Here is a 46,444-nt window from a genome sequence, read left to right on the forward strand (position 1 = left end):
CCGCCCATGCCTGCGCCGCCGCGCGTTCGTGCGGCGGCCAGCGGCGCGCATCGGCGCCGTAGGCTTCGACGATCTGATGAAATCTTTCGGGTGTCATGACTTGTCCTTGCCAAGGCCACTGCCGCCGGCCAGTTGAGTGCGCAGATTGCGGCGCGCGCGGGCCAGCAGACTTTCCAGCGCATCGACGCTGACGCCCATCAGGGCGGCCGCGTCGAGGTTCGACATTTCCTGGTAGTAGGTCAGCACGAGTGCCTCGCGCTGGCGTGCCGGCAACGCGGCAAGCGCCGCGCGAACCCGCTCGCTCTCGGCTCGCGCCTCGAGCCGAGCCTCGGGCGGCGCGGCGGGATCGGCCATGTCGGGCAGTTCGTCGTTCGGGTCTTCGCGCCGGCCGCGCAGACGGTCGTAGCAGAGATTGAGCGCGACGCGATGCATCCATGTGTCGAATTTCGCTTCGCCCTCGCGCCAGCGCGCCGCCTGCTTCCAGATTCGCACGAACACCTCCTGCGCGACATCCTCCGCTTCCATGCGATCGCCGAGCATGCGCGTGGCGAGCGCAAGCAGCCGCGGCAGCTTGCGCGCGACGAGCGAGCGAACCGCGCCGGGCTCCTCGCGGCCGATCTGGGCGATCAGCTCGGCGTCGGGATCGGGTGGGGCTTCGCTCAAGGCGCGGCGCTCCAGCGCGACATGACGCGGGTTGGCACGGACCGTCTCACTGCATGAAGATCGTTCACTCGCCGCCGCTCCTTCGCTCGTTGCGCCGCGCCTTGTACTGCGCCTGGTACCACGCCTTGTACCGCTTCATGCGCCGCGTGCTGTTCCGTCAACCCGGTCAATATACGACGATCCCCGGCCGGTAATAAGCCGGCCGCGCCGGGTACACCACACAGCCGGCGAGCGAGACCGCCAGCACAATCATCACGAGTATTTTCATGGCAAACCTGCCTCAGTGACTGAATAAGGCTTCGCGTCGACAAACGCGCAGCACGTTATGGGAAGCGGTGACACAGCCGCAAGACTCAAGTCCAATGCTCAGGCCCAATGCCCCTCGACCCAGCGCCAGTTCGGACCACGCTGCACCCAATGCCCGGGCACCCAGTGATAGCCGACGCGAACCGGCCGCCAGTACCCCGGCGCCCACACGTAACGGCCGTACCGCCAGTGCCAGTGGCCCTGATCCCATACATAGCCCGCCCGCGGCGCGGGAACGACTTCGACGCGCGGTGGCGGCGGCGCCATCGGCGCGATGATGATTTCGGCGCTGGCGGGCGCGGCCGTCAGCGTGGCGGCACAGCACAACGCGGCGGCGAGCGTGGAGCCCAGTAGGCGGGCGATGCGATTCGAGGTCATGTCGGTTTCTCCCCAAAGGACCAGAAAGAGCCGGAGCCTGAAAACGGCGCCGTTTCTGCTTGAACGCGGTGGCGGGAGAAATCCGTCGCCCGATTCGCGGGAAATGGCCGGTACGGTATCCTTGCCGCTTCAGCGACTCTTTCCCTACACTGCCCGATGGCCGATTTCCCCTTCGATGCCGTGCTCTTCGATTGCGACGGCGTGCTCGTCGACTCCGAACCCATCACGAACCGCGTGCTCACCGAGATGCTCGGCGAGCTTGGCTGGCACCTGAGCGTCGAAGAGACGATGCGCATTTTCGTCGGCAAGGCCGTCAAGGACGAAGCCCCGCTGATCGAGGCACGCACCGGCTTCGCGATCACCACCGACTGGCTCATGCAGTTCCGCGCGCGGCGCAACGCGGCACTCGACGACGAATTACAGGCGATCGCCGGCGCGGGCGCGGTGGTGCGTTCGCTACACGAAACGCTCGATGGACGCATTGCGGTCGCCTCGGGTGCGGACCGCGTCAAGGTCGAGTTGCAGCTCGCAAAGGCCGGCATGCTCGACTGCTTCGAAGGGCGCATCTTCAGCGGTCACGAGATGCCGCGCAGCAAGCCGTTTCCCGACGTGTATCTCGCGGCGGCCGCGGCGCTCGGCGTGGACCCGCAACGCTGCGCGGTGATCGAGGATACGGTGACGGGTGCGACTGCCGGAGTCGCGGCGGGTGCGACGGTGTTTGGTTACTGCCCGTCGCACCTGGCGCATAGCAGCGCAACCGCGTTGCATGGCGCGGGGGTCGTGCGGGTGTTCACGGATATGGCCGAGTTGCTCGGATTGCTGGCGGAGTGGGTCCGCGGGTGATCGGCTGGTTTGGTGGTTTGCTGATATGTCGAGGTGTTGGCGGTTCGACTCATGACGAGTCTCATCCCTGACGACCTATCGCGCTACGACGAACCCGACCGCGCCGACGCGCAAACCGTACGCGGCGGCAACGCATGCTTCAAACGCGCAGAGCCCAACTGGTGTCACAACGAGCCGCCGCCGATGCGCGTCCCGCCGCACGGGAACCCCTGCCCGCCAGGACATCCCGGCTGCGGGCCGGTCCGTACGCCGATTTGCTACCCACAGCCGGGGCACACCGTGCCATTGTGAGCGCCACTGCGAACACCGCGCGTAGTACTGGCGCGCGCAGCAACGCAATCGCTGCGGCCCGTCTCGCGTGAACCGGCCGCCGCGTGCGCTTCACACGCTTATTCGAAGGCCGGATCGATCGGCACACGATAGCCGACCGCGAGCCGATTGGTTTCGTTGGCCATGCCGACGATCGCGAGCAGTTCGCCGAACATCTCGTCGGTCATGCCTGCGCGACGCGCTGCCGCCGTGTGACTCGCGACGCAGTAGCCACAGTTATTGGTCACACTGACCGCGACGTACAACAGCTCCTTGACGAGCGGATCAAGCGTGCCGGGCGCCATGACCTCCTTCAGACTGTCCCACGTGCGCGCGAGCGTCGGCGGATGTTGAGCGATGTACTTCCAGAAGTTGTTCACGTCGTCGACCTGGCGCATCTGCTTGATGTCGTCGTAGACGGCTTTGACTTCAGGCGATGCGTCGGTGTAGTCGACCGGGTTGGACTGGGACATGCATTCTCCGGGAGATAGAGCGGGGGGCTGAGTAATGGATAAGCGTGCAGATTTTCTTTATCAGTATATCCATAACCCTGCCCTTCCTGATATGCCACGCTCACTTCATGAAGAAAGCATCAACGGCGTTTGCCTGCCGTGAAACTTCAGGCACGTCTACTGCCCGAAATCATTCACGCGTTTCGAAGCGCATGCGCACCGATTCCAATGGCACTGGCAGACGCGGCGAGCGTGGCTTGCGCCTCGGCAGTTCGACAAAGTTGGTTGGGCCGGCATCAAGCCTTTGCCACACGCCCGTAAGTATCTTCAAACCGTACGATATCGTCCTCGCCAAGATAAGCGCCCGACTGCACCTCGATCAGTTCGAGCGGAATCTTGCCGGGGTTCATCAGCCGGTGCGTGACGCCGAGCGGGATGTAGGTCGACTGGTTCTCGGTCAGGATGATTTCCTTGTCGCCATTCGTGACGAGCGCAGTACCCTTGACGACGATCCAATGTTCCGCGCGATGATGATGCATCTGCAGACTCAGTTGCGCCCCCGGGCTGACAATAATGCGCTTGACCTGGAAACGATCGCCGTTGTCGATGCCCTCATAGGAACCCCATGGCCGCACCACCCGGCGATGCGTGACCGACTCGTGGCGCCCCATCTCGTTCAGTTGCGCGACGATCTTCTTCACCTCCTGCGCCTTGTCGCGATGCGCCACCAGCACGGCATCCGCGGTCTCGACGATGACGATGTTCTCCAGACCGATCGCGGCCACCAGCCGATGCTCGGCGCGAATATACGAATTGCTCACTGAATCTGTCAGCACGTCGCCGATCAGTGCGTTGTTCTGCGCGTCAAGCGCGGCGATATCGGCCAGCGCGGTCCACGAACCGATATCGTTCCAGCCGAGGTCGGCAACCGCGACCACGGCCGCGCGGTCGGTCTTCTCCATCACGGCGTGGTCGACGGAAATATTCGGGCATGCCGCAAACGCGCCGGCATCCAGCCGCACGAAATCGCTATCCTGCTGCGCGGCCTGCAGCGAAAGCTCAGCCTGCCGCGCGATGTCGGGTTCATAGCGCCGCAGTTCTTCCAGATACGTGGACGCCTTCAGCATGAACATGCCGCTGTTCCAGTAATAGCGGCCATCGTCGATAAAACGCTGCGCGGTGGCAGCGTCGGGCTTTTCGACGAACGAGTCGACCGCGAACACCGCTGCGTCGTCGATCAGCGGCGCGCCGGCGCGAATGTAGCCATAGCCGGTATGCGGCTCGGTTGGCGTAATACCGAACGTAACGAGACGTCCGTCTTTCGCGATATGCGCCGCGGCTTCCGCCGCCTTGACGAAGGCCGCCTCACCGGCGATCACATGATCGGACGGTAGCACGAGCAGCAACGCGTCCGGCCCGTCACGCAGCGCGAGCAGCGCCGCGGCGGCAATCGCCGGCGCGGTATTGCGGCTCACGGGTTCGAGCACGATTGCCGACGAGGTCACGTCGACCTGACGCAATTGTTCGGCCACGAGAAAGCGTTGCTCGTTGTTCGTGACGACGATAGGCGTGACGATATCGGCAATGCCGCCCAATCGCAGTGCGGTTTGCTGAACCAGCGTATGCTCCCCGGTCAGCTTCAGATACTGCTTCGGATATCCCCCACGCGACATCGGCCACAGCCGCGTGCCGCTGCCGCCGCAAAGAATCACTGGATGGATATGCATGATTTCATTCCTTGTATGTTTTCGTGAATCGACTGCATCGTAACGTCCGTGTCTGCCTCGCACGGGACCCTCATCAATCCTTGCCGGCCCACTCCAGCCGAACCGATTCCAGCTCACGTGGCAGGCGCTGCGAAACCGGAGCACGGCGCGGCAACTCGACAAAGCCGAGGCGCCGGTATAAATCGTAGGCGCGCGTATTGCTGACCAGCACGTCGAGCACGATCTGCCGCCGGCTTTCGCTGCTCGCGGCGCCACGTCCTTGCGCGGCCGTCGCCTCCGTGCGCATGGCATCGGCAAATAGCGCGCTGAACACCCCCGTACCACGCATCGGCTCGAACGTCGCGCAATGCGCGATCAGCGTTTGCGACGACTTCGGCGCCGGCAACTCGCTTTCCAGAACGAGCCCGCGCAACAGCATCCGGAGCGTGCGGCGCACGCCGAAAAACCGCAGCAGCATCAGTGCGGCATGCGGATCGTCGAGCCACGTGCCACGCCCATCATGCAGCGCCAGCACCGCGAGCGGCCGATCGTCCGAATGTACGGCCACACGATGACGCCGATGCGAAAAGCGTCCGGATTTCGACGCGAACGCAAAGGCCAGAAATGCGACGCACGTATCGGCCGGTTCGCCGAGAAAGAAGCTGAATTCGCGCACACCCGACGCGAAAATCAACGGCGCGCACGCTTTCGCGTCTTCCGCGCGCGCGGAGCGAAAGCGCAGCGAGACCGGTTCGTTGTCGCAAGGAAATGCACTCGCGCTTGCGGGTTCTACGGCGTACATGGTGAGATAAGTGTTGTTGTGGTGGCGTCAGCGAGGCAGACGTTTAAGTGCCGCAATGGTCCGGCTGATCTGCTCCGGCTCGTGCGTCGAGCAGATGAAAAATCGCAGACGCGCAGCTTTTTCCTCGACCGCCGGATAGAAAATCGGCTGCACGTTGATGCCGTCCGCGAACATCGCGTTGGCCCATTGCGCGGCTTTCAGCGTGCTGCCGGTAATGATCGGAATAACCGCATATCCCGCGCTCTTGCCGGTATCGAATCCCGCAGCGCGCGCTTCGTCGAGAAACTGCTGCCCGCGTGCGCGCAGTCGCGTCACCCGCTCGGGTTCCGCGGCCATGTATTCGAGTGCCGCGAGTGCCGCCGCCGCCAACGCGGGAGCGAGACCCACGCTGTACAGAAAGCCCGGCGCGAGATGCCGCAGGATGTCGATCAATGCCTGCGAACCGGCGATGAACCCGCCGCAGCCGGCCAGCGTCTTGCTCAGCGTGCCCATCCAGATGTCGACGTCGCCGCTTGCGACATCGCAATGCTCGCGCACGCCTTTGCCCCGCTCGCCCAGCACGCCGAGCGAATGCGCTTCATCGACCATCAGAAACGCCGCATGCCGGCGCTTGATATCGACGAACTGCGCGAGCTCGGGGATATCGCCATCCATGCTGTAGAGGCCCTCGATCGCGATCAGGACGCGCCTGTAATCGTGCCGCACGCGCGCGAGCAGCGCATCGAGCGCTTGCCAGTCGTTGTGCGGAAAGCTCAGTCGTTTCGCGCCGCTCAACTGCGCGCCCTGCACGATGCTGTTGTGCGCGAGAGAATCGTGCACGATCAGATCGCCCGGGCCGAACAGCGAGCCGATCACCGTCACGTTGGTTGCATGACCGCTGACGAACACGACACAGTCGTCGACCTCGTAAAACGTCGCGAGCGCGGCTTCCAGCTCGCGCTGCACCGGGCGCTCTCCCGCCACCATGCGACTTGCCGATGCCGACGTGCCATAGCGGTCGATCGCCTCTTTCGCGCGCTCGCAGACGCGCGGATCGCCGGCCATTCCGAGGTAGTTATAGTTCGCGTAGTTCAGATACTCGACCCCGCCGATCCGCGTCGTCGCCCCCGCCACGCCTTCGTGCACGCGGAAGAAAGGCGACTGCACCCGCAGCGTGTCGCCCATCTGGCGCAATATTTCGACCTGCTGATAACCAGGCATGCTTTCGAAGCGGCACAGTTCGGCGCGCGCGGCATCCCGCGCTGCGCCGGCACCTGCGGCCGGGAGCGGCACGCCCGGCGTATCCGCTTCTTTGGACACGCGTTCCAGTTGCCGCTTCAATGCCTTCGCGGCGAGTTGCTGACGAAGGTGATCGCCCAGTCCCATAGTGTTTCGCTCATCCCGTGTGCGAGCCCGTTCAGCTCGCGAATTCGGCCCATTCCCACGCATCGCAATCGGCGAGCAGCGCGGCAACGAGCCGGTAGTTCATTTCATGGCTTGGCCGCAGCGCGCGTACGCGGCCGAGCAACGGCGCACCGGCCATTGCCATGTCACCGACCAGATCGAGTACCCGGTGCCGGACGAATTCGTCGGGTACGCGCATGCCGCCCAGCACGCGATTGCCAACGATCGCCGCGGTACAGGACAACCGCGCGCCGCGCAGAATCGGCATGCCGCGCACGTAACCGGCGAGAATCGCGGGAATCGCCCATTTGACGCGCCCATACGAACGCGACGGCGCAATCTCGCCGGCAAAACTCGCCGGCGTTAGCGCGCCATCCCAGCGCAATTCGCCAAAGCCTTTCAGGTCATTGCGCACGGTCATTTCATAGGCGGACGCGGGTTCGACCGACAGGCTGCGTTCGTCGCGCGTGCCCGCGTCGTCCACGATTTCGACGGGACGCAGTACGCGAATGAAACGCTTCGCCTCAGGCAACTCGACGCGTCCGCACGCGCGAATGGCGTCGAGCCAGGGTTGCGCGCTGCCGTCGAGAATCGGCACTTCCTCGGCGTCCAGCTCGACCGTCGCGCGATCGATTTCACACGCCAGCAACGACGCGAGCAGGTGCTCGACCGTGCGCACGCGCACGCCCCCGGCCGACTCCAGCATCGTGCACAGCGGCTGAGCGCGCCGCCATGCCGGGCTCACTGCGAATTCGGCGAGCACCTTGCCCTGCTGCACGCGTCGAAACACGATGCTTCGTGGACTGTTCGACGTGCCAGGCAAAACGCGCACGTTCACGCGGCGGCCGGTGTGCAGCCCATGACCACTCAGCACGAGCTCGCGCGCGAGCGTTCCCTCCCGGTGGCTCCAGCCTGCGGGCGCGTGCATCAGAGCAGCTCCGGCACGGCGCTCTGCGCCGATAACGCATCGGCAACGTCGGCCAGCGCATGCGTGCCAACGTCGAGCGCATGCTGCGCGGCAACCGCCGCAACTTGCCCGGCCATCTGCGCCGCGCCGCTTCCCGGCTCGGCGGTCTCGCCGTGCGTCTGGATCGATTCGACGATCCGTTGCGCGAGCGAATGCACGGTCGCGCCTTCGGCCATCGTCATGATCGACAGCTTGACCTCGAAGCGCTCCTCGACCGCCATCCCGAGCTCCATGCCCATCAACGAATCCATGCCCATGTCGAGAATCGAGCGACCGGTTTCGATTTTTTCCGGCGACATGTGCAGGATTCGCGCAATCTGCGCCTGCAGCGTTTCCTCGACCAGACGCAACGCATCGGCGAGCGGCATACCCGCGATCTGTTCACGCATCTGCACGCTGCCCTGACGCGCCGGTTCATGGCTGCCGCGCGCGTGCAGTTCGGCATAGCGATGCGCACGCGCCGCCGGCATGCCCAGCGCGAGCGCCTGCCAGTCGAGCCGCACCACGGCCTCGCCCGCGGTCATGCCGACCAGCGCGCGTTCGAGTGCCGCGAGCGCTTCAGCCGACGTGATCGACACGCCGCCAATACGCGCCTGCAATGCTTCACGCGTCCCCGCATTGCGCGCGAGGAAACCGACGTCGTCGAGCGGCCCCCACGCCATGCAGGTCCCCGGCAAACCGGCTGCGCGACGCTGCGCGACCAGCGCTTCGAGGAAGCTGTTCGCCGCCACGTAACTCGATTGTCCCGGATTGCCGAGGAAGGTCGTCGCCGACGAATAGAGCACGAAGCAATCGAGTTTCATGCCGAGCGTCGCGCGATGCAGATTCCACGCGCCGGCAACCTTCGGCGCGAGCACCGCGGTAAAACGCTCATCGTCGAGATTGCGCACGAGACCATCGTCGATGACCATCGCCGAGTGCAGCACGCCTTTGAGCGGCGTGCCGCGTTGCGCGATATCCGCGAGCAACGCGTCGAGCGCGCCCGCGTCGGTGACATCGCACGCCACCGTGCTCACTTCTGCGCCGGTCTGCGCCTGCCAGCTCGCGACTTCGCCGGCGAGTTCCGGCGCAAGGACGCCGGAGCGGCTTGCCAGCGTGAGATGACGCGCACCGCGCGACAGCATCCAGCGCGCCGTGGCGAAACCGAGCCCGCCCGTGCCGCCGACGATCAGATACGCGGCGGCCGGATCGAGTTGCAACGCGAGCGCCTCTTCGATGGGCCGCGCGGGGCTCGGCGTACCAGCCGGATACGTGACGAGAATCTTGCCGATCTGCCGCGCCTGCTGCATGTGGCGGAAGGCCTCTTCAACGCGCTCGGCCGCAAATGCGCGATAGGGCAGCGGATGCAGCGTGCCGTCCGCGAACAGCCGCATCACGTCGTCGAACAGACGCGCGGTGAGTTCCGGCAGCGCACTCATCAACTGGTCGGCATCGATGCCGAAATAGCTGATGTTGTTGCGGAACGGCCTGAGCCCGATGCGGCTGTTTTCATAGAAATCACGCTTGCCGAGTTCAAGGAAACGGCCAAACGGACGCAGCGTGTCGATACTGCGCACCATCGCTTCCCCGGCCAGCGAATTGAGCACGATGTCGACGCCCGCGCCTTGCGTGCGCTCGTGGATTTCGTCGGCAAACGCGAGGCTGCGCGAGTCGAGCACGTGGTCCGCGCCGAGCAGACGCACGAACTCACGCTTCTCGCGGCTGCCCGCCGTGGCAAACACCTCCGCGCCCAGATGCTTCGCGAGCTGTATCGCCGCGATCCCCACGCCGCCCGCGGCCCCATGCACGAGCACCCGCTCGCCACGCCGCAAACGCGCCAGCTCGCACAAGGCGTAGTACGCGGTGAAGAATGTGGTCGGCACCGTCGCCGCCTCTTCGAACGTGAGACGCACAGGCTTGTGCGCGATCGCCTCCGCTTTCGTGTACACACGGCTCGCGAACGACGCGGGTGCAAAGCCGAGCACGGCATCGCCCGCCGCGAAGTTCTGCACGCGAGCGCCAACCCGCGTGACACGCCCGGACAGTTCCATGCCGATCGTCGCGCCCGCGAAGCCGTTTTCGACCGCTTCGTCCGAGAGCAGACCCATCGCGTACATCACGTCGCGGAAATTCAGACCCGTTGCGACCGGCTCGATTTCCACTTCATCCGCCGCGAGTTCGCGAGGCGGCAGCGCGAACCATTCGAGATTGCGCAACGAACCCGGCGACGCGAAACCCAGCACCGCCGCTTCGTTGCGCGCGCGCAGCGGTTCGGCTGCCGTGCCGCGCAACGCCGCGTTCGCCGCCGGCAACATCCGCGTCACGTAACGGCCATGCGCCGTCAGCAGCACTTCTTCCTCGCCGTCGGACATCAGCAATTCGCGCGCAAGCAGAGCGGCTGCGTCGCCCTTCGCCGGGGATACGTCGATCAGGCGGCACGCCAGTTCGGGATGTTCGTTGGCCAGCACGCGGCCGAGCCCCCACAGCGCGGCCTGCTCGGGACGCAACGCTGCGGCATCGGTGAATGGCGCCGCGACGGGCGCACCGCCGCGCGTGATGATCCAGAGTTGCGGCCGGATCACGTCCGACACCGCGGCCAGATCGCGCACGAGCCGAGCGAGCGCAAGCGTGGTCTGCTGCTGCGCGCGCATGACTTCGGCGCCGTCGGCCGCGGCGGACAACGGCTCGTCCGGCGCGATGAACACGACGTGACACGCGGCACCCATCGGCGTCGCCAGTTTGCTGATATCGTGATGCACCGCTTGCAGCGTGGCGCTCGACGCGGTGTGACCGGCCGCTTGCAGCGCCGCGGCCAAGGTATCGGCGACGGCGTTCGGCGTTGCGCACAGCAGCGACCAATGCGTGGGCAATGGGCGGACCTGGCTCGCCTCGACCGCATCCGCAACCGCCAGCGGCGCGCGCGCGACCAGCAGTGTGGGCGCGCCCTCGAGATCGAGCCCGAGCTCCGCATATCGCGCGACCTGTTCGAAGCCCGCGTCCTTGAATAGCTGCGTCAGCGCCTGCGGCGACAGCCATGCCGCGCGCCGCGCGTGAGCGAGCGCGGCGTGCGCGTCGAGGTCGAAGACGATATCGGCGAAACGGCTGTTGCGCGGCTCCGCGACGATGACCAGGGCGCCCGGAGCCAGCCAGCCGCGCAACGCGGCCAGCAACACACGCGGCTCGCTCTGCTCGGCCAGCACATGGCTTGCCACGACGACGTCGTAGCGTTCGCTTGCGTCCACGCCCGAAAGCTGCGGTATCGCGCCGAACTCGACGGTTGCGATACGCAGCGACGGATGCTCGCCGGCATCGAAGCCGCTCAACTGCTCACGCGTACCCGCGATCGTATAGTCGCAACGCGAAGCGGGCATGTGCACCGCAAGCGGTTGCAACACGTCGCTCAGCGGCGAATCGAGTTCGAGCACACGCAGGCGGCGCGGCTCGCTCCAGCCTTCGATCAGCCGATGCAGGCATGCGCCGGTCAGCGCGTTTACATGCGCCCATGTCGGCGACGCCTCGAAGAAATGCTCGACGAGGCTGCTGCGCGCGGACGGCAGAATCTGCGCCCCGCTCACCTCGCCGCGTAACACCGCGGACAACGCCGCACCGCAGTGTGCGAGCAGCGTCAGCTCCGCGACGTGCGTGGGCGACTGCGCCAGCATGTCCCGCCACAACTCGTCGATGCCGGGCAGGTTCGCGCAGGCCTCGTCGTCGCGTACGAGACGCGTGCCGTCGTATCGCGCGAGCCCGTCTTCGACGGCGATCTGCGCGAGTCGGGCCAGCAATACGGGGTTCGCGCAGTCGGGCAGCGCCGGCTGTTCGAACACGTTCAACGCATCGAGTGCGCGCAATGCGTACGCGCCCGCGAGCACGTCGAGCAACGGCAGCATCTCCGTCAAATGCAGGTGTCGGCGCGCTTCGTCCTCTCGCTCGGCGAGAGCCGTGGTCGCGTCCGCGAGCAATGCGGCCGGCCTGGGCAAGGTGTGCGCGTCGACATCGCCGGCGAGCGGTTTGGCTTCGACGATATACGTGTAGTGTCCGGGCGCCTGCTGACGCCGGCCCATCAAATCGACGCGGCGGAACCGGCACGCACTCAGACGCGCGACGATCACGCCTTGCGCATCGGCCAATTCGAACGACGCGACGACCGAATGCGGACTGCGCCGCTCGATGCGCGCAAGCACGTAGTGGACAGCATCGCCGCGCAGATAGTCGATGCGGCCCATTTGCACCGGAACATAGGCCGCCTGCCCGGCCTCGCCCTGCTCCGAGGCGAGCAGTGCGAATAGTGGATGAAACCCGCTGTCCATCAGCGCCGGATGCAGCGCATACGCATTGGCGGCCTCGGCAGATTGTGCGAGCACGGCCGGCATTTCCACTTCGGCGAGTGCGATAGCGGCGTTCGCATCGACATGCACCGCGCGCACCCAGCGGAACGCGGGTCCATAGCTCAGGCCGATCGCGGCGGTGTTCGCATACAACGCGTCACCGGACATTGCCGGCCGCGCCAGCAGATCGATCATCGCGGTGCAAGGCAAAGTGTGCGCCGTGCCATTTCCATCACGCCCGCTACCCGCGCCCAGCGCGCAACCGCTGGCGAGCAGACGCCCCGTGACGTTCAGTGACCACGCCTCGTCGGACATGCGATCGCGCGTTTCGATCGTGAAGCCCGCAGTGCGCACGTCGACGGTGAAGCGAAACAGCTTCGCATGCTGCGGCTGAAATACGACCGGCAGACGGATTTCAATATTTTCGACCGCACAGCTCGTCGTGCCGAAATGCACGCGCGCGGCAGCCAGCGCCATCTCCACGTAGCCCGCGCCGGGAAACGCCGCGCCGCCGTCGACCACGTGATCGGCAAGCATCGGCAGGCTCGCGGGATCGAGCTGGTTTTCCCATGCGAGCGCATGTTCACGCAGACGATAACCGAGCAGCGGATGTTCGCGGCGCCGGTTGACGAGGTTATAAGCCTCGGCGGTCGGGCCAAGCCAATGGCGCTCGTGCTGCCAGGGATAGGACGGCAGACGCACACGTTTGCCTGATGGAGCGAAACAGTCGACGCTTACGTGTACGCCGTTTGCGACCATGGCGTAGATCGCGTTATGCAGCATCTTTGCGTCGTCGTGCTGGCGCTTGAGCGTCGGCAGCGAGCGACCGGCGATGCGCGCCTCGTCGAGCGTTTGCGTCACGTAAGTGCGCAGAATCGAATGCGGGCCGATTTCGAGGAACAGGCGCACACCCTTTTCGGCAATTCGCGCGATAGCCTCGCCGAAACGCACCGGCTCGCGGATATTGCGCCACCAGTAACGCGCGTCCAGCTCGCTACCCGCGAGCTCGCCCCCCGTCACCGTCGAGACGAAGCTGCGCGTGGCGGCATTCGGCGCGAGGTCCGCAAGGCCCGTGAGCACGTCCGATTCGATCGGGTCCATCTGTCGGCTGTGGAACGCGTAGTCGAGATCGAGCATCTGGAAGAAACGGCCGCCCGCTTTCACCGCGGCGTCGAGCGTTTGCAGCGCATCGAGCGGGCCGGCAAGCGTCACCGCCTGCGGGCTATTGACGCCGGCGATTTCCACCGTCGTGTCCAGCCCCGCCTGCTCGATCAGCGTACGCATCGCCGCTTCGCCGAGACCCGCGGCCGCCATTCTGCCGGCGCCACGCGTGCTCGCCTGCGCGCGACTGCGAATCCGGATCACGTGCACGGCCTGCTCCAGCGTTAACGCCCCCGCCGCCCACGCCGCCGCGACTTCGCCGACGCTATGGCCGACGCACACGTCATACACCACACCGCGCGCGTCGAGCACGCGCACCACGCCGACCTGAATCGCGAACAGCAGCGGCTGCGCATGCTCGGTGGCGGCAAGACATTCGACGCCCACACCTTCGCGCAACACGTCGAGCAACGAAGGGCTGCCGTCAGCGCGCCAGAGTGCGTCGAGTTCCTTGAGCGCGGCGGCGAATACGGGCTCCTGGTCGAGCAACTGCTTGCCCATGCCGGCCCACTGCGAACCGTTGCCGGAAAACACGAGCGCGAGGCGGCCGTCGTCGCCAGGTGCTTCACCGCGCACGAGCACCGCTTCCGTGTGCTCCGATGCCGCCTCGGTCAGCGCGGCGAGCGCCGCCCGAGCTTCAGCGTCTGTCGACGGCGCGACGATCGCGCGGTGCTTGAGCCATTGACGCCGGTGCGCGGCGTTGGCTGCCAGCAGATTCCACGGCGTGCCGTTATCGAGCGCGCTCAGATAGCGAGCTGCGAGTTGCGGCAACGCGGCCGCGGCGCGCGTCGACAGAATGAGCGGCAGCGGCGTTCCGCCGGCTTCGTCGGCTTCCGCTTTGATTGCAGCCGCGGGGGGCGCGGCAGGCGCTTCGCGCAGCACGACATGCGCGTTCGTGCCGCCGAAACCGAACGAGTTGACGCCGACCACGAGCGGCTCGGCGGCCCCATCGGGCGATTCGAGCGACGTCAAACGATCGACCACGCGCAACCGGCCGCCGACGAAATCGATCGCCGGATTGGGGGTTTCGAAATGCAGCGTTTTCGGCACCGCGCGATGTTTCAGGCACAGGATCGCCTTGATCAAACCCGCCATGCCCGAAGCGGTTTCAAGGTGCCCGACATTGGTTTTCACGGAACCGATCAGCAGCGGCCGATCGGCCGGCCGCCCCGCCGACGCGACCTCCATCAACGCACGCGCCTCGATCGGATCGCCGACCGCGGTGCCGGTGCCGTGCGCCTCGACATAAGCGAGCGAACGCGGATCGACGCCGGCGCGCTGGTAGACCATGCGCAGCAGCGCCGCCTGGGTCGCCGCGCCCGGCACGCTGATGCCGCCCTGCGAATAGCCATCCGAGTTCACGCCCGTACCGGCAATCACCGCGTGGATCGTATCGCCGTCGGCCAGGGCGCGCTCCAGCGTCTTCAGCATGACGAGCGCGCCGCCTTCCGAGCGGACATAACCGTCGCCCGTGGCGTCGAACGCGCGGCAGCGGCCACGCGGCGACAGCATCGAGGCCTTCGAGAACGTCACGAAACCGAACGGATGCAGCAGCAGATTGACACCGCCCGCGAGCGCCACGTCGGCGTCGCCCGCCTGCAGCGCCTGACACGCCTGGTGCAGCGCGACCAGCGACGACGAGCAGGCGGTGTCGACCGACACGCTCGGCCCGCGCAGATCGAACAGATACGACAGACGGTTCGACGCGATGCTGAGCGTGTTGCCCGTTGCCGAATAAGGATCAATTGCGTTCAGATCGTCGACGAAACGGTTGCCGTAGTCCGGACTCGCGACGCCGACATACACCGCGCAGTTGCTGCCTTCCATCTCGCGCGGACGCACGCCCGCATCCTCGAAGGTTTCCCAGGCGAGTTCGAGCAGCAGACGTTGCTGCGGGTCCATCTGCTGCGCTTCACGCGGTGAAATACCGAAGAACGACGCATCGAAACCGGCGACGTCGTCGAGTACGCCGGCGGAAAACGTATAGCTCTTGCCCGCCTCGCGCTTCGACGGATGCCGGTAAAACTCCGTGCCGAAACGGTCGGCCGGCACTTGCGTGACCGCGTCTTTTTCATCGCGCAGCAATGCCCAGAAATCTTCCGGACTTTGTACATGGCCTGGGAAGCGGCAGGCCATCCCCACAATCGCAATCTGTTTCTTCATCGTTCTTCTGTCGTGTGCAGGCTACGCGCTGGTGTCTCGCCCGGTATCGCCGGCGCAAGCGCCTTGACGAGCGCGACACCGAGTTGCCCCGCGCTCAGATCTTCCCGGGTCGCCGACGCATCGCCGTAGTTGCGCCAGATAAAGTAGTCGCTGCAAGCCGGCTCCTTGCCGAGCGCCGCATAGACATGCGAAAGCGCCGGCACGTGATCGCCGTAAAAACACAGCACCGTCTCGCGGCGCCGCGCGCGCAGCGCGGCGAGCAGGCGGCCCAGCATCGCGTCGGCGTTGGCGAGGTGGCGCAGATAAGCGGTCAGATCGCGCCACTGCGCAGCGTCGCCAAGCGAGTGAAAGGCCGTGCTTTCGCCCGCCTGCACTGTTTCCAGATGCAGCGGGCCGTGGTTTTCCATCGTCATCGAAAAGATGAACGCGGGGTCGGCACGTGTTTCGTCGAGTGCGTCGATGATCGCGCCGGCAACCGCCATGTCGGCAACATAAGGGCCCGCGCGCGGCGCGTCGGCGAATGCCTCGATGTCGACGAACCGGTCGATCTGAAGATGCCTGAACGCCCGCGCGCGGCCGAAGAAATCCGCGTAATACGGGTGAATCGCCAGGGTTTGGTAGCCGCCACGCTTGAACCATGACGCAAGCGACATGCTCGCGCGCCGCACGAACGCATACGGATAGAAGCGCGCGTAGCCGAGCCGGTCCTGATCGGCGCCCGTCAGCACCGCGAATTCCGTGCGCATCGTATTCGCGCCCCACGCGGGCACCGTGAGTTCACCGTGCTGCACCGACTCGCGACGCGCCGTATCGAAGTTGCGCAGGATCGATGGATCGATGGCCAGGGACAGACGCCGCGCGTCGAAAAAGGACTCGCTCTGGATCAGGATGACGTCGGGCGCCGTCATCGGCATGCCCTTGGCGAACGGGCCTGCGGCGAGCGCGGCGCGCAATTGTCGTGCGGTGGCCGGCCTCATGCCGTTCAGCAGATACGCGATTAAAACCGCGAAAAATCCGTGGCGTCGCTGATCGTCGGCGGCATGCAGCGTAAGCGGCAAACGCGCGGCGCACGCGTAAGCGGCGGACAGACACGCGCCGGCGGCAAGCAGCAGCGCGCCCGTGGGCCGATGCGGCAGTGGTGCGTCCGCCAGAAACGCCGCGACCACCACGACGGCGCCGAGCACGATTGCCGCAACGGTACCGGCGCTCAGAAACGGCAGATAAAGACGCGGATGAGCGAAAAGCTGGCTGAAAAGGCTCAGATCGGTAAACACGAAAGGTTCGCGCAGCGACGTGTATTTCGCGTTGCTGACGCCCGCCAGCAGCGCCACCAAGGCGATCGCAACGAAGGCTGCAAAGCGCACGCGCCCGGTAAGCAGCACGAGACATGTACAGATGAATCCGATCGCCGCGACGTGCAGCGCGAACGCGAGCGGCAAGCGGCGCAACGACGCGCGCGGCTTCGCAAGCGCTTCAGGCAGAAGCGCGACGCCGGCCGCGGCAGCGAAGTCGAGCGCGAGCATCGCGTTCACTCAATGCTCCTCGCGCGGCAGATACGACAGGCCACCGAGAATCGCGTCGGCGAGCGCTGCGGGCAGCAACGGCAAGAGCCGCATGCCGAATGCGAGCAGGCCCGGAAACGCGATTTCCGTGCGACCTGCCGCCAGTTTGTGCTGGATGTGCCGGGCTGCTTTGTCGGCGGACCAGAGGAACGGCTTGTCGCCGGGGAACACGTCGCTCATTGCGGTCTTCACGAAGCCTGGCAGAACGATCGACATGCGAATGCCGTCTCGCGACAGCAGCGGACGGACCGAATCGCCGTAGGCCTTGAGCGCCGCTTTGCTCGCGCAATAGGCCGGAGAAATCGCCATGCCGCGCAACGCGGCGAGCGAGCTGATCAACGCGATCTGGCCGTGTTTGCGCGCACGCATGCGGGCGATGACCGGCAGTGCTGCGTGCATCGTGCCGTAGAAGTTGGTGTCGACGATCGCCGCCGTGCGCTCCAGATCTTCCCAGTCGGCCGGCGATGCAAGCGTGCTGGCAGCGCCGGCGTTGGCGATGAGCAGGTCGATCGGGTGTGCGTCGTCGAATCGATGCAGCCAGCTTTGCATGGCGTGGGCATCGCGCACGTCTATCAGGCCGGTCTGCACTTGCGCGCCTTTTGCGCGGCAGGCTTGCGCCGACGCTTCGAGGCGCTCGGCGTCGCGCCCGACGAGGCCCAGCACGACGCCCGGCGCGGCATAAGCCAACGCGAGCGCGCAGCCGAGACCGGCACTCGCGCCGGTGATCACGATCTGGCGCGGCGCGGCTTTATGCATGCTCGGTGGCCTCCAGGCGTTGCACCGCGCCGGCTACGGCCATCGCGATGCCGGTCTTCGTATAGAAGTCGCCGTTGATCTGCGTGTGATGCACGACGTAGTCGAGAAAGGCCTGGTACAAGTTCATGTCCGGTTGCTCGGCGTCGCGCCAGAAATCGTCGAGCGAACCTTGCCAGGTCAGGCCGGGCATGTTGTAGATGGCCGTGCCCAGCGCCATCAACGGACGGCGGTGATGCAGCGCCGACAGACCCACCGTGCTGTTCACCACGACCACGCCGCGCGCATTGTCGAGCAGCGTCGGCAGATGGCCGGCGTCGATGAAACGCAGGCGCTCGGCAATGCCGAGGTCGCGTGCGAGTTTCAGCGCGTGACTGCGGTGATCGATCAGGCCGGTATCGAGCGGATGATTCTTGATGACAAGGCAGGTGTCCGCCGGCGCGTACGTCGCGAACGACGTCAGGACTTTGCTGATAGCTTGGCGCACGCCCTCGAATGGCGAGTGCACGACGATCTGCGCATCCGAATTCAGTTGCAGCGGAAAGATGTAGTACCGCTGCTTCGCGTCGAGCAGTTCCCGGGTAACCTGATCGGAGACTTTGTGATGCTGACGCTGACGCAATGCGCGCGCCGCGAGGCCCGCGTATTCGAAGAAGCCGTTTCTCGGACGATGGCTGCGGTAGTGCGGAAAGCGCGGCGCGAACAGCGCGTTGGCCGCCCGGTAGCGGATGTCGTGGAATGCGCGTTCGAAGAGGTTGTAGCCAGTATGTCGTCCCGCTGGGCTAGGCGGCGTGAAACGGCGTTGCGCCAGGTACCAGGCGGGATCGCGCGGTAATTGCGAGCGGCCGTTGACGCCGTACTGTTCCAATGTCAGCCAGTGCGGGCGGACGTAGCCTTCTTCGAATACGTGGACACGCAGGCCGTGAGTTTCGGCGATCGGGTGGATCGGGCGATGAATCTCGCGGCAGTCACCAAACATTATTACGTCGGTGAAATTTGCAGTTTTTAATCTTTTTGCATACCAGTCATTTAATTCCGCCGAGGTGCGATCGAAATTCCACGCCTCGCCATTACCGGCATACGCCAAATCACCGCCGCAGAAATTAACCCGACCGAGAGTATGACCACGTTCGCGCAATGCAACGGCGAGCCGGCTAAAAAAAGGAGAAGCCGTGCCTTGCAAGGCAAGAAAGGAACGGTGCATATCAAGTGCGTCGAAAGCGGTCCGGGTTTTGTTGAAAGACCGCGTTGGCGGCGCGGACTTCTCCCGGGACCTTGGTATCGTTTGAATAGTGGGTTGCTGGTCTAGGCAAGAACGGAGAATACAGCAATACGGGATAAAAAATAAGGGATAGTTGTTGGAAGCATACGCACATGGATGACGCACGCTCTATCCGATAGCGATAACCCGCCGCTGCCTGCTTTGCCACATCAGCAGACGGGAGACATCTGAACGTAGGACAGGTCGGTTGCGGTATAACTTCTGCAACGTGAAACCAGGTTCACGGGGACTCCAGGAACACCGTTTCTGTAGGCACTCTCTTCCGACAGAGCCGGCGAGTCCCGATAGTTCCCCAACCCTACGAGTCCGTTACGCAATCGCGAAGTTTTTTAGAAACTCCCGCAAGATCATTTCGTCAACGCCATGCTCCAGACGATTCGGCCCCATGCGCCCCAGCGACTGGAAGTCGAAGAGCTGGTCCCGCTTACGCCAATGCCTTGGCTGGATCGAAGGCGATAGACCGCCCCGCGGGGAAACGCTCAATACCGCCAGATCAATATGTTCATAACGGTCGAGCACAGATGACAGATGATCAAAATGCTCCGCCGGGAAGGACTCTCCAACCAGCCCCAAAAAAAGCGTTGGCTCGTTCCCGTTCAGGACGGCGCGAAACCGCTCGACACAACGGCTGTAATAGGCAAAGTCCTCGTCCGAGGTTATGTCCCTGTGGTTGAAGACAAAATTTATTCCGAACCTCTCCAGATAATAGGTGTGCTGGCAATAGTTCGCGTTCCTGAAACGCCGCTCCTCGACCGGAACAGCCTTGTGATAGCGGCGATCCAGAAATTTTTCAAAATCGTCCTTAATGCAATCGGCCACCATTGCGACGTTCGAGAATATCCAATCGAACGGATACGATGATTTTTTCAGCCCAAAGCGCTTTATTTCGCCCGCCGTGACGCAATGCGAGCCGATCGAGATGACGCTGGAATAACCCGGAACATTGTCCAGAGCGAGATCGAGAGACGATCTCAGAGCAATTTTTCTCTCGAGCTCCTGCCGCTCATTCGATTCGAGAAACAGATCGAGAAGCTCTGAGGCGAACTCGAATGACGGGTACTCTTCACCGTGTCGAAGATGCGCTGCCAACCCGTCGGCATCAGCCTCTCTCATGAGAACGCCGCGATATAGGCGTTTGATGTACTGCTCTTTCATATATAACTCGTTTTAGCAAGCTTAACCCAAGGGGTCACGGAACCTCCCCGACGGATTAGCCGGAAGATCGATTTCAATGTTCCCAGAGAATACGATCACTCTTGCCTTGGCCCAAGGCTGAAATCCATCCGGCTAAAGTATCACAGATCACTTCGCCAGATCATTCAACTCACCGACCCAATTCCTACAAACCCATAACGACACGCCGATGCGCTCAGACAAAGCCTTCACGCATCGGCAAGACGAATACTGCGGGCCGCCTCCAGAACTTCCGACGCTCAGACAGACTCGCCTTCCGGGAGCGGGTCCATCACGGGTTGCAGAGATCTTCGCACCGCATCTCCTGCTTTCGATCCGCCCCGCTGCTCGGCCACCACACGATCCAGAAAACTGGCCCATTGCGGCTGAATGTTTTCGTTGAGATAACGCATGCTCTGCTCTCTTCCCACCGCTCGCAAATGTTCGCGACGCTCTTCAGCGCCTTCATCGCAGATCAGATAGCCAAGCTTATTTTTCAGCGCCTCGGAATCGTATGGATCGAAATATTCGGACGCGTCGCCATAGATCTCCCGATGTACCGGGATATCCGACGCGACGATCACGCCACCACAGCGCATGGCCTCCACGCCGGAAAAATCAAAACCCTCTCCAACACTCGGACATACCGTCAGCAATGCCTCGCGGTACAGCGCTCTCAGATACGGCGCCGGCACACCCTGCAACATGACAAGACCACCTTGCTCCACGGCTGGAACGCACGCGTCCAGCGTCGCGCTATAGTCCCAACCGACATGGCCAACGAAAACAAGCCCGAGATCGGGAGCGAGTGTTTCACGAAGTGACTGCCAGGCCTCCAGCAATCGCATGTGATTCTTGCGCGGCTCCAGAGTCGATACCATTAACAGGAATCGCGCTCCCTGCCCGAATCTCTTCGAGTAGAACTCTGATTTTTCGGGCTCCGAGTTGAACCGCTTTGCCAGATTCCACTTATTCTTGCCATCTTTCGTTTCGAAGTTCCCATGCAGGTAGCGGCGAACTATTCCACCAACGCCATCCTTCTCCAGACTGCTGGGGAAATAGTGAGAGGGCAGGATATTATGGATCGTGACCGATCGAGCCTCAGCCTCCGGAAAAAGCGTGATCAAATCCTGCCGCGTCGCTTCCGAAACACAGACGAACCAGGCACCGTCACGTACGTTTGCCGCCAACGCGTGAAAATGACTGGCCTCGTGGAACGCGCGATCCGAGATGGTGTGCGGCATCAGAAGCGGCAACGCATCGTGATAGTGAACGACGAGCGCCGTACCCTTTCTGACACGCCCCGGGTAAGGCGTTTGCACGATCAGGACGTCGATACCCGAGGTATCGATAACGGGGTAGCGTGATTTCTTCAAAAACAATGCCCGGCTGATACCGGATTCGTGCATCCACCGCCAGGGCACCGGGCAAATGAAATGGTCCGCACCCAGTACTTTCTCGCGCTCGCTGGCAGGCACGCTCCTCGAAAAAATATGCTGCCATACGAAATCGCGAAAATGACTGGTTTCAAAGGACTTCAGTTTTATTGGCTTACCGAAGAAAAATGCGCCAACATGCAATCGGAACTTGATGCGCAAAGCTGTCGCGGCGTCGATAACGGCAGTCTTCCAGTCAAAATAGGTTTTGCCGCACACCGACACGACCACCTGCGAAAACCGGTGCAGCCGATCTCCGTCAGCAATCGCTTTTCCCGCGACCACGCCGCCTTTCGTGATGCGCCTGGACATTTGAATCAATCCACGCAGACGCATATTGCAGCCGAGCAGCGCGCTAAACAGCAGCCGGTTCTCCTGCGGAATGCCATAGAACCCGTCCAGCGCTGCCCGCAAATCGACCACGACTAATGGATCGCTCGTATCGTTCTTCTGTGAAAGCGGCATCTAAAATCCACGAATTTAATATTGCGGCTCAATCCAGTACGCCCACCGGTTGGCCTGAAGCCCGCTCGATGCTCAATTCTCCGATCACCTCGACCTCGATATCCTGACAGATGAAACCTCGTTCATCGAACCAGCAAATCATCTCTTGCACTGGGACTATCTGCAAAATGTAGGTCCCGGGTTTCTCGGGAGCGCGTACCTTGAGATTCGTTTGAACGGAAGATCCCCGGTTCAGGTGAGATGCAGGGAACGGCGTCCTGAGGCCATCGCGCACAACCACTGACTTGTCGCTAGACAGCCATCTATAGGATATGCTGATCGGATACCGTTCAAATCCGGTCCAATCTTGCGCGCTGTCGTTGGCCAACTCGATCGCCACGTCGAACGGCTGCCTCGCACTGACTTTGGCTGGAGCATTGTGCGTAGCGATTCGCCCGCTTCCGTCATTCACAAACAAAAAGGGCTGACTCCGGCTCTTCGAAAACCTGGCGGTCCGGGTAACAGGAAGGTATCCGGCTTGCTCACGTTCCCTGGAAATGCCCACTCTAAAGCCACGGATACGATTCAGCTTGGCGATGCAGACATTCCGGTCGAAAATCTCGGCGTTAACGTAATACCGCCCCTCGGGGAAATTCGCACAGAACGTGAAATGCATTTCGCAAACACCTCCGCCGGAAAGATCGCCTTCATCGAACTCAATGGCATTGAATTCTGAAAAGGCTTCTCCATCGCTCTCGTCATAGATGGAGAACTTGAATCTGGGTACGCTCAATCCACTGGCGACCGAGAACGTCAAATCGAAAGTCAGCAACTCACCCCAAACCTGCTTTCCACGCAAGCCGCTGCTCACAAGAATAAAATCTTCCCGCCAGCGATCATCGAATGATTTCAGGCCACCCCAGCTATCCCACCTGCGCAGCGAGCTCTCCGTAGCAACAACGCTGCGCTCGGCGTATTTCTTCTTCAGGATGTTATAAAAAATAATATCTTCGGAAAAAGCCGATTCCAGCTTCCGCCTCAGCGCGGGAGAGATATTTTCGACATCTGGCCGGCTCTTCGTGATGTTCACCTTGGACAACGCTGCCGGCGGCTCCAGGCCGATCAGGCGTGCGATATCACTCACCAGTGCGCCCATTTCCTCCTGGAAGCCCCAAACGGCGTATTTCAAAAAATTTCCGATCGCGACATCTACTCGCGAACCTTGCCCCGGGCAAATTTCATAAAAGTGATCGACATAATGCTGTACATGTTGTCTCAGCAGATAGAGATCGCCCTCGTTGATCTCCGATTGCTCCTCCGAGACATTCAAGATCCGTTGCGCGGCCGCGAATATCTCCGGTGCCTCGTCAGGAACATGATTCTGCACAATGAAAAATAGCCAACTCACCGCTCGGTCGACCGGTTCCCGCAAGCAGGTTATATATTCATATCGCGGGTCCAGATCTTCGCCGGAAAAATGCGTGTGCGAAAGGATGACGGAATATCGCCCCCCGAAACGTCGAATGACTTCCTGGTGGTTTCCCAGTGCGGTATCGGAAACACAGCCTTTTCCTAGCGCGGACTGCAACCATGCACCGAGCGCCGTACCAGCGGTCTTCGGCAAATGGTCGACAAATATACGCCCCGGATAAACACCACCGTTAGTTTTCATAAATCGATCTTCAATTTGGCTACAGGTTGGCCCTGCTGGTTCGCCACGTCGTCATGACGAGGGACAGCGATTTTCCAGGAGCCGTCCCTTATTAGCAATAGTCCGCTGCGTTTCCGTTCAGTTCGCCTGCAACTCGCGCACCGATGAGAACCTCGCTTTTCGCTCCATCGCCATACGCACTAGCGGTGCAAATATCGAGTCAATTCTTGCATTGTGTTGCTGCACGTCGAATCGAATCCCTTGCTCTGCGGCAATTGCGGACAGATCAAAAAATTCCTCGCTCGAGCACTCGAAGAGATCCATCAGTTTTTCCGTGTTAGCAACCAATCCGTCTTCATCTGCAAACAACAGAGAGGAAAGTTCCGCGCCAAGAACCTCCGGTATCCCACCACCGGAGAATGCAACCGGGACACAGCCCGCCGAGATGGCTTCCGCGATCGCCATTCCGAAATGCTCCATCGATTCCGGATCGAGCGAAGCTACGCCAAGCCCCGACGCATGCCAGTAAATAGGCGTCACGGAAAGCAATTGCAGCAGTCTGTTGCGCGAGCAATTTGTCAGAATTTCGATATTCTCGCCTTCCGCTGCGGCATAAAGCTCGGCCAGATAGCCTACGGAATCCGGATCCTTAAGGTTCACCGAGCCGACGAGCGTCAGCTTCCAGTCGAAATCCCGCCGCTTACGGCCGATTTTTTTGAAAACCTCGATCATTTCAAGCTGGCGCTTGTTATGCCCATTCTTGAAGAAGCGCCCGACGCTCAGGATATTTTTCACTCGTGCATTGCTGTCTCGCTGCTCCGTGCTGAATGCGTGGATACCTCTGGCGTCGATAGGGGGATACAACACTTCGACCGGAGCCCAGTTCCCCCAATACGTCTTCGTCCATTCGGCCGTAAAGTCGGAATTAGCCAGAATGAGGTTGTAACTCGCAAGGCATTCAGGTGTCACGTGCCGATGCGGGAAACTCAACAGATAGACCGAATAGTGCGCGCGAGAAATCAGATTGCTATGATGGGTCGTGTTAACGAACACATCATAATGCTTGGTATCCTGAGACGAGAACCCGCCTACAATAATTTTTCTGACGCCTTCCAGTTTCAGGTTGAAGTACGCGCGCAAACCGTCCAGATCGAAATCATGTGTTGAAATCAGGTCAACCCGGGCGTATTTCGAGAGGGCTTCGGCCAGATAGAGTGCTCGAAGTTCGCCACCGCCTTTGGTATTCCAATACAGGTTATATATCCCGATGGACGGCAATCTGGTTCCTCGGGAAAAAATCAGCCCCGATTTGACCCTGCCGATAAATCCTAGCGTATCGACTCTGAGATCCGGGATACCGCGAATGAATTCGAGATCCACATCTTCGAACTTCACGCCATTTGCGGCGGAATGTTCCAGGTGCTTCCAGTTCGACTGTGCGGCGGCAAGTTGTGCTTCCAGAAGATGCGGAAAATGAATCGCCATGAAACCCAGCCGATTTTTTGCGACCAGCCGTTTGAAAAGCAGCGATTTATCGCTGCTAGTCGACGCATGCTTGTGTCGCACGACGGCAGTCGGATGATAGTAGATCAACCAGCCACCCGAGCGAAGACGAATCGACAGCTCCGAATCTTCGTAGTATGCAAAGAAATCCGGTGCAAATAGCGGATAATTACCCAAAGCGGAACGCCGGATCAGCGCAACGCAACCGCATAGCGCATCGCGTGTATTCGGGGTGTCGTATTGGCCTTCGTCCACCTCATAGATGCCAATATCGCCGCACTCGCCCTCATGCGTAACGTACGATCCGGCATTATTAATTATCGGCTGCGCTTTGCCAGCCTTGCAGTCGAAGGTGACAATTTTCTTATTTTCTGGCTTGAGTTCGATGCGGACCTTCGATTGCTCAGAATCAGAGATCGTTACACTAATGTTAGCATCCGAAGCCTGTTCGTAAGCCAACGTCATCTTCAGCTTGCCAGTTCCAACGGGCACCATGAAGCGGTGTTCTTTATGAGTGTCTTGCAGCTTCGTCAGGGGAATGAGTTTTTTGTAATCGCTCAATTGCCCGAATAACTCCTTCTCGTTCAAGCGGAACGAATCATCGGAAGTTACCTTAACAGTCACAAAATCCTTATAGAACAGGATTTTTGGAATGATGGCCGCTACATTTTTCTTGCTGCTCTCTCCGAAACCCTGCAAAAGGTCTTCGATCAAACTGGGGCCGAAGCTGATGTCATTGTTCATGAGAAGCAGCAATTCACCCGCCGCCGCTTCCTGACCAATATTGTTCGCTTCGGCAAATCCAAAATTCTTCTCACTGGCGATGATCTTGATCTTGGATATCGCTTTTTTCGCTACCGATATGGATTCATCCGACGAATTATTGTCGACGAAAATGACTTCGAAATTCTTATAGGTCTGCTTTGCCAGACACTCGCCCAGCTCACGCAGATGCCTTTCGCCGTTGTAGTTCACAACGATGATGGAAATCAGCGGTGCCGCGCCGAGATCAACCGGAGTCGGATATTTGATAGACGGTGAAACCGGCGTGCTCGCCGGTGCTTTAGGCGGCGGTTCTTTCGCGCGCACCACGACCGGAGCCTTGTGCTCCTGCGTGGAATGATTGAGATCAGCGCCAGCTTTGGGTGTCGCTATCGGGTCGCTTTTCACTGGCAAAGCAGTAGCGCCAGGCGCACGTATGGCCGACAAGATGCCAATCAGATTTTCTTTAGCTCGGCTATTAGCAAGCCGGCGACGTCGGAATGGCCGCAGCATCGGCATTCCGATATTACCGTTTGCCTTGAATATCCTGGCGAGCCTCGAGCGAGTATCGTGATCGAGATTATTTTCGGACGAACGGGAAAGATCGTAAAGAACGTCGACACGATTCGCGCCTGAAACTAGCTGTGCGAGATAATGCTCCCGTCCCTCGCGATCAATCTCGCGGCCGAACATATACTTGTACGCCCCGTTTAGAAATTCTTCCGACGTGCACTCGAGAAGTTCGTAGATATTTTTAGCCATGATTTTACAATTCTTTATATGCTGTTATCGCGTCACTTACATTTTCAAACATCTTGAGCCGCCCTTTTTCCAATAGCGCGGCATGGTCGCAATGCTGCTCGATCAATTCTGTCTGGTGCGTGACAATCACCATGGCCCTATCGCCGCGCTTCTGGAAAAGCTCGACGTCACATTTTTTTGCGAATCGGTGATCCCCAACCGCCATCGCCTCATCGATCAGGAAGCAGTCGAATTCGATTGACATCGAAATGGCGAATGCCAACCGCGACCGCATACCCGCGGAATATGTTTTTACTGGTTCATTGAGGTAGTCGCCGAGTTCCGCGAACTGCTTCACGTATTCGATGGTTCTCAAAGGATCGATCCCGTACACCCGGGAAATAAGCCGGGCGTTATCCCTGCCCGTCAAGCTCCCTTGAAACGCGTCTCCGAAAGCCAACGGCCATGAAACTGTCATCGACTTTCTCAGTACCCCGGAATTGGGCAGATCGGAGCCGCTCATAATACGGATCAACGTCGATTTACCCGCACCATTTCGCCCCAGTATTCCCCATTTCTGCCCGGGCCGAACCGTCAGATTGATTTTATCGAGAACCAATCGACGATCACGCCCGTGGTGTACCGGATAGTGCTTACTTATATCAATTAGTTCTAGCATCGCTCTTGTTAATGCAAGCTGATTTTTCTGATAGAAAGACGGGTTAATCCGTACGCAAACAACATTAAGCCAAGAATTGCAAATATCGTGTACGGGATGTTGTAATACGTTGCCATCCTCATGCCATAATAGCCGTGCCGAAAATACTCGACCGCATCTATCAACGGAAACCAGAGAAGCATTTCCCGGTACTCTGACGGCAGCGTGGCCAGTGGAATGAATACACCTGAAAATGGAAGCATGAGGTACAGAATGATATGGGAAACCCTCTCGATCGACTCACTCAGCTCGGAAAGTGCCGCCATAATCAATACGAAACAGAACGAAAACCAGATGATCAGCATATAGCCACCGACCATTGCAAAAATATCATCTGGCCATTGACATATATTCAACTGGATCAGGATCATATACAGGATAAAAAAAGCGCCTGCCGATCCTGAGAATTCCAGCAAAATTCTGGAATAAATGATATCAATTGGCCGGATAGGCTGGTGATGCAAGAGTGCCCGATTCACTTCCAGCGCCTTGATTACGCGTCCGGTTCCATTCCGCCAGAACAGTAAAGTGGGATAACTGATAGATAAATATTCGGCAATCGGAAAGGCTGTTTTTTTCTCGATGTGACTAAAAATAATCATCACGCCGACAATAAACATTGCCGGCTCGGCGAGCAGCCAGAATACTCCCAGCCCCTCTCGTCCAAAGCGGGTAATCACCTCGCGCATCGTAAGGGCCCATATAACCCGCCCTTGAATGCGTGCCTTTCTCAGGAAATCGAATTCGCGCTCACCTATCATTATGCTCTCGAATTCCCGCGAAAATCACACTAAACACACCCCAGAGCAAAAGCCCAACCATCAAGGTCGACAGAACTCCTCGAATTCGTCTTGGCTCCAATGCTTCATCCGGCAGACTTGGCGTTGAGATAGACTCAAGAAACATCTGCTGCTTCTGTGCTTGAATCCGCGCCTGCTCCAAAGAACTGAGAGAGACCGCTAATTCTTTTTCGGCGAAGTCCTTGTCAAGCGAGAGCTTCTCGTATTCGACCGCATTGCTTGCCAGTGACGAATTACCCCCGGTAATTTCGCCCATTTGCTTCTGAATCTGGCTTTGAAGAGTTGCATTCTCGATTTTCAATGCCGCAATTTGAGGATTTTGCGGTGAAATCGACTCCAGCTGATGCAGCTTCGTCTCGTTGACGATTAAATCGTCCTGCAATTTACTGATCAGCTGCGCCTTGAGAGTGACCTGCGGCTCCGGACTAAACACGCCTCTCTTATTCCGGAATTCGGCTAGATTCACCGATGCCTGCTGGGCCTTTGACTTCGCATCGGTCACGCTTTGCTCAAAGAACCGGACGGCGTCCTTGTTCGCTCTTTCATTCAGCCGGTTGACCAACTCCTGGCTTTGAGCCAGCAATTCGCTGTTTATCCGCTGTGCGTCTTCCGCTGTATAGGCTTTGGTTCTGAGTGTAGTAATGTTGGACGTCGAATCGATGTCCTCGCCAATCATATGACGATAATAGTCCAGCAACTTTTCGTTGCTCCGGTCCGGCCAGAACATCCCCCCGAACCTGTTGAACAGATCGGCATCGTGATTGGTGTAAATTTTTCTGACGTCAATATCCTTTTCCAGGGTAGCCAATGCATCACGCGAGAGAATGTAGTCCCTTACCGCGTATACCCCTGAAGAAGAATTGCTCAGCCCCGCGGTCTGCAAGAACGAACTCAATCCCGTGGACTGTTGAGTCTGCTGACTATAAATAACAAAGCTGGATTCCGATATGTACACATCACTTGCCAACAGCCCGAAATACAGAATTGAAATTGCGACAGGTACGACAACAACCCCCAGAAACAACCTGTCCGCCTTCGCAAGGCGTTTTATGATATTAAAGCTCAATTCACGTCACCAATTAATTTTTAGTTGCTAAATTCCGGCCCTACGCAACTTTGTTTTTTCAGCACAAAAGGCGATTACTCTTATCTAAACGTCTGAACGCCGTAAACGATTGGATAGGCGACAGAAAAGACCACGTTCAGAAATTTTTGCAGCTCCGCGACCGGCGCATTGGACACATACAGTATGTCCTTGTTATCCATCATGAAGCTCTGGGCGACAAAGAACGAATTCGGGTCTTTCAGATTGACTCGATAGATAACAGGCACCTTGCCGTCTGCCGTAGTGCGAACAGGCTGGTTCGGCCAGTTAAGCGCGTTTGCATTTTCCATACGGAAAACGAACACACCCATGGCATCCGAACGCGAATCTTCCAGACCACCCGATCGAGCCATGGCCTGCGCGAGCGTAATGCCTTGCGCTTCGAAATTGACTTCCTGATTTTTCCCCGTGGCACCGAGAGACATGAAACTGAGCGGCTGAAAGAGCGCCGTGACAACGTCGCCCGCATGCAGCGGCACATTCTGCCGAGGATCGCGAATGACCGTTTCCAGCGGCAGCGATGCAACCGTTTCGCCTCGCGTAATTTGCAGGGTGATCTTATCGACAGGCTGCTTCACACCCCCAGCAGCCGCCAGCGCATCGAGCACGCGCTCACCGCGAGCACTCAATGCCATCCTGTTGCTGCTTGCCACATCGCCCACGACGGTCACGTAAGAAGTCGCATTGTGCGAGAGCTTCACCAACACCTGCGGGTCGTGTGCAATATTCTTGAGTTTTGCAGCGATGTCGCGTTGCAATTCGAACGGCGTCCGGCCTGCAGCCTTCACTTCGCCCGCGAAGGGCACACTGATTTTGCCGCTTCCGTCGATGGTTTGATCCGGCAGAACCGTTACGCGAGCATTACTCGCACCGCCTTTTGATTCGAGTTGCTCCGCACCAAACAAGGTGGCCGGCGGAGCTTCCCAGATCGACACCTCGATCGTATCGCCCACACCGAGTTGCTGCTGGAAAGATGTGCTATTACCGAGCGAACGGGCAAAATCACCGACGCTACGCTCGGCAAATAGCTTTCGCGCGACGTCATCCGTTACGTCAACGATCTGAATTCCGCTGGTAACAGCGGAGTCAGCCTCGCGAGTAATCTGCGCCCGGCTAGGACCGGAACTTGGGAGAGTGGAACACCCCGACAGCAGAACTACGCCCCCGATAAATGCAACCCCGAAAGTACTGCGCAGCAAACGATACATTTAGGATGTGTCTGAATAATATTATGGAATATGGCCGGCGCGAATTGTCTCATGCAACAACTTGAAATAGCGTACGTTACGAGAAAAATACAACGCAATTCGGCACACGCGATGACACGGTCACGTCACGGATAGACGATACCGTCACACTACGCTAGTGCAGTTGTGTCCAGGATGGCTTGACCTCTAGCGACACTGTCGTCTCGCTGTCGTCTTCTTACGCGCAATAGCCGACCATAGGCGAAAACGCCGCCTGAGCGCTCATGAGGCAGGCGCAGCACACAGCATAACCAATCGATACCATCCCACAGAGATTCTGCCAGACTTTCGGAAGGCTATCGAGCGTCGAGTACCATCAAAAGCTGCTGTAAAGCTTCGCTCGGCCCTAATTCCGCAGTATTCAACCGCAACTCCGGATTGAGTGGAGACTCGTAAGGCGAACCAATCCCGGTAAATAGAGGCAGGGAGCCTTCTCTAGCTTTCTTGTAAAGTCCCTTTACGTCCCTGCTTTCCACGACTGCGAGCGGCGCATCCACGTGTACTTCAAAAAACTGGCCGTCATCAAACAATTCCCGCGCGGCATCCCTGTCCGCCCGAAAAGGAGAGATAAGCGAAGCGATGACGGTGACGCCCGCATCGACCATCAATCGAGCGACCGCTGAAGCTCTCCTGATGCTTTCGTGACGACTGGCATCGGAAAAATCCAGATCGCTGTTGAGGCCCAACCGAAGGCGATCGCCGTCGAGAATAAAGGTGTGAAATGCGCGAGCACGCAACTCTGTATCGAGCAGATTGGCTAATGTCGACTTGCCTGCACCAGACAAACCGGTCAACCAGATGACCTGTGGACGCGGCTGCCTCATTAAAACCCGGTGTCCTCTGGCACTCACGGGCGGCGTCGAAGCCTGGAGACCTTTATGAGTTGCTTCCATCATTTCTTGTTTGTTATGGGTCAAGATCCACAGTCGTATGCCTGTTCGATATTTTAGGCGGGAGACTGCGCTCGGAAATTCAAGCACGGGGCTTGAACATGCGTGCGCAACGGCCATTGCGCAGTCTGCTGGACATTGCAGGGTCACTCGCGCCAATGTTCGCACCAACAGAACCATTAGCCAACGAATTCTCTACAAAGTCGTTACAAAACGCATCGCCGAATTCTCTCATGCACTCGGGTAAAATGGCTCACTGTAAAAAAAAAGCCACACTCTGACGGGCAAAAACAAGTTCTGCACGACAATCGATAAAAATCTGCTGCAACACCACACGTGTCAACCATTTTCCTAGACGTCACGCGCCTCCTGACACGCCTTTACGAAGGCCGCTTGCCCACCGGTATAGATCGCGTCGGACTCGCCTATATAGAGAGATACCATCGGAACGCCCGCGCCGTTCTCAGTGAGCGCGGCTTTTCCACGGTCCTGACTGAGCGAGACTCGCAGCAAACGTTTGCACAACTTCTTTCATCGACCTGGAGCAGAAGCGCAATTCGCGCACTCATCATGCGCGCGTGCCTTAATCGCCTGCAGGAATCAAGACTTAACGGAATATTGTTGCATACCAGTCACAGCGGCATGGAATTCAGTCGTTATTACAAAACTTTGACAAAACGTCAAATTCGCCCCGTATTGATGGTCCACGATTTAATTCCGTTGACTCACGCCGAATACTGTCGCCCCGGCGTCGATGCTACGCATCGCAATCGCATGCACACCACGTTGAGGCACGCCAGCGGGCTAATCATGAATTCGCAAGCCACGCTCGACTCGATGACAGCCGAAGCCGCACGCGCCAATCTTTCGCTGCCACCGACGGTCGTCGCCCACCTCGCGTCGGGCGTCACCCCATGTCCGCAAGCGCCGCGCCCCATTGCCGCGCCCTACTTTGTGATGCTCGGCACCATCGAGCCGCGCAAAAACCACTGGTTCATGCTTCACCTCTGGCGCCGCCTGGTCGAACAGCTCGGCACCGCGGCACCCAAGCTCGTAATAATTGGCCGACGCGGCTGGGAATGCGAAAACGTCATTGACATGCTGGAACGTTGCGAATCGTTAAAAGGAGCCCTAATAGAAGAGGCTCACTGTTCCGACGAGAAACTACACGCCTATCTACAGCACTGCCAGGCACTGCTATTCCCTTCCTTCGTCGAAGGCTACGGCATGCCGCTCGCTGAAGCGCTCTCGCTAAAAGTACCGGTGCTCGCAAGCGACCTCGCCGTCTTTCACGAAATCGCCGACGACATTCCCGACTATCTGGACCCGCTCGATGGCCCCGGCTGGCTATCCCGCATTCAGGCCTACGCGCAACCCAATAACCCCGAGCGCGACGCGCAGCTAATCCGCATCGAACGATTTCGCGAACCGACGTGGACCGCGCATTTCGAACGCGTCGATGCCTTTCTGGAAACGCTGCGTTAAATGAAGCACCCTGTCGTCGCCAGCGAAAAGGCAGTTGCAAACCCTGCCATTGATCTGCGAAGTGTTACGTGTGGTTTGCGTCTGTGGAGCGGACTCCGCCGGCGAAGCGTCGAGCATGCGTGGATCGATCGTTGGCATGGACGCCTTGTATTACACATCGCGCGTCTACTCCGCAGGCAAATCGACGCAGCGTGGCCGGGACCAGTCTGGTCACGTGGTCCGGCGGGTACGCCATTGTTGTCGTGGTTCTCGATACCCGTTACCGATGCCAGCGCCGCCGCGTTCGTCACCGCGCTCCATCAGGCACTCACGGAAACAATCGAACGGAATCGCAACGCCGAGGCATCGCCGGAATTGCAACGGCTGATGCGGCGGTTCGCACGCGGTAGTGCACCGGCAACGCGTCACTTGCAATTCCATTGCCCTATTGCACTACTGGAACCACGCAACTGCGAGCGCATACTACTGATCGACGAACGTTCGCAGTCGCAAGGACTGGGCGCAACGGTAACGCGCCACTCGTCCAGAGCTTTCGAGCGCATGCTGCAAGCCGCGATTCGCACGCATCCACAAGCTGAATTCTGGATCGCGCAATCGAACGATCCGGGTCGCGGCCGCTGGCTTTCCACATTGTCTCAACCCGCACAGCCGTTGACGATTCGCCGCTTCGCCGAACACGAATCGCTATGCGCCGCGCTGCCCCACGTCGATCACGTCTATACGCTAGGCGCGTCCGAAGGCATGCATGCACTTCTGGCCGGCGTACCCGTACACGTATTCGGCGCAGCGTATTACGCGGGTTGGGGTTTGACCGACGACGCTCTTCATTTTCCAGACCGCACCGCCCGTCCCACGCTCACGACATTATTTGACGTCGTGTTTCTCCAGTTCACCCGCTATCTGAATCCAGCCACACACACGCCCGGCACGCTCGACGATTTACTCGACAGCATCGAATTACAGCATGCCGTCCAGCAACGATTCGCCGACCTGCACCATGTGGCCGCACTGCACTTCCAATGGTGGAAGCGCCCATTCGCGACACCGTACATCACGGCAGGTAATGCCACGCTGCGTTGGACTCGAGAATCGCAATCCGTACAAACACACGAATGCGCAGTACTGTGGGGCGCACGCAGCGCTGAGGGTCTCGCACCGGAAGTTCGCCGCGTCAGAATCGAAGACGGCTTCTTTCATTCGACGGGTCTCGGCTCCGATATGATCGCGCCGTGCAGTCAGGTGATCGATCGTCGTGGACTCTATTTCGACGCGAGTCAGCCCAGCGACCTCAGCGTGCTGCTCAACGAGACGAATTTCAGCGCGGCCGAACTCTCGCGTGCCGCTGCTCTGCGCGAGCGCGTCGTCAAGCTCGGCGTCACGAAGTACAACCTGGGTCGACGCCGCCCGCTCTGGAGCGCACCGGTCGGCAAACCGATCATCCTGGTCCCCGGCCAGGTCGCCGACGATGCCTCGATCCGCCTCGGCACCCGCGCCATTGGCACCGCCGACGCGCTGCTACGCGAAGTACGCCGATTGCGTCCCGATGCATTCGTCGTCTACAAACCGCATCCGGACGTGCTCTCGGGAAATCGCCAGGGCCTGATCGACGCACAGCAGCTCGCAGACGTCGTCGACACCGAAGCGGACCTGCTGTCCCTCGTCAATGTGGCGGATGAAGTTCACACGCTGTCGTCGCTCGCGGGCTTCGACGCGCTATTGCGCGGCAAAGCGGTCCATACGTACGGCCTGCCGTTCTACGCCGGCTGGGGACTTACCCACGACGCGCTCGCGCCGCTGCCGTGGCGTCATCGAACGTTGACGCTCGATATGCTGTGCGCGGGCGTGCTGCTGCGTTATCCGCTGTACTTCGACTGGAAAACGCGTCTCTTCACGACACCGGAAGCCGTGGTCGAACAACTGGCACCGCGAGCGGCACGGCCTTTGGAAAAAGTACGCGGCAACCGGCTGCGACCGCTTCTCAAGGCTTTTCGCTGGACCCGCAATGCCATCCGCCACACCGCATGGCGCCTCCGGCAAAAGCGCGCGTCACGAGTCCAGTAAGGCAAACCGGCCAGACAAAACAAAAGCCCCGCAAGATCGCAATCTTGCGGGGCTTTTTTCGCGGCTAACGCCAGAGCTCTACCACCTCACCGCGACATCATATGCATACTCACGTTATGCATCACCCACAACGTCCCGCCGACCACAATAACCGCGGTCAGCACGGTAAACGCAAACGCCACCACGTTCCAGCGCTGCGACGACGACGCGTTCATATGCAGGAAGAAAACCAGATGCACGAGAATCTGCACGAGCGCGAGGCCCGAGATTGCGAACAGTGCGCTCTGGCCCGTCAGCGTGCCGTTCATGACAAGCGCGAATGCCGCGACGGTCAGGATGACGGAAAGCACGAAGCCGGTCGTATAGCTGCCGAAGCTGCCGTGGCCTCCGTCCGAATGCGCGCCATGGGCGTTATGACTATGGTCCATTAGATCACGCTCGCAAGATAGACAAAGGTGAAGACGCCGATCCACACGACGTCGAGGAAGTGCCAGAAAAGGCTCAGGCACGTCAGGCGAATCATGTCGCGTTCGGTCAGGTCGCGATGACGCATCACCTGGATGGACAGCACGATCATCCAGATCAGGCCGAACGTCACGTGCAGGCCGTGCGTGCCGACCAGCGTGAAGAACGACGACAGGAACGCGCTGCGGCCCGGACCCGCGCCTTCGGCAATCAGGTGCGAGAACTCGCGCATTTCCAGCACCAGAAACGCGACGCCGAGCAGGAACGTCACGGCGAGCCAGCCGAGCAGCGCGCCCTTGCGGTTCTTGTGCGCGCCGAGCATCGCGAAGCCGTACGTGATGCTCGAGAGCAGCAGCATCGCCGTTTCGAGCGCGACGCCCGGAATCTCGAACAGGTCCTTGCCGCTCGGGCCGCCCGCGAACTGGTGGCTCATCACCGCGAACACGGCGAACAGCGCCGCGAAGATGATGCAGTCGGTCATCAGGTACAGCCAGAAGCCGAACACCGAGTGCGACGGCACATGGTCCGGCGCGAGTTGCGGCTCAACCGCGATAGTCTTCTGTAGCATCAGTCCACCTCCAGCGCGACCTGCCTGTCGGCGTTTGCACCGACGCCGGCCGCGACGGCGGCACCGCCGCCGTTACGTTTCTCTTCAATCAGCGCGACAGTGTCGGCCGGAATGTAATAGCCCTCGTTGTCCTGGAAGCTGTAGATGATCACGGTGCCGATCGCGCCGACAAAGCCGATGATCGCCAGCCACCAGATGTGCCACACGCCGGCAAAGCCGAGCACCAGCGAGAACAGACCCACCAGAAGACCCGCGGACGTATTCGACGGCATGTGAATGTCGCGATACGCCGGCACCTTCTGGACGCCCTTGCGCGACTTCATTTCGCTGAACGCGTCGAGCGAGCGGATCGTCGGGATATGCGCGAAGTTATAAGCCGGCGGCGGCGAGCTCGTCGCCCATTCCAGCGTATGACCGTCCCACGGATCGCCCGTGAAGTCGCGGTTTTGCGGCAGGTTGCGATCGCGGATGCTGACGAACAGCTGCAGCAGCTGGCAGGCGATACCGATGGCGATCAGCACCGCGCCGAACGCGGCGGCGATCAGCCACGGATGCCATGCCGGGTTGTCGTAGTGATTCAGACGGCGCGTCATGCCCATGAAACCGAGCACGTAGAGCGGCATGAACGCGACCCAGAAGCCGATCTGCCAGAACCAGAACGCGGCCTTGCCGAGCTTCTCGTTGAGCTTGAAGCCGAACGCCTTCGGGAACCAGTAGTTGAAGCCAGCCAGATAGCCGAACAGCACGCCACCGATAATCACGTTGTGGAAGTGAGCGATCAGGAACAGGCTGTTGTGCAGCATGAAGTCCGCACCCGGAATCGCCAGCATCACACCGGTCATGCCGCCGATCGTGAACGTGACCATGAAGCCGAGGGTCCACAGAATCGGCGTCGTGAACTGCAGACGGCCCTTGTAGATCGTGAACAGCCAGTTGAACACCTTAACGCCGGTCGGAATCGCAATCACCATCGTCGCGATACCGAAGAACGCATTGACGTCGGCGCCCGAACCCATCGTGAAGAAGTGGTGCAGCCACACGAGGAACGACAGCACCATGATCGCGCAGGTCGCCCATACCATCGTCTTGTAGCCGAACAGCGGCTTCTTCGCGAAGGTCGCGACGACTTCCGAGAAGATACCGAACGCCGGCAGGATCAGGATGTACACCTCGGGGTGACCCCAGGCCCAGATCAGGTTCAGGTACAGCATCGCGTTGCCGCCGGCTTCGTTCGTGAAGAAGTGCATGCCGAGGTAGCGGTCGAGACCGAGCAGCGCGAGCGTGACGGTCAGGATCGGGAACGACGCCATGATCAGCACGTTCGTGCACAGCGCGGTCCACGTGAACACCGGCATCTTCATGAACGACATGCCGGGCGCGCGCATCTTCACGATCGTCACGAAGAAGTTCACGCCGGTCAGCAAGGTGCCGATACCGGAGAGCTGCAGGCTCCACAGGTAATAGTCGACGCCGACGCCGGGGCTGAACTGCAATTCGGACAGCGGCGGATAAGCGAGCCAGCCGGTCTGGCCGAATTCGCCGATCACGAGCGAGACGTTGATCAGGATCGCGCTGACCGCCGTCATCCAGAAGCTCAGCGAGTTGATGAACGGGAACGCGACGTCGCGCGCGCCGATCTGCAGCGGCACGACGAGGTTCATCAGGCCGACCATGAACGTCATCGCCATGAAGAAGATCATAATGACGCCGTGCGCGGTGAAGATCTGGTCGTAGTGATGCGGCGGCAGAAAGCCCGGGCTCAGATAGGCCAGCGCCAGCTGCATGCGCATCATGATCGCGTCGGCGAAACCGCGCAGCAGCATGATGAAGGCGATAACGATATACATCACACCGATCTTCTTATGATCGACGGACGTCAGCCATTCGCTCCACAGGTAGCGCCATTTGCCGAGATACGTGATTGCGCCGAGCACGGCCAGCGCGGCGAGCACCATGCCGGCGCCTGCCGTGACGATGATTGGCTCGTGATACGGAATCGCATCGAGCGTTAGTTTTCCGAACATGCGTTACCCCTTAGGCGCACAGTTGGCGTCCTTCATGTCGTCGAGGACGTTGCCGTTGTTGTATCGCGCAATGATGTTGTTGAAGAGCTTCGGATCGACGGTCGAGAAGTAGCGCACCGGGTCCTTCTCGCTCGGCTCCGACACCGCGTGATAGCGGTCCATGTCGAGGCGGTCCGAGGAAGCGCGCACCTTGGCGACCCATGCGTTGAAGTCTTCAGGCGACGTCGCGAGCGCGCGGAACTTCATGTCCGAGAAGCCCTTGCCGCTGAAGTTCGCGGTGAGGCCCGCGTAGTCGCCGGCGTGGTCGGCGATCAGGTGCAGGCGCGTTTGCATGCCGGCCATCGCATAGATCTGGCCGCCCAGCTGCGGGATGAAGAACGAGTTCATCACCGTGTCCGACGTGATACGGAAGTTGACCGGCGTGCCGACCGGGAACGCCAGCTGGTTCACCGACGCGATGCCGAGGTCCGGATAGATGAACAGCCATTTCCAGTCGAGCGCGACGACTTCGACGTTGATCGGCTTGACCTGCGACTCGAGCGGACGATACGGATCGAGCTCATGCGTGCTCTTCCACGTCAACACGGCGAGGAACAGAATGATCAGCGCCGGAATCGTCCAGACGGCGATTTCGACAGCCGTCGAATGAGTCCAACCCGGACGGTATTCGGCGTTCCTGTTCGACGCGCGATAACGCCATGCGAACAGCAGCGTCAGCGCGATGACCGGAATCACCACGATCAGCATGGCCCACGTGGAAGTCGCGATCAGATCGCGCTCCGCCACGCCCACACTCCCCTTCGGATTCAGAATATCGAGGTTGCTGCAACCCGAAAGCAGCAACATGAGACCGGCGGAAAGAAAGCTTGCCGATCCTCGCAGAGCGCGCCCTTTCATATCCACAGCCTCTTTTTTACGACTTCAACGAACGTCATTCGACGGCTCTCCATAAATAAGCGCTCGCATAATAGGGGCGCGCCGAGTGTCGATAAACACTCGATTTAGCAACGATCTATTGCGCCGTAACGCTGTGTGACACGTTGCCGCACACCTATTTGCGAGCGTCATTTGCGGTGCTCCGGAACGAAGCACCGAAAACGTTGACGCAGCGCAAAGTCCCTCGAAAAAAACACGGGCAATACCTGTGGCCCGACGCGAGTCCGAGCGATCGCGCCACGCGTGCCGTGTGTCATGTGCCTAAGGGATCTGTTGCGATGCGTAAGAGCGCATGTGCGTTTGCCGCATCCTCGGGTAGGGATGCGGCAACGGCCCTGCGCTTCGTTCTTTTAACCGGGGGTATGTACCGCGGTCGCGGCGACCGGCTCGGGCGCCGCAGCTTGCAGATGTTCGCCGCCGTCCGTCGGTACGGAATCCGAAGGAAGTGCGGAGCGTTCCGATTGCGCAAGCAGCGTGCCGACCGACGGGTCGATCGCATCGGTGAACGGCTTCGGATCGAGACCGATCGCGAGCACGAGCAGCCCCATCGCACCGAGCAGCACGAACTCGCGCTTGCCGAGGTCCTTCAGCTTCGCGACGCGCGCGTTGGCGATCGCGCCGAAGATCACGCGCTTGTACATCCACAGCGTGTAGGCCGCGCTCAGGATCAGCGTGGTCGCGGCGATCGCGCCGATCCAGAAGTTGAAGCGGATCGCGCCCATCAGCACCATGAATTCGCCGACGAAACCCGAGGTGCCCGGCAAGCCGATGTTCGCCATCGAGAACAGCATCACGAAGGCGGCAAAGCGCGGCATCGTGTTGGCGACGCCGCCGTATTCGGCAATCGACGCGCTCTTCGTGCGATCGTAGAGCATGCCGGTGCACAACAGCATCGCGCCGGACACCACACCGTACGAGATCATCTGCACGATCGCGCCCGACTGGCCGAAGCGGTTGAAGACGAACAGGCCGAGCGTGACGAGGCCCATGTGCGCGACCGTCGAATACGCGAGCAGGCGGCGCATATCGGTTTGCACAAGTGCGAGCAGGCTCGAATAGATCACGGCGACGAGCGACAGCGTAATCATCATCGGCGCGAAGAAGTGGCTTGCCTGCGGTGCGATCGGCAAGGCGAAACGCAGCAGACCATAGCCGCCGATCTTCAGCATGCCGATCATCACGGCGGCGCCGGTCGGGCCGTCGAGGTGGACGTCGGGCAGCCACGTATGCAGCGGCCACATCGGCACCTTCACGCCGAACGCGGCGAGGAAGCCGAGGAAGATCAGCGCCTGCGGCACCATCGCGATCGGCGTGTCGCGCCACACGGCGAGGTCGAAGCTGTGCGTCTGGCTGTACAGATAGAGCAGCGACATCAGCATCATCAGCGAGCCGAGGAACGACACGAAGAAGAACTTCACCGCCGCATACGAACGGTTCCTGTGGCCGTAGGTGCCGATCAGCAGATACAGCGGAATCAGCGTCGCTTCGAAGGCGACGAAGAACATCATGCCGTCGAGCGACGTGAACACGCCCTGCATGAAACCCGACAGCATCAGGAACGCGCCGAAGTACTGCGCGGTGCGCTGCGTGATCGATTCCCACGAGGCGATCACGATGATGATCGTGGTGAGCGCGGTCAGCGCGACGAGCCACAGCGAAATCCCGTCCACTCCCACATGCCAGGCGATGTCGAACGTCGGCGACCAGCGGACGTTTTCGACGAACTGCATCGACGTCACGTCGTTGCGGAAATTCGTCACGAGCGGAATCACCGGCAGGAAACCCGCCACCGCGCCGATCAGCGCGAGCCAGCGCGTGCGGTTACGCGCCGCGTCGGACCCGGCACGCAAAACCACGAGCCCGGCGACAATGGGAATCCAGATGAGAAGACTTAGAAGAGGCAATGGCATGTGCTCTGTCAGAACTTGAAGTACAAAACGCCGCGTCAGCGCCCTTGGAAACGGCCGGCGATGAAATGGATACGTAAGCTGGAGTTCGCTGAAACCGGCGTGCAGACGGGGTTTTCCGCTACACGTTTACCCGCAGTCGAATGACCAAAGGGTGGGAGATTACCAAGATAAGAATAATTTTGCAGCGCAGCAGCGCCGGAATCCGCGCCACAATACATTGTTGCCCCTCGAACACTTGCAAAACGCATGAAAATGTGCGCTTGCACATTGTTACAGATCAATTTTCAGAGCTAAAAAATTTCGTCGCAAAAGCTCACAATTAGCGGTGAGTTGACAACTTTTAAGCGTTTGCTTTGTTTGTCGCCGGACCGGCTGGAACGGATCGTGCCCCGATGCGGGTGTTTCATCGGTGGCGATCCGGCGCCGATGACAGAAATTTTTGCTAAAAATAGATTAAAAAAAATTTTGTGCGGGGCCTCTAAATTCCTCTTGGAGAGCCGGGGAAAGTACCTGGCAGCGCTCGCCCCAAAGACGGCCCGGCGGTCCGCCTGACAATGCTCGGAGCTTCCATTTTCATTACGCATAACAGCGGCAAAGTGTGCGTGTCGCTGCACGAATTCGCGCCGCAAGGCACACTCGTTTCGCCGGCCGACTCCTCTGCCGGCCCTCTTCCGGACCTCTTCGCATGGCGCTTCGTGACGACCCCGCGGTTCCCGCACTCGAATGCCGAGGACTGAGCAAACGGTACGGCGCCGGCCGCATCGTGCTGGCGCAGCTCGATTTCACGCTCGCGGCGGGCGAGTTCGTCGCGATCATGGGCGACTCGGGGGTCGGCAAATCGACGCTGCTCAATCTGATTGCCGGGCTCGACCACGCGGATAGCGGCAGCATCCTGATCGACGGCCGCGCCATTGGCGAACTCGACGACGACGCGGCGACGCGCCTGCGCCGGCAAAAACTCGGCTTCGTGTTCCAGGCCTTTCATGTGCTGCCGCATCTGACGCTCGCGCAGAACGTCGCGCTGCCGCTGCTGCTCAACGATCTGCCGGCCGCCGGCGCGCCCGGAATGCTCGCCGCGGTCGGTCTCGGCGGCCGCGGCGACGACTTTCCGCGCGATCTGTCCGGCGGCGAACTGCAGCGCGTCGCAATCGCACGGGCGCTCGTGCATCGTCCGACACTGATTCTCGCCGACGAACCGACCGGCAACCTCGACCCGGCGACCGCGCACGATGTGCTCGGCCTGTTTCGCGCGCAGAGCAAGGCGACTGGCGCGGCGACGATCATGGTCACACATTCGGAAGCCGCGGCCGCGGTAGCCGACCGTGTCCTGAGGTTGAGCGACGGCGGCCTGCATGCCGCGCCGCTGCAACCCGCGCCTGCGAGAGGCGCGCTCGCGCAGGCAAGCGCCGTTCGCGCGACCGGTGATGCGCGCTGAGATCGGCTCTGGGCCGCGCATGGCGGGACATCGCGTGCTCGCGCGCTGGCTGCTCGGCGCCGAATGGCGTAGCCATCGCGGACGCGCCCTCGTTGCCATTGCGACGATCGCGCTCGGTTACGCGGTGCAACTGATCAACAGCGCGGCCTTCAACGAATTCTCGGCAGCCGCGCGCAGCCTGTCCGGCGAAGCGGACCTGCAGGTGCGCGGCGCGCAGCCGTTTGTCGACGAATCGATCTATGCGCGTCTGTCGAACGATCCGCAGGTAGCGCTCGCGAGTCCCGTGCTCGCGCTCGATGTCATGGTGCCGGGCCGCGACGGCGCGCTACCGGTGCTCGGCATCGACGTGTTCAAGGCGAGCCGGATCACACCCGATCTGATCGGCGTGCCGTCGCCAGACCGCCCGTTCGATACGCTCGCTTCCGATACGCTGTTTCTGTCGCCAGCCGCGCAACGATGGCTGAACCTCAAAACCGGCGATGCCGTGACGCTGCGAAGCGGCACGTCGAGCGTGCGTCTGCGCGTCGCGGGCGGGCTCGCGAGAACGCGGCCGGGCCAGCGGCTCGCGGTGATGGATATCGCCGCCGCGCAGTGGAGATTCGGCAAGGTGGGCAAGCTCTCGCGCGTCGACGTGCAGCTCGCGCACGGCGTCGACCGGCCACGCTTCAAGCGTGATCTGCAAGCCCGGCTCGGCAATCCGTGGATCGTCGCTGAGGCGCGCGACACCGAGAGCCGCACCGATCGCCTGTCGCGCGCCTACCGGATCAACATGAACGTACTGGCGCTGGTCGCGCTTTTCACGGGCGCGTTCCTCGTGTTTTCGACGCAGGCGTTGAGTGTCGTGCGACGCCGCTCGCAGTTCGCGATGCTGCGCGTGCTCGGACTCACGCGCGCCGGGCTGCTGCGGCAGATCCTGCTGGAAGGCACCTTGCTCGGGCTGCTCGGTTCGCTATGCGGCCTTGCGCTCGGCTACGCGATGGCAAGCGGCGCGCTGCGTTTTTTCGGCAGCGATCTGGGCGGCGGCTATTTTCCCGGCGTGCAACCGCGAGTCGGTTTCGAGCCGCTGGCGAGCCTGCTGTTTCTGATGCTCGGCGTTGCGGTATCGGTATTGGGCAGCATCGCACCGGCCGTCGATGCGGCGCGCGCGCATCCGGCCGCAGCGCTCAAGGCAGGCGCCGAAGAAGTCGCATTGGCGCGGCTCGCGACGCCTTGGCCCGCGCTTGCGTGCCTGCTTGTCGCCGGGGTTCTCACGCGCTTGCCGCCGTGGTTCGATGCGCCGATTGCGGGCTATCTCGCCGTCGCCCTGCTGCTGGTCGGCGGCATTGCGCTGATGCCGCGCGTGACCGCGCTGATATTCCGCGCGGCAAGCCGCGTGGGCGGAACGCGACGCCGCTTCGGTGCAACCGGCACGCTCGCGATCGCGCGTCTCGCGAATGCGCCGGGCCAGGCGTCGATCGCCATGGGCGGCGTGCTGTCGAGCTTCGCGCTGATCGTCGCGATGGCCATCATGGTGGCCAGCTTCCGCGTGTCCGTCGACGCATGGGTCACGCACCTGCTCTCCGCCGATCTGTACGTGCGCGTGGCATCGGGCGGCAATAGCGGCGATGCCGGCGGCTTGCGGCTCGACGAGCAGGCGCGGATCGCCGCGATTGCCGGCATCCGCAACGCTGCGTTCGCGCGCATCACGCATCTGACGATCGATCCCGCCCGGCCCGACGTCGCCCTGCTCGCCCGCGAAATCGACGCGGCCGATCCTGGCGCCACGCTACAGATGAGCGGCGCGATACTGTCGCCTGCCGCGTTTCACAGCGGCGAAATACCTGTTTGGGTATCCGAAGCAATGGTCGACCTGTATGGATACCGAACGGGTCAGCGTGTGCAATTGCCGCTTGGCGGACCTGCTCAGGTATTCGTCGTGGCCGGCGTGTGGCGCGATTACGCGCGCCAGAGCGGCGCTATCCAGATACGGCTCGCCGATTATCGACGGCTGACCGGCGACACTCATGCAACCGATGTCGCCGTGACCGTCGAACCGGGTACGAGTGTCGAGCGTGTGATAGGCGGATTGCGCGCGCTGCTTTTCGGCGCATCGCTCGATCTATCTCAACCGGGCGAGATACGGGCGCGCACACTGGTGATCTTCGATCGCAGTTTCGCAGTAACTTATCTGCTCGAAGCGGTTGCGATCGTGATCGGTTTGTTCGGCGTCGCTGCAACGTTTTCCGCGCAGACGCTCGCGCGCACTCGCGAGTTCGGCATGCTTCGGCACGTTGGCGTGACTCGCGCACAAATCTTCGCGATCCTCGCCACGGAAGGCGGTCTGCTCACGGCGTGCGGTATTGCACTCGGCTTCGCGCTTGGCTTTGCAATCAGCCTGATTCTCGTGTTCGTCGTCAATCCGCAGTCGTTTCATTGGAGCATGTCGTTGCACGTGCCGTGGATCGTGCTCGGCACGGTAGCGATGGTCATGCTGGTTTTGTCCTGCACGACGGCGGTCGTGGCAGGCCAGGGCGCCGTGTCGGTGGATGCGGTACGCGCGGTGAAGGAGGACTGGTGATGGGGAGGCGGGCTACGCGATGCGCGTGGACAAAGCAGCGGACACGCAAAGTCTCTCTGCATTTTGATGCGATTGAGCCGTTCTGTGTTGCACGGCATGGTGGCGCGGAACGATTCAAATGCGTGCCGTCTGTTGGGCCGCGAAAACATCAGCCGCGACTGAAACCCTGCTCGTATGCAACATCATTTGAAACGCCCTTCACTATCGCGCGCAGGACGGGTTCACTGCGGCGATTCTCTTGTCTGTTTCTGTTTTATGCCGGCATGGCCGCCACGCCTCTCGCGTTTGCCGCGAGTGACAAGTTATCGGCCCCGGCATCCACGACATTTGCCGCGGTTACGCCGGATCATCCGGTCTCGCTGCCACAGGACAGCGGTGCACATCCGGCCTTTCGCACCGAGTGGTGGTACGCGACAGGCTGGCTCAACACGCCCGACAATCGGCCGCTCGGATTTCAGGTCACGTTCTTCCGTTCCGCCACCGGTCATGATCCCGCCGATCCGAGCGCGTTCGCGCCGTCGCAACTGATCATCGCGCACGCGGCGTTGAGCGATCCGGCTCTCGGGCGTCTCATTCACGACCAGCGCATCGCACGCGAGGGTTTCGGGCTCGCTTATGCGAAGCCGGCCAATACCGACGTCAAACTCGACGCGTGGAAAATGATTCGTGCCGCGGATGGTCACTACGACGTCGCCATCGACGCAAGCGGATTTTCGCTGCACCTCGTGCTGACGCCGACGCAAGCCCCGCTGATCCAGGGCGAGCATGGCTATTCGCGCAAAGGTCCACGGCCAGAGCAGGCGAGCTATTACTACAGCGAACCGCAATTGCACGTGACGGGCAATGTGATACGCCCCGCCGCAAATGGAAACGCCGCTGGGCGCGATACGCTCGTGACGGGCACGGCATGGCTGGATCACGAATGGTCGAGCACATTGCTCGATGCCGACGCGGTCGGATGGGATTGGCTCGGTGCCAATCTCGCGGACGGCTCGACGCTGATGGCATTCAAGGTCCGTCGCCGGGATGGTCACGCGCAATGGGCGCACGCGACGCTTCGCAAGCCCGACGGGCAGATAACACGGTTTGGTCCGGATCAGGTCGACTTTACGCCGATTCGCACATGGCGCTCACCGCGCACAAACGCTTCGTACCCGGTCTCGATGAAGGTCAGGACAGGTCCGTTGACGTGGCAGTTCGATCCGCTGATGGACGATCAGGAACTCGACTCACGACAATCGACCGGCGCGGTGTACTGGGAAGGCGCGGAGAGGGTGAGCCGTGAGGGCGTGGAGATGGGCCACGCGTATCTCGAACTGACCGGTTACGCGGACGCACAGCGGGCTGGGCAGCACTGAAGACTGCGCGACGGGGGATTGTGGAGAACGCGGGCGGCATGACGCCCGGGTCCGTTCGAACGCTGCGGCTTCGGGATCCGGCGGCGTATCCCTGACGCCGTAAACGGCCGGACCCCGGCACTCAGAGTGAGAAGCCGG

31 protein-coding genes and 1 pseudogene are annotated in these 46,444 nt (G+C 60.8%); 7 read left to right on the top strand and 25 right to left on the bottom strand.

Going from position 1 to position 46,444, the window contains the following annotated elements; all coding sequences use genetic code 11:
* Positions 1-93: 93 nt before the first annotated feature.
* Positions 94-687 (bottom strand): annotated as a pseudogene (locus tag GXB81_RS16270) (RNA polymerase sigma factor); the annotation flags it as partial.
* A 29-nt stretch (positions 688-716) separates the two neighbouring features.
* On the opposite strand from GXB81_RS16270, the gene GXB81_RS16275 reads away from it, so the two are divergent.
* A complete protein-coding gene (locus GXB81_RS16275) occupies positions 717-857 on the top strand; it encodes a hypothetical protein (protein ID WP_167049384.1) in 141 nt (46 codons plus the stop codon).
* A 172-nt stretch (positions 858-1,029) separates the two neighbouring features.
* Here the strand turns inward: GXB81_RS16275 and GXB81_RS16280 are convergent, their stop codons facing one another.
* Entirely contained in the window at positions 1,030-1,347 is a 318-nt protein-coding gene (locus tag GXB81_RS16280; RefSeq protein WP_167049412.1) for a YXWGXW repeat-containing protein, read from the bottom strand.
* A 156-nt stretch (positions 1,348-1,503) separates the two neighbouring features.
* Here GXB81_RS16280 and GXB81_RS16285 point away from each other — a divergent pair, with 156 nt between their 5' ends.
* Positions 1,504-2,190 carry an HAD family phosphatase gene (locus GXB81_RS16285; protein WP_205989768.1) on the top strand — a complete coding sequence of 229 codons (687 nt, stop codon included), beginning with the start codon at positions 1,504-1,506 and terminating at the stop codon, positions 2,188-2,190.
* Between the two features lie 389 nt (positions 2,191-2,579).
* On the opposite strand, the gene GXB81_RS16290 is transcribed toward GXB81_RS16285, so the two are convergent.
* The 18 genes from GXB81_RS16290 to cysC form a co-directional block, all read right to left on the bottom strand.
* Positions 2,580-2,972, bottom strand: a complete 393-nt coding sequence (locus GXB81_RS16290) for a carboxymuconolactone decarboxylase family protein (RefSeq protein WP_167049416.1) — start codon at positions 2,970-2,972, stop codon at positions 2,580-2,582.
* Between the two features lie 275 nt (positions 2,973-3,247).
* On the bottom strand, positions 3,248-4,678 hold the full coding sequence (locus tag GXB81_RS16295) for a mannose-1-phosphate guanylyltransferase/mannose-6-phosphate isomerase (RefSeq protein WP_167049418.1): 1,431 nt from the start codon (positions 4,676-4,678) through the stop codon (positions 3,248-3,250).
* 73 nt (positions 4,679-4,751) lie between these two features.
* A complete protein-coding gene (locus tag GXB81_RS16300) occupies positions 4,752-5,459 on the bottom strand; it encodes an N-acetyltransferase (RefSeq protein ID WP_167284979.1) in 708 nt (235 codons plus the stop codon).
* 27 nt (positions 5,460-5,486) lie between these two features.
* Positions 5,487-6,824, bottom strand: a complete 1,338-nt coding sequence (locus GXB81_RS16305) for an aminotransferase class I/II-fold pyridoxal phosphate-dependent enzyme (RefSeq protein ID WP_167284980.1) — start codon at positions 6,822-6,824, stop codon at positions 5,487-5,489.
* 31 nt (positions 6,825-6,855) lie between these two features.
* Entirely contained in the window at positions 6,856-7,770 is a 915-nt protein-coding gene (locus GXB81_RS16310; protein ID WP_167049422.1) for a UDP-3-O-acyl N-acetylglycosamine deacetylase, read from the bottom strand.
* The gene (locus GXB81_RS16315; RefSeq protein ID WP_205989769.1) at positions 7,770-15,440 is read right to left on the bottom strand and encodes a type I polyketide synthase; all 7,671 of its coding nucleotides are present in this window, start codon (positions 15,438-15,440) and stop codon (positions 7,770-7,772) included. The genes GXB81_RS16310 and GXB81_RS16315 overlap by 1 nt, the downstream gene beginning before the upstream one ends.
* Positions 15,437-16,963: an LTA synthase family protein gene (locus tag GXB81_RS16320; RefSeq protein ID WP_205299375.1), complete on the bottom strand. Its 1,527-nt coding sequence runs from the start codon at positions 16,961-16,963 to the stop codon at positions 15,437-15,439. The genes GXB81_RS16315 and GXB81_RS16320 overlap by 4 nt, the downstream gene beginning before the upstream one ends.
* Positions 16,964-16,972: 9 nt before the next feature.
* A complete protein-coding gene (locus GXB81_RS16325) occupies positions 16,973-17,758 on the bottom strand; it encodes an SDR family NAD(P)-dependent oxidoreductase (RefSeq protein ID WP_167284991.1) in 786 nt (261 codons plus the stop codon).
* Positions 17,751-18,959 carry a capsular biosynthesis protein gene (locus GXB81_RS16330; protein ID WP_167049469.1) on the bottom strand — a complete coding sequence of 403 codons (1,209 nt, stop codon included), beginning with the start codon at positions 18,957-18,959 and terminating at the stop codon, positions 17,751-17,753. The genes GXB81_RS16325 and GXB81_RS16330 overlap by 8 nt, the downstream gene beginning before the upstream one ends.
* 387 nt (positions 18,960-19,346) lie before the next feature.
* Positions 19,347-20,192: a DUF1796 family putative cysteine peptidase gene (locus GXB81_RS16335; RefSeq protein ID WP_205989770.1), complete on the bottom strand. Its 846-nt coding sequence runs from the start codon at positions 20,190-20,192 to the stop codon at positions 19,347-19,349.
* 278 nt (positions 20,193-20,470) lie between these two features.
* Positions 20,471-22,111 carry a glycosyltransferase family 1 protein gene (locus tag GXB81_RS16340; RefSeq protein ID WP_205989771.1) on the bottom strand — a complete coding sequence of 547 codons (1,641 nt, stop codon included), beginning with the start codon at positions 22,109-22,111 and terminating at the stop codon, positions 20,471-20,473.
* A 28-nt stretch (positions 22,112-22,139) separates the two neighbouring features.
* Positions 22,140-23,762, bottom strand: a complete 1,623-nt coding sequence (locus GXB81_RS16345; protein WP_205989772.1) for a Wzt carbohydrate-binding domain-containing protein — start codon at positions 23,760-23,762, stop codon at positions 22,140-22,142.
* Between the two features lie 117 nt (positions 23,763-23,879).
* Positions 23,880-26,768, bottom strand: coding sequence for a glycosyltransferase (locus GXB81_RS16350; protein ID WP_205989773.1), 2,889 nt, complete (start codon positions 26,766-26,768; stop codon positions 23,880-23,882).
* A 4-nt stretch (positions 26,769-26,772) separates the two neighbouring features.
* Positions 26,773-27,426 carry an ABC transporter ATP-binding protein gene (locus GXB81_RS16355; RefSeq protein ID WP_167049438.1) on the bottom strand — a complete coding sequence of 218 codons (654 nt, stop codon included), beginning with the start codon at positions 27,424-27,426 and terminating at the stop codon, positions 26,773-26,775.
* 8 nt (positions 27,427-27,434) lie between these two features.
* Positions 27,435-28,226 (bottom strand): ABC transporter permease, encoded by a 792-nt coding sequence (locus GXB81_RS16360; RefSeq protein WP_167049439.1) that lies wholly within the window; start codon positions 28,224-28,226, stop codon positions 27,435-27,437.
* Positions 28,216-29,331 carry a hypothetical protein gene (locus GXB81_RS16365; protein ID WP_205989774.1) on the bottom strand — a complete coding sequence of 372 codons (1,116 nt, stop codon included), beginning with the start codon at positions 29,329-29,331 and terminating at the stop codon, positions 28,216-28,218. Before GXB81_RS16365 ends, GXB81_RS16360 begins: the two co-directional genes overlap by 11 nt.
* Before the next feature lie 80 nt (positions 29,332-29,411).
* Positions 29,412-30,578 carry a polysaccharide biosynthesis/export family protein gene (locus tag GXB81_RS16370; protein WP_167049443.1) on the bottom strand — a complete coding sequence of 389 codons (1,167 nt, stop codon included), beginning with the start codon at positions 30,576-30,578 and terminating at the stop codon, positions 29,412-29,414.
* A gap of 335 nt (positions 30,579-30,913) precedes the next feature.
* Positions 30,914-31,534 carry an adenylyl-sulfate kinase gene (gene cysC / locus GXB81_RS16375; RefSeq protein ID WP_241016403.1) on the bottom strand — a complete coding sequence of 207 codons (621 nt, stop codon included), beginning with the start codon at positions 31,532-31,534 and terminating at the stop codon, positions 30,914-30,916.
* Positions 31,535-31,843: 309 nt separating this feature from the next.
* Here cysC and GXB81_RS16380 point away from each other — a divergent pair, with 309 nt between their 5' ends.
* Together GXB81_RS16380 and GXB81_RS16385 are read left to right on the top strand one after the other, a co-directional pair.
* A complete protein-coding gene (locus tag GXB81_RS16380; protein WP_167049445.1) occupies positions 31,844-32,992 on the top strand; it encodes a glycosyltransferase family 1 protein in 1,149 nt (382 codons plus the stop codon).
* Positions 32,993-35,053 (top strand): capsular biosynthesis protein, encoded by a 2,061-nt coding sequence (locus GXB81_RS16385; protein ID WP_205989775.1) that lies wholly within the window; start codon positions 32,993-32,995, stop codon positions 35,051-35,053.
* 86 nt (positions 35,054-35,139) lie between these two features.
* Here the strand turns inward: GXB81_RS16385 and cyoD are convergent, their stop codons facing one another.
* The 5 genes from cyoD to GXB81_RS16410 all read right to left on the bottom strand — a co-directional run bounded on the left by cyoD (position 35,140) and on the right by GXB81_RS16410 (position 40,956).
* Positions 35,140-35,481 carry a cytochrome o ubiquinol oxidase subunit IV gene (gene cyoD / locus GXB81_RS16390; protein ID WP_167049447.1) on the bottom strand — a complete coding sequence of 114 codons (342 nt, stop codon included), beginning with the start codon at positions 35,479-35,481 and terminating at the stop codon, positions 35,140-35,142.
* Entirely contained in the window at positions 35,481-36,086 is a 606-nt protein-coding gene (gene cyoC / locus GXB81_RS16395) for a cytochrome o ubiquinol oxidase subunit III (RefSeq protein ID WP_167049449.1), read from the bottom strand. Before cyoC ends, cyoD begins: the two co-directional genes overlap by 1 nt.
* Positions 36,086-38,110, bottom strand: coding sequence for a cytochrome o ubiquinol oxidase subunit I (cyoB, locus tag GXB81_RS16400; protein ID WP_205989776.1), 2,025 nt, complete (start codon positions 38,108-38,110; stop codon positions 36,086-36,088). Before cyoB ends, cyoC begins: the two co-directional genes overlap by 1 nt.
* A 3-nt stretch (positions 38,111-38,113) precedes the next feature.
* On the bottom strand, positions 38,114-39,007 hold the full coding sequence (cyoA, locus tag GXB81_RS16405; protein WP_167049453.1) for a ubiquinol oxidase subunit II: 894 nt from the start codon (positions 39,005-39,007) through the stop codon (positions 38,114-38,116).
* A gap of 389 nt (positions 39,008-39,396) precedes the next feature.
* Complete coding sequence (locus GXB81_RS16410; RefSeq protein ID WP_167285008.1) at positions 39,397-40,956, bottom strand: NADH-quinone oxidoreductase subunit M; 1,560 nt, start codon at positions 40,954-40,956, stop codon at positions 39,397-39,399.
* Positions 40,957-41,641: 685 nt separating this feature from the next.
* Between GXB81_RS16410 and GXB81_RS16415 the strand changes: the two genes are divergently transcribed.
* The 3 genes from GXB81_RS16415 to GXB81_RS16425 all read left to right on the top strand — a co-directional run bounded on the left by GXB81_RS16415 (position 41,642) and on the right by GXB81_RS16425 (position 46,306).
* Positions 41,642-42,391 (top strand): ABC transporter ATP-binding protein, encoded by a 750-nt coding sequence (locus GXB81_RS16415; protein WP_205989777.1) that lies wholly within the window; start codon positions 41,642-41,644, stop codon positions 42,389-42,391.
* The gene (locus tag GXB81_RS16420; RefSeq protein WP_205989778.1) at positions 42,381-44,948 is read left to right on the top strand and encodes an ABC transporter permease; all 2,568 of its coding nucleotides are present in this window, start codon (positions 42,381-42,383) and stop codon (positions 44,946-44,948) included. The genes GXB81_RS16415 and GXB81_RS16420 overlap by 11 nt, the downstream gene beginning before the upstream one ends.
* A 263-nt stretch (positions 44,949-45,211) precedes the next feature.
* Entirely contained in the window at positions 45,212-46,306 is a 1,095-nt protein-coding gene (locus tag GXB81_RS16425) for a carotenoid 1,2-hydratase (protein ID WP_205989779.1), read from the top strand.
* Positions 46,307-46,444: the final 138 nt, after the last annotated feature.

Origin of the sequence: Paraburkholderia sp. Ac-20336 (genome assembly GCF_017105025.1) — a bacterium.
Lineage (GTDB): Bacteria > Pseudomonadota > Gammaproteobacteria > Burkholderiales > Burkholderiaceae > Paraburkholderia.

Bases quoted from the DNA above. Each gene is read 5' to 3' on its own strand.
- GXB81_RS16345 (WP_205989772.1), bottom strand. From the start codon at position 23,762: ATGAAAACTAACGGTGGTGTTTATCCGGGGCGTATATTTGTCGACCAT.
- GXB81_RS16415 (WP_205989777.1), top strand. From the start codon at position 41,642: ATGGCGCTTCGTGACGACCCCGCGGTTCCCGCACTCGAATGCCGAGGA.
- GXB81_RS16335 (WP_205989770.1), bottom strand. From the start codon at position 20,192: ATGAAAGAGCAGTACATCAAACGCCTATATCGCGGCGTTCTCATGAGA.
- GXB81_RS16325 (WP_167284991.1), bottom strand. From the start codon at position 17,758: ATGCATAAAGCCGCGCCGCGCCAGATCGTGATCACCGGCGCGAGTGCC.
- cyoC (WP_167049449.1), bottom strand. From the start codon at position 36,086: ATGCTACAGAAGACTATCGCGGTTGAGCCGCAACTCGCGCCGGACCAT.
- GXB81_RS16300 (WP_167284979.1), bottom strand. From the start codon at position 5,459: ATGTACGCCGTAGAACCCGCAAGCGCGAGTGCATTTCCTTGCGACAAC.
- cyoD (WP_167049447.1), bottom strand. From the start codon at position 35,481: ATGGACCATAGTCATAACGCCCATGGCGCGCATTCGGACGGAGGCCAC.
- GXB81_RS16285 (WP_205989768.1), top strand. From the start codon at position 1,504: ATGGCCGATTTCCCCTTCGATGCCGTGCTCTTCGATTGCGACGGCGTG.
- GXB81_RS16275 (WP_167049384.1), top strand. From the start codon at position 717: ATGAAGATCGTTCACTCGCCGCCGCTCCTTCGCTCGTTGCGCCGCGCC.
- GXB81_RS16320 (WP_205299375.1), bottom strand. From the start codon at position 16,963: ATGCTCGCGCTCGACTTCGCTGCCGCGGCCGGCGTCGCGCTTCTGCCT.
- GXB81_RS16355 (WP_167049438.1), bottom strand. From the start codon at position 27,426: ATGCTAGAACTAATTGATATAAGTAAGCACTATCCGGTACACCACGGG.
- GXB81_RS16350 (WP_205989773.1), bottom strand. From the start codon at position 26,768: ATGGCTAAAAATATCTACGAACTTCTCGAGTGCACGTCGGAAGAATTT.
- GXB81_RS16295 (WP_167049418.1), bottom strand. From the start codon at position 4,678: ATGCATATCCATCCAGTGATTCTTTGCGGCGGCAGCGGCACGCGGCTG.
- cyoB (WP_205989776.1), bottom strand. From the start codon at position 38,110: ATGTTCGGAAAACTAACGCTCGATGCGATTCCGTATCACGAGCCAATC.
- cyoA (WP_167049453.1), bottom strand. From the start codon at position 39,007: ATGAAAGGGCGCGCTCTGCGAGGATCGGCAAGCTTTCTTTCCGCCGGT.
- GXB81_RS16330 (WP_167049469.1), bottom strand. From the start codon at position 18,959: ATGCACCGTTCCTTTCTTGCCTTGCAAGGCACGGCTTCTCCTTTTTTT.
- GXB81_RS16410 (WP_167285008.1), bottom strand. From the start codon at position 40,956: ATGCCATTGCCTCTTCTAAGTCTTCTCATCTGGATTCCCATTGTCGCC.
- GXB81_RS16370 (WP_167049443.1), bottom strand. From the start codon at position 30,578: ATGTATCGTTTGCTGCGCAGTACTTTCGGGGTTGCATTTATCGGGGGC.
- GXB81_RS16305 (WP_167284980.1), bottom strand. From the start codon at position 6,824: ATGGGACTGGGCGATCACCTTCGTCAGCAACTCGCCGCGAAGGCATTG.
- GXB81_RS16385 (WP_205989775.1), top strand. From the start codon at position 32,993: ATGAAGCACCCTGTCGTCGCCAGCGAAAAGGCAGTTGCAAACCCTGCC.
- GXB81_RS16425 (WP_205989779.1), top strand. From the start codon at position 45,212: ATGGCCGCCACGCCTCTCGCGTTTGCCGCGAGTGACAAGTTATCGGCC.
- GXB81_RS16310 (WP_167049422.1), bottom strand. From the start codon at position 7,770: ATGCACGCGCCCGCAGGCTGGAGCCACCGGGAGGGAACGCTCGCGCGC.
- GXB81_RS16280 (WP_167049412.1), bottom strand. From the start codon at position 1,347: ATGACCTCGAATCGCATCGCCCGCCTACTGGGCTCCACGCTCGCCGCC.
- GXB81_RS16290 (WP_167049416.1), bottom strand. From the start codon at position 2,972: ATGTCCCAGTCCAACCCGGTCGACTACACCGACGCATCGCCTGAAGTC.
- GXB81_RS16340 (WP_205989771.1), bottom strand. From the start codon at position 22,111: ATGCCGCTTTCACAGAAGAACGATACGAGCGATCCATTAGTCGTGGTC.
- GXB81_RS16315 (WP_205989769.1), bottom strand. From the start codon at position 15,440: ATGAAGAAACAGATTGCGATTGTGGGGATGGCCTGCCGCTTCCCAGGC.
- GXB81_RS16420 (WP_205989778.1), top strand. From the start codon at position 42,381: ATGCGCGCTGAGATCGGCTCTGGGCCGCGCATGGCGGGACATCGCGTG.
- GXB81_RS16360 (WP_167049439.1), bottom strand. From the start codon at position 28,226: ATGATAGGTGAGCGCGAATTCGATTTCCTGAGAAAGGCACGCATTCAA.